Annotated in this window: 34 protein-coding genes and 1 pseudogene; 26 read left to right on the top strand and 9 right to left on the bottom strand. The window is 43.5% G+C overall.

Features of this window, described 5'->3' with window-relative positions; translation table 11 throughout:
• Nucleotides 1-65: 65 nt before the first annotated feature.
• Complete coding sequence (locus ACTCNA_RS07555; RefSeq protein WP_462947296.1) at nt 66-290, top strand: hypothetical protein; 225 nt, start codon at nt 66-68, stop codon at nt 288-290.
• A gap of 226 nt (nt 291-516) precedes the next feature.
• Here the strand turns inward: ACTCNA_RS07555 and ACTCNA_RS07550 are convergent, their stop codons facing one another.
• Together ACTCNA_RS07550 and ACTCNA_RS07545 are read right to left on the bottom strand one after the other, a co-directional pair.
• Nucleotides 517-918, bottom strand: coding sequence for a hypothetical protein (locus tag ACTCNA_RS07550; protein ID WP_462947295.1), 402 nt, complete (start codon nt 916-918; stop codon nt 517-519).
• A 150-nt stretch (nt 919-1,068) separates the two neighbouring features.
• Nucleotides 1,069-1,884 carry a transposase gene (locus tag ACTCNA_RS07545; RefSeq protein ID WP_462947294.1) on the bottom strand — a complete coding sequence of 272 codons (816 nt, stop codon included), beginning with the start codon at nt 1,882-1,884 and terminating at the stop codon, nt 1,069-1,071.
• A gap of 469 nt (nt 1,885-2,353) precedes the next feature.
• On the opposite strand from ACTCNA_RS07545, the gene ACTCNA_RS07540 reads away from it, so the two are divergent.
• The 4 genes from ACTCNA_RS07540 to ACTCNA_RS07525 all read left to right on the top strand — a co-directional run bounded on the left by ACTCNA_RS07540 (nt 2,354) and on the right by ACTCNA_RS07525 (nt 6,777).
• A complete protein-coding gene (locus ACTCNA_RS07540) occupies nt 2,354-4,576 on the top strand; it encodes an APC family permease (protein WP_462947293.1) in 2,223 nt (740 codons plus the stop codon).
• Nucleotides 4,576-5,640 carry a magnesium/cobalt transporter CorA gene (corA, locus tag ACTCNA_RS07535; protein WP_462947292.1) on the top strand — a complete coding sequence of 355 codons (1,065 nt, stop codon included), beginning with the start codon at nt 4,576-4,578 and terminating at the stop codon, nt 5,638-5,640. The genes ACTCNA_RS07540 and corA overlap by 1 nt, the downstream gene beginning before the upstream one ends.
• 18 nt (nt 5,641-5,658) lie before the next feature.
• Complete coding sequence (locus tag ACTCNA_RS07530; RefSeq protein WP_462947291.1) at nt 5,659-5,790, top strand: hypothetical protein; 132 nt, start codon at nt 5,659-5,661, stop codon at nt 5,788-5,790.
• 75 nt (nt 5,791-5,865) lie between these two features.
• Nucleotides 5,866-6,777 carry a mechanosensitive ion channel family protein gene (locus ACTCNA_RS07525; RefSeq protein WP_462947290.1) on the top strand — a complete coding sequence of 304 codons (912 nt, stop codon included), beginning with the start codon at nt 5,866-5,868 and terminating at the stop codon, nt 6,775-6,777.
• A gap of 202 nt (nt 6,778-6,979) precedes the next feature.
• Here the strand turns inward: ACTCNA_RS07525 and ACTCNA_RS07520 are convergent, their stop codons facing one another.
• Genes ACTCNA_RS07520 through ACTCNA_RS07505 form a run of 4 tightly spaced genes read right to left on the bottom strand, consistent with a single transcriptional unit; the run spans nt 6,980 to nt 12,372 of the window.
• Nucleotides 6,980-7,984 (bottom strand): ABC transporter ATP-binding protein, encoded by a 1,005-nt coding sequence (locus tag ACTCNA_RS07520; protein WP_462947289.1) that lies wholly within the window; start codon nt 7,982-7,984, stop codon nt 6,980-6,982.
• Nucleotides 7,981-9,033 (bottom strand): iron chelate uptake ABC transporter family permease subunit, encoded by a 1,053-nt coding sequence (locus ACTCNA_RS07515; protein WP_462947288.1) that lies wholly within the window; start codon nt 9,031-9,033, stop codon nt 7,981-7,983. Before ACTCNA_RS07515 ends, ACTCNA_RS07520 begins: the two co-directional genes overlap by 4 nt.
• Nucleotides 9,030-10,154: an ABC transporter substrate-binding protein gene (locus ACTCNA_RS07510; protein WP_462947287.1), complete on the bottom strand. Its 1,125-nt coding sequence runs from the start codon at nt 10,152-10,154 to the stop codon at nt 9,030-9,032. The genes ACTCNA_RS07515 and ACTCNA_RS07510 overlap by 4 nt, the downstream gene beginning before the upstream one ends.
• Nucleotides 10,155-10,164: 10 nt before the next feature.
• Nucleotides 10,165-12,372 (bottom strand): T9SS type A sorting domain-containing protein, encoded by a 2,208-nt coding sequence (locus ACTCNA_RS07505; protein WP_462947286.1) that lies wholly within the window; start codon nt 12,370-12,372, stop codon nt 10,165-10,167.
• Between the two features lie 59 nt (nt 12,373-12,431).
• Between ACTCNA_RS07505 and ACTCNA_RS07500 the strand changes: the two are divergent.
• Both ACTCNA_RS07500 and ACTCNA_RS07495 read left to right on the top strand, forming a co-directional pair.
• Nucleotides 12,432-12,770 (top strand): annotated as a pseudogene (locus ACTCNA_RS07500) (heme-binding domain-containing protein); the annotation flags it as partial.
• Between the two features lie 3 nt (nt 12,771-12,773).
• Nucleotides 12,774-13,187, top strand: coding sequence for a threonyl-tRNA synthetase editing domain-containing protein (locus ACTCNA_RS07495; protein ID WP_462947285.1), 414 nt, complete (start codon nt 12,774-12,776; stop codon nt 13,185-13,187).
• A 115-nt stretch (nt 13,188-13,302) separates the two neighbouring features.
• On the opposite strand, the gene ACTCNA_RS07490 is transcribed toward ACTCNA_RS07495, so the two are convergent.
• Nucleotides 13,303-14,508, bottom strand: a complete 1,206-nt coding sequence (locus tag ACTCNA_RS07490) for an NAD(P)-dependent oxidoreductase (RefSeq protein ID WP_462947284.1) — start codon at nt 14,506-14,508, stop codon at nt 13,303-13,305.
• A 162-nt stretch (nt 14,509-14,670) separates the two neighbouring features.
• On the opposite strand from ACTCNA_RS07490, the gene ACTCNA_RS07485 reads away from it, so the two are divergent.
• Both ACTCNA_RS07485 and yaaA read left to right on the top strand, forming a co-directional pair.
• On the top strand, nt 14,671-17,037 hold the full coding sequence (locus ACTCNA_RS07485; protein WP_462947283.1) for a tetratricopeptide repeat protein: 2,367 nt from the start codon (nt 14,671-14,673) through the stop codon (nt 17,035-17,037).
• A gap of 62 nt (nt 17,038-17,099) precedes the next feature.
• Nucleotides 17,100-17,867 carry a peroxide stress protein YaaA gene (gene yaaA / locus ACTCNA_RS07480; RefSeq protein WP_462947282.1) on the top strand — a complete coding sequence of 256 codons (768 nt, stop codon included), beginning with the start codon at nt 17,100-17,102 and terminating at the stop codon, nt 17,865-17,867.
• 30 nt (nt 17,868-17,897) lie between these two features.
• Here yaaA and ACTCNA_RS07475 read toward each other — a convergent pair whose 3' ends face one another.
• The gene (locus tag ACTCNA_RS07475; protein ID WP_462947281.1) at nt 17,898-19,091 is read right to left on the bottom strand and encodes an ATP-binding protein; all 1,194 of its coding nucleotides are present in this window, start codon (nt 19,089-19,091) and stop codon (nt 17,898-17,900) included.
• Between the two features lie 381 nt (nt 19,092-19,472).
• Here ACTCNA_RS07475 and ACTCNA_RS07470 point away from each other — a divergent pair, with 381 nt between their 5' ends.
• Nucleotides 19,473-19,811: a type II toxin-antitoxin system HicB family antitoxin gene (locus ACTCNA_RS07470; RefSeq protein ID WP_462947280.1), complete on the top strand. Its 339-nt coding sequence runs from the start codon at nt 19,473-19,475 to the stop codon at nt 19,809-19,811.
• 63 nt (nt 19,812-19,874) lie between these two features.
• On the opposite strand, the gene ACTCNA_RS07465 is transcribed toward ACTCNA_RS07470, so the two are convergent.
• Complete coding sequence (locus tag ACTCNA_RS07465) at nt 19,875-21,071, bottom strand: FprA family A-type flavoprotein (RefSeq protein WP_462947279.1); 1,197 nt, start codon at nt 21,069-21,071, stop codon at nt 19,875-19,877.
• 245 nt (nt 21,072-21,316) lie between these two features.
• On the opposite strand from ACTCNA_RS07465, the gene ACTCNA_RS07460 reads away from it, so the two are divergent.
• From ACTCNA_RS07460 to ACTCNA_RS07385, 16 genes are all read left to right on the top strand, one after another.
• Complete coding sequence (locus ACTCNA_RS07460; protein WP_462947278.1) at nt 21,317-21,910, top strand: RNA polymerase sigma factor; 594 nt, start codon at nt 21,317-21,319, stop codon at nt 21,908-21,910.
• Between the two features lie 91 nt (nt 21,911-22,001).
• A complete protein-coding gene (locus ACTCNA_RS07455; protein WP_462947277.1) occupies nt 22,002-23,009 on the top strand; it encodes a FecR family protein in 1,008 nt (335 codons plus the stop codon).
• Nucleotides 23,010-23,164: 155 nt separating this feature from the next.
• Nucleotides 23,165-26,377 carry a SusC/RagA family TonB-linked outer membrane protein gene (locus ACTCNA_RS07450; RefSeq protein WP_462947276.1) on the top strand — a complete coding sequence of 1,071 codons (3,213 nt, stop codon included), beginning with the start codon at nt 23,165-23,167 and terminating at the stop codon, nt 26,375-26,377.
• A 32-nt stretch (nt 26,378-26,409) separates the two neighbouring features.
• The gene (locus ACTCNA_RS07445; protein WP_462947275.1) at nt 26,410-28,110 is read left to right on the top strand and encodes a RagB/SusD family nutrient uptake outer membrane protein; all 1,701 of its coding nucleotides are present in this window, start codon (nt 26,410-26,412) and stop codon (nt 28,108-28,110) included.
• 121 nt (nt 28,111-28,231) lie between these two features.
• Nucleotides 28,232-29,653, top strand: a complete 1,422-nt coding sequence (locus tag ACTCNA_RS07440; protein WP_462947274.1) for a glycoside hydrolase family 125 protein — start codon at nt 28,232-28,234, stop codon at nt 29,651-29,653.
• Between the two features lie 106 nt (nt 29,654-29,759).
• Nucleotides 29,760-31,571 carry a glycoside hydrolase family 2 protein gene (locus ACTCNA_RS07435; RefSeq protein ID WP_462947273.1) on the top strand — a complete coding sequence of 604 codons (1,812 nt, stop codon included), beginning with the start codon at nt 29,760-29,762 and terminating at the stop codon, nt 31,569-31,571.
• 16 nt (nt 31,572-31,587) lie between these two features.
• Entirely contained in the window at nt 31,588-33,585 is a 1,998-nt protein-coding gene (locus ACTCNA_RS07430; RefSeq protein ID WP_462947272.1) for a beta-L-arabinofuranosidase domain-containing protein, read from the top strand.
• A gap of 11 nt (nt 33,586-33,596) precedes the next feature.
• The gene (locus ACTCNA_RS07425) at nt 33,597-34,931 is read left to right on the top strand and encodes a hypothetical protein (protein ID WP_462947271.1); all 1,335 of its coding nucleotides are present in this window, start codon (nt 33,597-33,599) and stop codon (nt 34,929-34,931) included.
• 12 nt (nt 34,932-34,943) lie between these two features.
• Complete coding sequence (locus ACTCNA_RS07420) at nt 34,944-35,264, top strand: family 43 glycosylhydrolase (protein ID WP_462947270.1); 321 nt, start codon at nt 34,944-34,946, stop codon at nt 35,262-35,264.
• A 149-nt stretch (nt 35,265-35,413) separates the two neighbouring features.
• A complete protein-coding gene (locus tag ACTCNA_RS07415) occupies nt 35,414-36,355 on the top strand; it encodes a sugar-binding protein (RefSeq protein ID WP_462947269.1) in 942 nt (313 codons plus the stop codon).
• Nucleotides 36,294-37,307 (top strand): family 43 glycosylhydrolase, encoded by a 1,014-nt coding sequence (locus ACTCNA_RS07410; RefSeq protein WP_462947268.1) that lies wholly within the window; start codon nt 36,294-36,296, stop codon nt 37,305-37,307. Before ACTCNA_RS07415 ends, ACTCNA_RS07410 begins: the two co-directional genes overlap by 62 nt.
• A 115-nt stretch (nt 37,308-37,422) precedes the next feature.
• Complete coding sequence (locus ACTCNA_RS07405) at nt 37,423-38,511, top strand: glycoside hydrolase family 43 protein (protein WP_462947267.1); 1,089 nt, start codon at nt 37,423-37,425, stop codon at nt 38,509-38,511.
• 134 nt (nt 38,512-38,645) lie between these two features.
• Nucleotides 38,646-40,697, top strand: a complete 2,052-nt coding sequence (locus tag ACTCNA_RS07400) for a family 43 glycosylhydrolase (RefSeq protein ID WP_462947266.1) — start codon at nt 38,646-38,648, stop codon at nt 40,695-40,697.
• 121 nt (nt 40,698-40,818) lie between these two features.
• On the top strand, nt 40,819-41,409 hold the full coding sequence (locus tag ACTCNA_RS07395) for an RNA polymerase sigma factor (RefSeq protein ID WP_462947265.1): 591 nt from the start codon (nt 40,819-40,821) through the stop codon (nt 41,407-41,409).
• 151 nt (nt 41,410-41,560) lie between these two features.
• A complete protein-coding gene (locus ACTCNA_RS07390) occupies nt 41,561-42,751 on the top strand; it encodes a FecR family protein (RefSeq protein ID WP_462947264.1) in 1,191 nt (396 codons plus the stop codon).
• 147 nt (nt 42,752-42,898) lie between these two features.
• Nucleotides 42,899-45,309, top strand: a 2,411-nt coding sequence (locus tag ACTCNA_RS07385) for a SusC/RagA family TonB-linked outer membrane protein (protein WP_462947263.1), incomplete at its 3' end; no start/stop codon positions are given.

The raw sequence follows: 45,309 nt of genomic DNA, 5'->3' as shown, positions 1-45,309 counted from the left end.
GGAGCAACTGTTTTTCTTGTTAAGTTTAAGGAAAAAGTACGATGAGGTTATTTGAAGATTTTAAGATGAAATTTGAAAATCCCGACTGGTCAAGAAGCCCGGAACTGGGACTGATTGATAGCATACTTGAGCAACACCCGCACCTGATTGGGCTTTTGTCCGAAGATTTTACCGTTGGCAAGAAGCCAGGCGTGTTTGGGCGGAAAGATACCCCAAGTATGGAGCAGATAGTCAGGGCATCAATCTACAAGGAGCTAAAAGGCAGGGGAAAAAGACCTGTTTCAAAATAAACAACACCAAAGGGGACAATCGCAAAGACCTGTTCAGCAATCAGTTGACATTATTTATAAAAACAATCAAAGGAAAAACAAACGGAAAAACTGCCGACTTTATAGACAGACTCTACTTAGTTTTGATTTTACTTCATCCACCCTGTATTGGTTAACAAAATCGAAGAAGTTAAGTCCAAATTTTTCATTAATTACCCTCGAAAGCAGGTGTGAAGGGATTTGAAGTTTAGTTGCCAGCTGTGGCAATGTTTAAGTCAGCATCGAGATATGGTTTTTCTGTGTTCATAAAATGCCTTATTTTGCTCACATGTTCTTCTGCATCAGTCTCTTTCAAAACTACACTCGCATACTTCGTCTTCGGTTCCGTTACATATTCGATGCTGTTATCATGATATTGAATAAAAATTTCCTTTTGCTTTAGGCCGAAATACCCAATTAAGATGATAAAAACGGACAAAGAAAGAGATAAGCCGTGCCCGTTTTTTATTGTTTTCAATGTTGGTGGCAAACTCGCTGCGCCTGACTTGTTTTCCGTTTGCGGCAGACTTTGTACACAAAGGCCGTACCTCGCAGGTTTTGCATAAGGGTGTTGTATAGTTTCTGAAACGGTATGATACCTCGCCTGCATTGTTTTTTGCCTGGTGCCAATAGCCGGTTGTCTTCAGGGTGTGCCCTTGCAGACAGGTATAAGTATCGCTTTCCGGGTCGTAATCAAAATGTTCTACATCGTACTTTATGTCAGGGGCATGAGAAGCCCCTGAAAATGGAGGAATCGCTACTATTGCAGGAATGTGAAGTGCATCGGCAATGGCCAGCTCACTGCCGGTATGATATTTGTCGTAAAGTGCAGTGAAGTGGTTGTGCCGCAAAATTGATTTTGCCCTTTGCACAACATATTTCCCATGGCCTTTTTGTCGTTGGCATTGGTGATTTTATAATCAATCGGGATGTTATTTTTTTCATCAACGGTAGTTTGTGCTGAGTAGGATACTTCGGTAATATTATTACGGGTAATCTGGTGCCCGCTATCCGGGTCGGAAGTGGAGATTTGTGCCTGCCCGCTTTCCTTTAATTGTCCTTCTAAATCTTTGTAGTTGCTTTTGCGTTGTTCCTGTTTTTCAATTTCTTTTTCGATTTTCTTTTTTTCATCGCCGTCGCTTTCAGCCAGGGCTTTGTTGTATCCTGCCAGTTTGTTTTCGATGTATTCCAGGTGGCGGTCGATTTTCTTCTGGTTGAAGTTGTTCTTTTTGCTGTTTTGTGCACGGAGTTTGGTGCTGTCGCCTGCCAGGAGTGTCCCTCCAATCAGGTTAAAGTATTGAGAAATTTTTACGGTTTCGCGGAATACTTTTTTAATGGCCTTGGGGTTATCGCGCCTGAAATTGGAAATGGTATTGTGGTCGGGCTTCAGGCATTTTAGCAGCCACCTGGTTTCAATGTTTCGTTTGCACTTTTTTTCGAGTTGCCGCGACGAGCGAACGCGGTTAAGGTAACCGTAAATGTAAAGTTTCAGCAAATCGGCGGGATGGTATGCCGGTCTGCCGTTTTCAGCAAACTCCACTTTAAAACCGAATTCCTGTAATTTGAGGCTGTCCACAAAAACATCGATAAGCCTGACTTCATTTTCCGGATCAACCGCATCATCCAGCGAAACCGGGAAAGTTTTTGCACAGGTAAAAATAATTTACATTGACCCTCTCCCTATCAAAATTGCAGATAAAAAGACACAACAGCCTTTTATAAATCTTGTGGCAACAATTATTGAAAAATCGTCTGAATTATCAATCTTAAATTCAAGACTACCAAATCTTATAATCAGAAATACTACTATATCAAACCAAAGACGGGCAAACCAAAATTGATGTGCGTTTGGAAGAAGAAACGTTTTGGCTTTCGCAGGTTTCGCTCGCGCCGATTTGTAATGGGTGTGCTTCCCCGGGTTTTATTGAAAACCATGCCGGGGTAAACAATAAATTGGTAACGATTTTTGTTTGCTGAGCCTGATTTTTTCAAATTGATTATTTACCTTTCCGCTCAGATGACAATCAACTATTTCAAAAAATAAAATGGACACATCTAATCCTAAAAAATTTGGGACAGCCCCGGTTTTTTTTACAGCGATTTCGACCATCCTGGGGGCAATATTATTTTTGCGTTTTGGTTATGCTGTTGGAACACTGGGTTTTTGGGGAGTAATCCTGTTGATTTTGCTCGGGCATGTGGTTACCATTCCCACGGCACTGGCTATTTCCGAAATTGCCACCAATAAGCGTGTTGAAGGTGGGGGAGAGTATTTTATTATTTCACGTTCGTTTGGGCTCAACATCGGTGCAACCATTGGCATTGCGCTCTTCCTGTCGCAGGCAATAAGTGTGGCATTTTATGTGATTGCTTTTACCGAATCGTTCGAATTCCTTTTCAATTATATTTCTGAAAGTTATGGTTATACGCTGCCCAGGCAGGCCGTTAGTTTACCGGTTATGGCAGGGCTGGCTGTGCTGATTATTAAAAAAGGCGCTAACCTGGGGGTGAAAACGCTTTACGTTGTGGTTGGTATTTTATTTTTTTCGCTGGTAATGTTTTTTCTCGGCAACACCGGTCATGCTGATGCCTCCACATTTAACCTGGCAAAAGCTGAACTGCGCAACCCGCAGGATTTTTTCGTGGTGTTTGCCATTATTTTTCCGGCTTTTACCGGGATGACGGCCGGCGTGGGGCTCTCGGGCGATCTGAAAAAACCGTCGAAAGCCATCCCGCTGGGAACTACACTGGCCACATTTTCGGGAATGATTGTTTACTTCTTTGTGGTGTATAAGCTCGCGAAATCGGCTCCTGTTGAAGACCTTTTGGAGCATCAGCTGATTATGGCCCGTATTGCCGTTGCCGGGGTTATTGTAATTCCGCTGGGGCTCGCAGCCTCAACAATATCATCGGCCCTGGGATCGGTGATGGTGGCACCGCGTACGTTACAGGCGCTGGCACTCGACAAATCGTTTCCCTCGTCGCGTTTAAACAGCTGGCTGGGGAAAGCAACCGCAAAAGATAACGAACCGGTAAACGCCTCGCTGGTCACTTCTGTTATCGCTTTTGTATTTGTGGCTGTGGGCGATGTAAACGCAGTGGCTTCCATCATTTCCATGTTTTTTATGGTAACCTATGGCTCGCTGTGTCTCATTTCATTTCTGAATCATTTTGGGTCTTCACCTTCTTATCGTCCTTCTTTCCGATCGCGCTGGTACATTTCGTTGGCCGGTTTTGTGGCAGCGGTGTGGATAATGTTTAAAATAAGCACGATGTATGCACTGTTGGCATTTCTGTTTATTTCGCTCATCTATTTGTATGTGGATCATTACCACAAGAGCCGGAAAGGATTTTCATCCATTTTTGCCAATGCACTTTTTCAACTTAATCGCAACCTGCAGGTATTGCTGCAAAAAAAACAGAGCAAAACAGAGCATAAGGAGTGGCGCCCCAGTGCTATTTGCATTTCAAAAAGCACGTTTAAACGCGACAAAGCATTCAGGCTGCTTAACTGGATTTCTTACAAATACGGATTCGGAACCTACCTTCACCATATTGTGGGTTACTATTCCAAATCCACAGTAAAGCAGGCACACGAGGAACACAAGAAACTAATTGACCATGTTACCAGTATCGAAAATCATGTTTACATCGATACACTGATTTCACCGTCAAATACTTCGGCCATCGCGCAAGCTATCCAGATTCCCGGAATTGCCGGGATGGAGAATAACATGATAATTTTTGAATACGATAAAGAGAACCCAAAAGATTTACCTGAGATTATCGATAATTTTTCGCTGGTGAACTCCGGCGATTTCGATATTGTAATTTTAGGCAGCAGCCCGCGCGAAATTCAGTATAAAAACGGCATTCATGTGTGGATCAATTCGTTCGATTCCGAAAATGCCAATCTGATGGTTTTACTGAGTTTTATTATTTTGGGGCATCCTGACTGGGGAAAAGGACAGATTAAGATTTTTAATATTTGCCGGCAAGAGGATATTGAAAAAACACATGCAGCCATGAAAGAACTGGTTACTTCGGGCCGGCTGCCCATAACGGCCAAAAATATTAAATTAATTGTTCAGGACCCAAATGTGTCAACAAAAGCCATCATCAATAAAAACTCGGTAAACGCCGGGCTTACGCTCATCGGATTACGCGAGGAATTACTGAAAAAAGAAAAAGAAAAGCTTTTTGATGGTTATGGTGATGTGGGCACTGTATTGTTTGTACATTCGAAAGACCAAAAACCAATTGAATAATGGCACGTTTTTTAAAAAGCAGGAAAAAATCACACGGAACGCCACCCGGTTCGCTAATTTTTATTGGTAACAAAAAAATGGAGGAGCCTGAAATTTATTTCATGCTCTACAATAAAGATTCAGTTGCCGAGCAAAAGGCTGAAAGCCTGGCTGAAATTCCGGAGGTTGTTCCAAATGGTTCGGTTTTGTGGTTGAATATCTACGGGTTGCAGGATACAGAGTTGATAGCCCGGGTAGCCGAACGTTTCAACATTCCGCAACTGGAGCAGGAAGATATTTTGAATACCGACCAGCGCCCCAAAATCACCGGAAATGATAGCAACCTCACTGTTTTCCTGAAAGTTCTTGAGTACAAGCCGGAAATTGAAAAAGTTACCGGCGACCATATTTCAATTGTTACAGGGAAAAATTATGTTATTACTTTTCAGGAAAAAATTGCCCATAACTTCGAGCCGGTGCGCGAAAGGATTAGAAATGGTAAAGGGCGCATCAGAAAAATGGGAGCCGATTACCTGGCCTACACGTTAATGGACACTTTAGTGGATATGTACATCCATACCATTGAAAACGTGGGGACTGCAATTGAAGATATGGAAGAGGAAATTTTAACGCAGACCCAAAAATCGACCCTTGAAAAAACTTACCGGCTAAAAACAAATGTGGGGTTTATCCGAAAAAATATCTGGCCCGTTAAAGAAATAATGTTCTACCTGAACAAAACCGATACGGCACTGGTTGACAAAAAAACACTGGCTTTTTATAAAGATTTGAACGACCTGACATTGCAGGCACTCGAAGCCGTTGACATCTATTTTAACATGACCAATGATTATTTGAATATTTACCATGCCAATGTTGGAAACCGTACCAACGAGGTAATGAAGGTTTTAACGATTTTTGCTTCTATCTTCATCCCGCTCACATTTATTGCCGGGGTTTACGGAACCAATTTCAACTATATACCCGAGCTGGAGTACAGGTACAGTTATTTTATAATGATTGGCGGGATGGTAATTCTTGCAGCTGTTATGTTGTATTATTTTAAACGAAAAGATTGGTTGTAATTAAAAATTAATCCGCTGATGCGCGAAATGAAAGAGATGCTTTACCAGTATGACCGCGATTATGATTTTGACAGCTCGAAATTTGAAACGGTATTTCATATTGAACCTACACCCGTTGAAAGGGTGATGAAACAGGTTGTGGAAGGGTAATAATTTATCATTAACGCAAATCCGTTAGTACATTTTTTAGGAGAATTTTGTATCTTCCCTGAAATAATAAAACCGATGAGCAATATTCAAAACTATTTGGTTGAAACCACCGGCCTTACTGCTGAAACCCTCAATAAAATATTCCTTTCGCTGGCCATAATTCTGGTTTTGTGGGTGCTTAAAAAAATTATTTTACGAATTGTTTGGCGACAAATCAAAAATGTAAAATTACGCTACCAGTGGAAACGATCGCTTTCATTTGTAATTCCCCTTATTGGATTTGTACTGGTTAGCAGCGTTTGGTTGCAGGCGTTCAGGCAGTTTGGTGCATTTCTTGGCCTGTTTTCTGCCGGACTGGCAATTGCCATGAAAGATCCGCTGACTAACCTTGCCGGCTGGTTTTTCATTGTTTTTCGCAATCCCTTTGTGGTGGGTGATAGGGTACAAATTGGTAAACATGCAGGAGATGTTATTGATATCCGCATGTTTCAGTTTACCATTCTTGAAATCGGGAACTGGGTGGAAGCCGACCAAAGTACAGGGCGCATTGTTCATCTGCCCAACAGTCTTGTGTTTTTGAAACCACAAGCCAATTACAGCACTGGTTTTGAATACATCTGGAATGAAATTAAAGTAAACGTAACTTTTGAAAGCAACTGGGAAAAAGCTAAAAAACTGTTGCAGGATATTATTAACCGGCATGCTGAACATATTGGCAAAGAAGCTGAAAGGGAGATTTTTAAAGCCAGCCGGAACTATATGATTTATTACCGGCATATAACACCAATTGTTTACACCCGCGTAATAGATTTCGGGGTGCAACTTACTATCCGTTACCTCTGCAACCCACGAAGAAGAAGAGGTTCTGAAGATGAAGTTTGGGAAGATGTCCTGCGTCAGTTTGACCGGCACAGTGATATCGAACTGGCATACCCAACTACCCGGTTTTATACATTGGGAGAAAGTCAGAAAGGGACACCACCATAAGGTTTGATAATATTATTGAAACAGGGGCTTAAATAACAATTATTATTTTCTATTAAACCCAGCGGGTTTACATGTTTATAGAAATAAAAGCAGTAGCGGAAGAAATGCGACCCCGGCTGGGGTCGAACTTTGCGCTTTGTCAATGTATTTCTATAAACATTTGATGCCTCCGGCATCTAACTATATTTGTAAATGGTTTAATTCAACAATGTTTTTCCAAAAAAGTGAGCAACTGGTAAACAGAACCAAATGTTTTTTGATTGCTTTTTGAGTTTAATTCCCAGGAATTTTCGTTGGCCACCACACGGTAATCGTGTTCGGCCTGCATCACAATCTGGTAGCCTTTGCGGTTCAGGGCGCGGAGTGTCCAGGTGAGCGGCAACCCTTCTCCCTCCACTTTCACTTTGGCTTTAAATTCTTTTTTGAAGAAAAATTCACCTTCATTGGCATCGAACCCAACATGGTCGTTTTTAAACAATTGGTTTAGCCATCCCTGCAGCACTGCATCCTCGGGGGCACCCTGGTAATTTCCGCTATCGGTGGCAATCCAGAGTTTGTCCACTTCGCGCAGGGCAATGTTTAAATCGTGGGTGGAAAGAATAATGGTTTTTTTCTTTTCGTTGGCCAGCACCTGCAACAGGTGAAAAATTTCGTATTTGTTGCTCACGTCGAGGTAGGCGGTCGGTTCATCCAGAATGATAACCGGTGTGTCCTGCGCCAATGCCCGCGCAATCATTGCCCGCTGGCGTTCGCCGTCGCTGATTTGCATTACCGGGCGGTTCTCGAAACCCCGCAGGCCTACATTTTTTATGGCTTCATCCACCACCGATTTGTCTTGTTCCGAGAGCATTCCAATCCAGTTGGTGTAAGGAAACCGGCCGTAAGCCACCAGGTCGAACACCGAAAGGTTGGGCACCCGCACATTTTCGGTGGAAACAAAGCTCATGATACGCGCCACTTCTTTTGAACTTATGTTCTTTAAGTTCCGTCCGCTGATTTGAATATTTCCCGAAAACCAGGGTTGAAAACCGGCAAGTGTGCGCAATAATGTACTTTTTCCAATTCCGTTACTGCCGATTAACGCCACCATTTCGCCCGGTGTGGCCGAGAAATTTATCGCTTTCAATATTTCAAGCGGATTGCCCCCCGGTTGCTCATAACCAACCGAAAGCTGCTGCAATTCAATATTGAAATTATTCTCACTCATGACACCGAAACAAATTTTTTGTTCTTAACAATCATCCAGATGATTACGGGAATTCCGATAAGGGCGGTTACTGAATTAATGGGCAATGTGGTTTGCATTCCGGGGAGTTGCGAAACAATATCGCTGAAAAGCATAACAATGCTTCCGGTTAAAATTACGGCCGGAACCAAAATCAGGTGGTTGGCCGTTTTAAAAATTACCCGGCAGATGTGCGGCACGGCAATCCCGATAAATCCGATGGGCCCGCAGAAAGCTGTAATGGTGCCGGCCAGTAAGCTTGTGCTAAGGAATATAATAATCCGGCTGCTTTTAATGGAAACCCCCAGTGAGCGGGCGTAATTTTCACCCAGCAGGAAAGCATTCAAATCTTTTATTTTCAGAAATGCCAAAAGAATACCGGCCAGAATTGCCGGTGCCAAAACAGATAATTGCGCTTTGGTAACATTCCCTAAACTACCCATGGTCCACACAATAAATGCTTTCAGCATCGATTCGTTGCTGAAATACTGCAAAATGCTCACAATGGCGGAAACGGCACTGGTAAAAAGAATGCCGAGAATGAGAATGGTCATGATGTCGTTTACTTTCATGGAAACGAAAAGCACCAGCAGCATAACCAGAAACGAACCCGCCCAGGCCACCAATGCCAGTGGCCAGGCTCCTGTTGTTGTGAAAACTCCTGCCGCCAGGACCGAAGAAAAACCCAGCACGAACAGAGCCACACCCAGGCTGGCCCCGGCACTGATCCCCAATACATAAGGACCGGCCAGCGGATTGCGAAAAACAGTTTGCATTTGCAGTCCGCTCAATGACAGGGCAGCACCGGTCATGATTGCAGTTAATGCTTTCGGGAGCCGAAAGCTGAGTATAATTGTCCGGTAGGTTTCGTTGGTTTCCGAGGTGGAGAATAGGGAATGAAAAACTTCTTTTACAGGAATAATAATGGAACCGAGCAGAATATCGGCAACAAAAAGCAGCACGAATAAAATGCCCAGCAATGAGAAAATCAATGGCACTGGTAATTTTTTATGTGGAACAGATTCCTTCATTTAATTTCAGAATAGTAAATCAATTCTTCCTGTATTAATTTTGGGTGGAAAATATGGATTAAATCCCGTAAAACGAGGTGCGGGTTTACCGTTCCGCTTTCCCAAAATTCATTTCCACCGTGCGGATGAAGTTTTTTTATGTTGTTGAAAAGTCGCCCTTCGTTAAAAACGTTGAAATTCTCGAACCGCTCATCTGTGTCCCTGATCTCTTTTTTGGATGAAAGGTTGCCCATGTTAATCCACACATCGGCCTGGCTGCCCCAAACAAGTGCATTTTCAAACGAAATGGCAAAGCTTTCATTGCTTTGGTTGTCTTTCCCAAGGTAATCGCCACCGGCATCAGCAATCAGGTTGGCCATGTATGAATTGCCTCCCGGAACCCACCAGGTGACGTTGTATGGTGCCCCCACCAAAACTTTGGGCTGATTGGTTTCGCCGGCGGCCAGTTGTTTTAACGCCAGGTATTCTTTTTCAACCTGCGAGAAAAAGGTATTGGCTTTTTTTTCTTTTTCAAACAACGCACCGATAAATTTAATCCATTCAGCCTTGCCGAGCGGATTTTCTTCGAGGTATTCCGCAATTAAAATTACCGGAATGCCCATTTCTTCCAGTTTTTGTGTGTAGCTGGTAACTTCGCTGCCCACACCGTAAACCATTACCAAATCAGGTTGCTGACTAACAATTTGTTCGTAATTCAGGTTTTGACCGTAGCCCACATCGGGTACTTCGCCTGATTCAATTCGTTTGCGCAGTTTTGGGTTTGAAACATATTGACTACCCGAAATTCCAACTATGGAATTAATTTCGTCCAGCTCATTTAAAAATGCAATGTGTGTGGTAGAGAGGCAAATCACGCGTTTTACAGGTGTTTTAATAATTTTTTTGTCTGAAAGCGAGTCGGGGAGGAGCGATCCTTTCGGATGCAAATAATAATCTACCGAAATATTTTCTGCTTTTTCCCAGGGATTGAAAACCGAAAGTTTGGTAATATTTTCATTTTTAGTAACCCTGAATCCGTGGGCGTATTTGTTGGATTTAATTCGGTCAGTATTTTGGTTTTGCCGGCCTGAACATCCGGTTAATGCAGATAATAAGATAAAAATGAAAACTAAACGTTGCATAATTCAATTTTTACCACGGAACCCAGGTTACTTTTTTCGATACGGTTCCTTCGGCTGTTTTAAAGCGCACAAAGTAAACACCCGGTTGGTTACCCGACAAATCAATTTCAATTTTTTTGTCGGAAACAGTGTTAAATTCTGCATTAATTTCCTGCCCGATGAGGTTATAAATTTTAATGTTTTCCCGGTGAATATCCTGGCCCGCTTCAAACGTGAATTTTGAATGCGCCGGATTGGGGTAAATAAGCGCTTCCATTGGTTTTGTAACCAGGGGAGTGTCATTCACCATCGCATCAACATTGCAGGCAACCAGTTCAAACACGTTGGCCATTGAATAGTTTTCAGTATTAGCCTCCTGGAAAACATTCCACCAGTTATCTCTTTTGAAATAAAAATTATTTTCCATGTCTGGTGCTCTAAGCGACTGGTAAACAACAAAAGTATCCAGTGGCTGAAGGTTGCTCAGCTCAAACCCTATAAAGAATGTATCTGCCGGTTCCACTTTTTCATCAAACCCGATATAGTTCATGGCATCGGGTACCAGCGATTTAATATTTACCGGCTGCGAATAAATCAGCGTTTCGGGTAAATCGCTGCCGTTGTAAACTTTTAGTGTTATTTCACGATCAGAAAACGGCTCCTGGTTGGAGATGTAAATTTTTCCAACTCCAAGCGAAATTCCGGAAAGCTGCTCATTTCCATAAATTGAAAAACGCTCGGTGAATTCTGTTATCCCAGCGCTGTTGGTTCCGCCCCAGTACCCCAAAAATTCGTTTCCATCTCGCAAGGGAATATTTTCGTGGCTGTCGTCTGCTGTGAGGTTGGTAAATGCGAGGCAATAATTTTCGTCTGCGTAAAAGCGTTTCCCTTCAACGCTTTTGATGCCGCTGTTGAAAGGATCGAGCCAGTATTTAAGCTGTTTGGAGGAGTCGGGCCTGAATTCCCAGGCAACATTAAAACGTGAAAAATAATCGCGGACAGGATCTTCGCATGTGGCGAGGCCACCGGTAAGTGTCCCGATTAATTTTTGTCCGGGATTAAAAAGCGGTCCACCCGATGAGCCTGCTTCCGTAACGCCGGCTTCCCAGCGGTTAATTTTCAGAAAACCAGTTTTTGTGTAATCTGCAGATGGGTAGTCGGAAATAACAGGAGGATCGTTATCGTAAGCTATTTTTTTGATGTCGCCCTGCGGATGATGGATGCTTGTTGAGGAGTCGGGCACTGGTGCAAATACATCCCATCCGGCATAAAACGGACGGTAATCGGGTGGCGGTTCCAGCGTGAGTTCAACCAGGGCAAAATCGAGGCTGTCGGAAATGGCCAGTAATTTCGCACCCGAAACAGAATTGCCGGGATCGCCGTCGAGCGGTGCGCAGTAAGGGCTTTCGTAGTTAAATGTAAAAACCGATGTTTCAGCAAATTCAGCCTTCTCAATACAATGAGCTGCTGTAATTACGTATGGTTTTTGGTTTTCTTCTGTATTGTTGATTAAAGTGCCTGTGCATATTTCGCTAAATTTCTTGGTGCCCTCCTGTTTGGCGGTAATAATGCGGCAAACTGCATCTTTTGTCTCATGCCAGGTGCCGTCGGTTTCACAATTTACATCTATATTGCAATCGCCGGCAGTTATCCCCATTGGTCTGCGGTCGCTATATTTTAATATTCCAACAAAATCGTGGTTTACCTGCGTAATGGTGAAATCGTCAATCCCACTTTGCCCCGCCGGAATTTCGTACTGAACAATTAGTTCGTCGCCGGCAACAGGCGCAACGGCAAACTTGCCTGAAGGTTTGTTGTTGGCCGAGGTGAAGGCACCTGTGTAGAAACTTTCTTTTTCATTAAACAAAAAAAGACGTGCACCCGGAGGCAGATGAAATTTATCGAAAATGAGGCTTAACGAAAAAGCATTTTCCGAGCGGATTTTTAGTTGCCAGATATCTTTCCCGCGAACATTAGTGGTCCATTTTCCGTCGCTGGCAGGAGAAATGGAAACATCGAAACCATGGGCGAACCTGAAAGGTTTCAGCAGCGTTTCTTTTTCACCGCGTGCATTTAATTGCTGAAGTTTATTGAGATTGAAGGGCGGCATAACTTTTTCAGGAATTCCTGTGCTTTTAAGTGGCGGCAGTTCAATTGGGCGCCCACCCTGCGATACCTGGGCGTGGGAAAAAAAAAACGTGAAAAACACGAATAAAGCCGTGAAAAAAAGTTTACGCATGTAATAAATTTTTTTGCCAAAGTTAATATTTAAACCATGAGAACTGTAAATCTGTTTCTGAAAATATGCAAACACTGTTAACTAACGCCTGCCTCGATTGCCATTCCAATCAAACCAATTATCTTTGGTATCATTATGTTTCGCCGGTTTCGTGGGTAATCAATAATCATATTGTTGAAGGGAAAGAACACTTAAACCTCTCGGAATGGGGACAAATGGATGGTTTTGATAAGATTGGCACGTTGGGAGAAATGATTGAAGAGGTTGAAAAAGGCGAAATGCCGCTAAAGGAGTATGTCCTTTTGCACCCGAAAGCAAAACTGGATGAAGCTGAAGTGGAGGTTTTACGAAACTGGACTGAAAAATTGAGTGAAGAACTTATAGCAAACGCTGAATAAAGTATGAAGGTATTGGTAATGTATGTTGATGAGTTTGGTTATACACCGGCTCGGAAAAATCTGGAAGAAGCGGAAGAAATAACAGAAGGAGCAGTTTTTAACGATTCAATTGCAGCATTTATACAGGTTGAGGCCGGAGATGAGGAGTATGATGTGAAAAGCCGCGAGAAGAAACTGGTGAACCACCTTAAATGGACAGCCCGGAAAAACGATTGCAAAAAAATAATCCTGCATTCATTTGCCCATTTGGCGGACTCCAAAGCTTCGGTAGAATTTACAAAGCAACTTTTTGATCGGGCTGAAAAACGGCTGCAAAATGGTGGGTACGAAACGGCACAGACACCCTTTGGCTATTTCCTCGATTTGAACATCAAAGCACCCGGTCATTCGCTGGCACGTATCTGGGCAACGCTTTAAGTCCATTATTTTGAGAAACGTTTTCTTGTCTCAGTCAACTGTTCCGGTTGGCCAGCATCCATCCATAATCCTGATTTGTCGGGAAAGCTTTAGGGAATGATTCCTGTTTTTGAGTTCACTTTACAAAATCCTTCAAATACGAAAATCGCTCTGTCAGTTTTCCATTTTTGGTAATTGAAGCTCTTTCAATAATTCCATCGTTATCTTTTCCAAAAAGACTGGGGAATACTTTATCAATCAGGTTACGGCCAAAATCCTGCGATGCATCTTTGGGCAACTCATTGGGCAGGTTATCCACTGCCTGAACGGTAATGTTTTTTTCAGAAGAAAACGGAGGCTCCGGTTTTTCTGTATCGGGGTTGTAATCGTAAAACGGCTCGGCAATGGTTGCAGCTCGTTTGGTTGAAGGAATGGAACCCTCGATGTCGCAAGTGATATCTGAAATTACACGGATTTGGAAATCATGGCTTCGCATATCTTCAGCTGTAAAAAGCACCGGCGATTTTGGATCCCAGTAAGCGGCAGCAATCAGAATATCGGTTGTTTTGGTGTAAGGCAGAAAAGCGTTTTCGTACATTCCCGGGTGCTTGAAAAAATGATTCAGATTGAACTCAGGGCCATCTTTTCGCCTGACGTAATCTCCCGGACTGAGTTGGGTGAAAACCGGTTCCTCCGGATTATTAGCATTCAAGAATTTTTCCGGAGAAAGTTGTGTGATTTTGAGGTGATTCAATATTTCAAGGCTTCCACCGGCCACCCGCCCGTCGCCGGTAACGGTAATTTTTACCGGTGGCAGGTTTATCTGGTTGAGCTGATATCGCATTTCTTCCAATCCATCGCACTTGTGGGCGGGTTTTAAATCGAAAATCCGATGACACAGCCCATACGCCCGCAATCCGTTGTATGCACCTACCAACCCGGCAAACCGTCCGAATCCGATAATGCGAAAACCGTTTTTGTCGGTTAAAACTTCGTAATCAATTAACTGAATATTTTTTTCAAGGATGGTTTGGAGCAATTTTCGGTTGTACTCCTGTTTTTTAATGGTATGCGAGAAGAAAAAATAGATTTTACCCGGAATCATATCATTGACAGGAACTTCTTTCACACCAAGCAACACATCGCAGTCTGTCAAACCATCCTGCACCGGAATTCCTGCTTTTTTATAATCTTCATCGCTGAAACACCGCATATTACTCGATTGTACCACCACTTCCACATTTCGAAATTTTTCCTGCGCTTCCTTACACTGCTTCGGCGTTAATGGCACCCTGTTATCGGGCGGGATTTTTCCTTCGCGAATGATTCCCAGTCTTGTCATTTATCTTTTTAATGTTAAAGATAATTTTTATGATGCAGTAAGCAAAAAGAACCGTTCTCTTTCATCAGAACGGTTCTATCCGGGGTAAGGATTCTTTTCTTTATAAATTAAATTCATTCTTTCTAAAAATATTCGAATATTTGTAGTATAAAAATCCGGGATATGACGGGAAGAAATCTACTTACTCTGCTGGCAATTATTTCACTCTTTGCCACTTCATGTGTTCAGAAAGATAAAAATCAGGTTACTGAAGATGGCTATTCAGGTTCTGAAAGTTGCATTCAGTGTCATGAGCGTTTTTATGAACTGTGGGCACCGTCGTGGCACGGGAAAGCCATGCAGCCGGTAAATGCCGGTTTTGTTGAGGAATACCAGCTTCCGGAAAGTGAAAAAATAAACCTCGAAGGTAAAACTTATCAGATGATTTACGAAGATTCATCGCTGGTGATGCTCGAACAGAGGGACAACGAGTTGCTGAAAAAATTTATCGTGGAATATTCGCTCGGTGGGAAAAATGTATTTACATTTCTGACACCGCTGGAAAAAGGGAAACTGCAAACTATTCCGCTGGCCTACGATGTGAACCGACAAAAATGGTTTAACTATCCTGAATCGGCTGTGCGCCACTTTGGCGACACCGGCGAACAAGATGAAGCGCTGCCCTGGCGCGACCGTATGTATGCGTTTAACACTGCATGTTATAATTGCCATGTGAGCCAGGTATCTTCCAACTACAATTTGGAAACCGATAGTTACCACACTACCTGGAAAGAATCGGGCATTAATTGTGAAACCTGCCACGGACCAAGTGCCGAACACGTTCGCGTGTGCCTGGAGGCTGAGGAAAAAGGAGAAGAACCGGAAGATTTAAAAATTATAGTAACCAGTACTTTCTCACCCGAAGAACACAACTCGTCGTGCGCAGTGTGCCATGCCAAAGGAAGTGCGATTACCAAAAATTATGTGCCGCCTGAGCCGTATTATGATCATTTCAACCTGGCAACGCTCGAAGATCCCGATTTTTATCCTGACGGCCGCGATTTGGGTGAAAACTATACAATGACCGGCTGGGAAATGAATCCTTGTACTGCAGAAAGTGATTTGCATTGCGTTACCTGTCACACTTCCAGCGGACGGAACCGTTTTGCAGAGAATCCCAACGGGGCCTGCACATCGTGTCACCAGGGAAAAACCGGAGGCGGGCTGGTTGCACACACTATGCACAAAGCCGACAGCGAAGGTTCACTTTGTGTAAATTGTCATGTGCCTACCCGCGAGTTTGTGGGGCATTTTCTTCGCAGCGATCACTCGTTCAGGCCACCGATGCCGGAAGCTACAATCAAATTTGGTTCGCCGAATGCCTGCAACCAGTGCCACGATGATAAATCACCCAAATGGGCCAATGAAATTGTAAAAGCGCGGCCGAACGGTGATTACCAGGAAGAAACACTTTACTGGGCACAGTTAATAAAAGAAGCCCGGGATGAGGATTGGAGCCGTTTGGACGAAATGCTGGAATTTATCCGCGAGAATAAATACAATGAAGTGGTTGTGACCTCATTTATCCGGTTGCTTGCCAACTCTCCCGGTGAGAAAAAATGGGACACAATTATTGAAGCACTCAAAGAGAATGAATCTCCATTGGTGCGGTCGGCAGCCGCTTCTGCGCTTACCGGTAATTTTTCGGAAGAAGCCGTGAATGCACTAATCACAGCAGCCTCCGATGAAATCAGACTGGTGCGTGTTTCGGCTGCGGCTTCGCTGGCGGGAACCAACGAAAACCAATTTTCACCTGAAGAAAAAAAGGTTGTTGCCAACGCAACCGGCGAATACCTCAATTCCATGGTAGCCCGGCCCGACGACTGGAGTTCGCATTACAACCTCGGCATTTATTACCAGAACCAGGGGAATGCGCAAAAAGCGCTCGAATCATACGAGACCGCCGCCCGGATTTACCCGGAAGCACTAATGCCACTCATCAACAGCAGCGTACTTTATTCCTACATGGGCAACCCGGCAAAAGCCGAAGAAAATCTGAAGCAGGCCGTGGAGATGGATCCGAATAATGAAGCAGCGAATCTGAACCTCGGTCTTTTACTTGCTGAACAAGGGAAAATGCAGGAAGCGGAAAAAGCTTTAAAAACGGCCCTGGAAGTCAATCCTAAACAAGCGGTAGCCGCTTACAATCTTAGTGTAATTGTTTCGCAGCGAAGTGTTGACGAGGCCGTTGAGTTTGCAACAATCGCTGCCGAAGCCCGTCCCGATGAGCCAAAATATGCCTACACGCTGGCTTATTACCAGTTGCAGGATAATCAAAAAACGGCGGCAGAAAAAACACTTGAAAATTTACTGGAAGAACATCCGCTCTATTTAAATGCGGTTAGTTTCCTGGCCGATATTTATATGAAAGACGGCAGGACAAATCAAGCCATTCAATTGTATGAAAAAACGCTGAAACAGGAAGGGCTCCCGCAAGCTGAAAAACAGGCCATGCAGCAGGCATTAAATGCTTTGCGAAATTCGGGGTGATTGTAAATTTGCCACCTGAACAATTTTGAAAATTTTTCGTTCCTTCAAAAAAACCGATTGTTATGCTAATAATTATTTCACCCGCAAAATCGCTGGATTTTGAGACAAAACCAAAAACAAAAGAATATACGCTTCCAGAACTTGTGGCTCATTCCGAAAAACTAATTGAAGTGCTGAAACAAATGGACCCGGATCATCTTTCAAAACTGATGGGAATTTCAAAAGATTTGGGCGAGCTAAATTTTCAGCGCTACCAAAACTGGCACCTTCCTTTTACACCTGAAAATGCCAAACAGGCTGTCCTTGCTTTTTCGGGTGAAGTGTTTCGCGGACTGGATGCCAACTCGCTTCCCGTTAGTACATTAAAACGTGCTCAGGAAAAACTTCGGATTTTATCGGGCTTGTACGGTGTTTTAAAACCACTCGATTTAATTCAGCCTTACCGCCTTGAAATGGGCACAAAACTGAAATACGGCAAAGCAAATAATTTATATGAATTCTGGAATCCGCAGCTTTCGGAAAAAGTGAGGGAAGCGGTGGAAGAGTCGGGGAGTGGTGTGCTGATTAACCTGGCCTCGAATGAATATTTCAAAAGCATAGACACCAAAATTCTGCAAAAAGAAATTATCACCCCGGAATTCAGGGACATGAAAAACGGACAGTACAGAATGATAGCTGTTTACGCCAAAAAGGCCCGCGGACTGATGACCCGTTTTATTCTCGAAAATAATATTCAAAAAGAAACCGATCTGCAGGCGTTCGATATGGACGGTTACAACTACAATCCACGCATGTCGAAATCCAACCGGCCGGTTTTTACGCGGGGTTAATAGTTATTCAGCAAAAAAGGATAACAGCATTCAATATAAAAATCCAAAATGCCATAATGGTATTTTATTGTCAACAGTGTATTCAATTTCGTCTGCTGCGATAAATCCATTTCTTGTCCCATGTATTTGTTTTCGGGTCTTGTTTTGGCCTCCAATTTCGAAGAGGTATTTATTATCGATTAAAAAATCGCCTTTCTCAGGGTATAGAACATGATGGTTTGCTTTCAGCTGGTTAAAAAAGAATGTTTCCCTGATATTTCCCGGGTTTGGGGACTCGTTTGAAAATGTATACATCAGGTTTGTATTATTTAAAAAAAGTTTGTCGGGTTTATTTAAATAATTTATTCCAAATGTATCCTTTGTCAGTATATTGACAATTTCTGCTTTTTCAAGGTAATACAAAAATTTTAGCAATGTATCACGACTGGTACCTGTTTGTGTGACCAGTTTTTGTATGTTGGGTTTGTAAGGGACGATACGTGATATAACAGTGAGCATTTTTTTTATTTTAATCACTGAATTGAAATCTATATGAAAGATGGCAGGCAAGTCGTTTTCGAGTACCTGATTGACAATTTGTACGAGACGGGTGGTGTAGGTGCTTTCCGATTCAGCAAAGAAAGGATAAAATCCGTTTTGTAAGTATTCAGCAAAATATTTTAAGGGACGTATTTTAGAAGGAATTTCTTTAATTTCAGGTTGGTTATTAGTTAAAATATCAGTCAATTGAAAGGGATGAAATGATATTTCATATTTCAATTCTAAAAATTCCCTGAATGATAATCCGGGGAGTTTATAAATAACAGCCCTGCGGCTTAAATCATGTGAGCCTTTGTAAATTTCAAGTGCCGAGGAGCTTGTAAAAACTACTTTTAAATCAGGAAGGTTGTCGTAAATATTTTTCAGTTCCTGCGACCAGTTGGGATATTTGTGTACTTCGTCTAAAAAAAGGTAATCACCTCCCTTTTTGTGAAATTCTTCAGCAAAATATACAAGAGGTGTTTCAGAAAAATATATATCATCGAGGCTAACATAAAGCGCATCAGCATTTGCTGGAATCATTGTTTTCATATACTGGAGCAGCAATGTGGTCTTTCCCGTTCCTCTGGCTCCTGATATGCCAATTAGCCGGTCCTTCCAATTAATTTTGTTTATCAGGAATCTGAAAAATTTTATTGGAACCCTCTGAAGCCGGCTTTCGGATATTTGTCGTAATCTCTCCATAATTTTTTCCACAAAGTTATAAGAATTAATAATGTATTTGTGTTTTTATAATAAAAAATCACTAATAGATTAGTGGAAATTAGTTAAATTCTGCTAATATGTTAGTGGAAAAATAAAATTGGAACCTTGTGATTCTGTGGTAAGAAAAGATATGATTTGGATTTTGCTCTGATAGTTAAGCGGTTTCAAACCGCTGGGAGGGTGGAGTCAACAGAGATAATGATAATCAAGCATTAATAATTCAAAACAGAATTTAATTATTTTGCAACTAAAATTTGGTTGCTTTTTTGTAAATTTGCTTCATGGGTAAAATCGATAAACTGATTGAACGTTTTAAGTCAAAGCCGAAAGATTTTAACTACAATGAATTGAAATCAAACTATGAACAATATACTAACATACAAGGGGTTTATTGGCTCAGTAAACTATAATGCTGATGATCATGTATTTTTTGGAAAAATTGAAGGGATTAACGATTTGGTTACATTCGAGGCAACTACCGTTGATGAGCTGGAAACTGCTTTTCGGGAGATGGTAAATCTTCACATCGATGATTGCAAAAGAGAAGGGAAACCAATTGAAAAATCATATAAAGGAAGTTTTAATGTCCGTATCAGTCAGGAGCTGCACAAAAAAGCTGCACAGGCTGCTGCGGTAAAAGGAATTACCTTAAACCAGTTGGTAAAAAGGGCTATTTCACGCGAAGTGAAGAAAAGCTAACCTGGGAGCCGGATTTTCTAAATCCGGTATGTTTGATTTAGGAAATTCGGAATCTCGTACACTCTAATCAAAATCCGCGTGCAGTTTTTCTGCCATGGCATCGGCGAGTTTGAGCAGCTCCTCTTTCCGCTCTTTTTTCAGGGCACCTTTTTCCTCAACTGGTTCATAAACCTGTTCCCATTTAATGTTCTCTGCAAAAAGTTTCAGGTTTTTCACCCCGCCGCCATTCCAGGCAAAGTTTCCGAAAATGCCGAGGTAATGGTTTTGGGGTGCCATGTGCTCGATGGTTGAAAGCAAGGTTTGTACATTGGGGAAAAGCGCGTTGTTGTATGCCGGACTTCCCACAATAAATCCTTTGTACTTGAAAATATCGTTGATGATGTAGGATGGATGTGTTTTGGAAGCATCGTAAACACGAATATTTTTGATGCCTTTTTCTGCCAGTCTCCGGGCGATAACTTCCGCCATTTTTTGCGTGTTTCCGTACATCGAGCCGTACACAATGACCACACCTTTGTCGAGATCGTACGAACTCCACTTGTTGTAACGGGTCAGCACCCAGTCGAGGTCGGTGCGCCAGATGGGGCCGTGGGTGGCGGCAATCATTTTTATATCGAGCGGTGCCAGTTTTTTTATGGCGCGTTGCGTGTGCGGGCAATATTTCCCGACGATGTTGGTGAAATAGCGCATCACTTCAATTTCATAAAAATCGAGGTTGATTTCGTCGTCGAAAATTCCGCCGTCGAGTGTACCGTAACTGCCAAATGCATCGCCCGAGAACAGAATTTTGTTGGTTTCCTCAAAAGTCACCATAGTTTCGGGCCAGTGCACCATCGGGATGGTTTGAAACTGCAGCCGGTGTTTCCCGAGTTCGAGCACATCGTTGTCGTGAACCATGTGCACATTCTCCGGCTCCATGTAAAAACTCTCCACAAGTGCAAACGTTTTTTTATTTCCAACCAGCGTAATTTCAGGATATTTCTGAACGATGGCTTTCAAAGCGCCCGAATGATCGGGTTCCATGTGGTTAATCACGAGGTAATCGATGGGGCGGTCGCCAATAATTTCTTCAATACTATCTAAGTATTCATCAATAAAGGACCGCTCGACCGTGTCGATCAGCGCAATTTTTTCATCCACAATCAGGTACGAGTTGTACGAAATCCCATGCGGAATGGGCCAGATGTTTTCGAAAAGATGGGTGCGGCGATCGTTGTATCCCAAAAAATAAATGTCGTCAGCTAAATTTACGTATTGCATTGTTTTTGTTTTTTTGTTTTCCGATTGCGAAATTAATGATTTAGCAGGAATTTTGTGTTGAATCTGGTCTGTTTTTCTTGCGGTAAACGCAAACGAAAATTCAATGGTCAATGAAATTATTGAGGATAATCGAATTAACTCTTGGTTTAGTTTTTGTACGAAAGGTCAAATTATTATTACCGTTCCTTAAAAAACAATTAATATTGCCACCTTTTAATTTTTAAAGATTTCAATACCGTTTGTCGATGTTCGATTTTGAAACAAAAAAGCAATTAAAAACCGGGAAGCCTGCTGCTTACAAGGAGGTGTTCCGGTTGCTGTATCCGCGCATGCGTGGCTATTGCAAACTTTTTATTGCTGACGACAATGAAGTGGAAGATGTCATTCAGGAATGTTTCATTGCGTTGTGGGAAAAACGAAAATCGATAAATCCTGAAAAGTCAATCGAGAGCTTCATTTTTGTGATTTTGCGCAACCGGTGTTTAAATGTTTTGAAATCAAAGAAAATTGAGGATAGCAGGGTGGAAATCGAAAACCTGGATGTGAATGAATTGCAGTACCTGTACCAGTTGGATTTTATTGAAAAAGAAGATAAAAGTTTGGAGGAGATGTTAATTGAATCGTTTAAGGAGGCAGTGGACGACCTTCCTGAAAAAATGAAGCAGGTGTTTGTGGCTTGTAAAATACAGGGTAAAAAACAAAAAGAAGTTGCAGAAGAGCTGGGTGTTAGTGTTAAAATGATTGAAAAACAAATTTCGAAAGCCAAATTGCAAATCCGCGATAAATTAATGAAGCAATACCCGTCAATGGTAGTTATAATTCTTTTGCTTCTCAGCTGAAAAAGCTTTTTTCAAATTTTGCCATAAATTTTTTTGATGGGGGGGTAGGGTTTTTCTATAACAGGTTGTACTCCTAATGATATTACATAAAATGCGAACAGTAACTTATAAATACCTTGAAGGTTCGGCAACTGATTCTGAAAAAGCAGAATTGTTACAGTGGCTTCGGAAAAAAGAGAATCGCATAGTTTTTCATAGTTACAAGTTAGACTGGAGAAAAGGCTTGAAGAACGAACAGTTTACCGTTGGTGGCGAGGAGAGCTGGAACCGGCTTCAGGAAAAATTGTGGCAAAAAAGTTACAACAGATGGCAGGAATCCCGAAAAATCCAACAGTTTTTCAGGTATGCTGCCATCTTCTTTTTTGCACTTAGCATTGGAACAGCAGTTTGGCATTTTTCAGGACAATCTTCACGGAATATCCAGGAAACAACAACCAGTGTTATTGCCGAAAACGGGCAAATCTCAAAAATTGAACTCCCCGATGGCTCACTCGTTTGGCTCAATTCAGGCTCCGAAATAGCCTACAATAATTTTTTCTCTGCCCAAAACCGGGAAATCACCCTTACCGGAGAAGCGTATTTTGATGTGGCGAAAAACGAGGATTTACCCCTTGTGGTTGATTGCAGCGGACTGGAAGTAAAAGTACTGGGAACCCGTTTTAATGTGAATGCATACGAAGATAATAGCGTTGCAGAAGTAGTGCTGGAAGAAGGCAGCGTTGAATTGCTCAATCCCGGAGCAGAAGATGCTTTTTACCGTATGGAACCGCGCGAAAAGGTGAAACTCAACCTGGAAACACGTAAATACAATGCTTCGGTGGTTAATACACGGCGCTATACTTCCTGGAGAGAAGGCATCCAGAACATTTACGATCTTCCGATGGAAGAGCTCATTAAGCGACTTGAAAAACGTTACAACCAGCAGTTTGAGCTTACCCCCGAAGTAAAAGAATTGCGTTACACCTTTACGATAGAAAATGAACCGCTTGAAGATATTTTAAAGCTGATGGAGCGTATTACCCCTATTAAAGCCACACAAAAGGAGGAGGTAATTAGAATTGAAATCGATAAAGATAAAATGAGAGAAGCCGTCCGGTAAATAAAAACCGGAAGTGCGGTAACACTCCCGGTCTTATTTATCATCGGCAAATGATAAATAAATTATTTATAAACTAAATCATTGGTTAAATTATGAAGAAAATCCGAATTACGGGGAGTAAAATTCCCTCATTTTGGAACAAATGTTTAAGATTTATGAAATTAACATTTTTGTTCTTATTGGTTGGGTTGATGCAGGTTTCTGCAAGTGTTTACAGTCAATCCACAAAACTTTCGCTCGAAATGCGGAATGCAAAGGTGTCCGAAGTGCTGGATGCCATAGAAAGTCAGTCGGAATTCCGGTTTGCCTACAGTCCGGGGTATATTAATCTCGACAGGGAAGTAACCGTCGATATTAACGAAAAAACCATCGAAGAATCACTGAATGTGATTTTTGCAGGTACAAACGTGGAATTTGGCGTTTTCGATCGCCACATCCTGTTGTATCCCGAAAGTTTGAATCCGGGCGCTGAACCGGTTGTTTCACATGCAACGGGTGCACAGCAGCGTTCGGTTTCCGGAAGGGTAACCGACTCGAGAAACCAGCCATTGCCGGGAGTAACTGTGGTGGTGAAAGGTACAACCCAGGGTACAATAACCGATGTTGATGGAAATTATTCGCTGGATCTTCCTGAAAATGCAGAAGTACTTCAATTCTCGTTTGTAGGAATGCAAACACTTGAGTTAGAAATTAACGGAAGGTCAACAATTAATGTTGAAATGCAGGATGAAACATTTGATGTGGATGAAGTGGTTGTTGTGGGATATGGTTCAATTCAAAAACGCGAGTTGACCAGCGCCGTATCGAGTGTTTCCGATAAAGATTTGCTCGATGGTGCAGTAAATAATCCGTTGCAGATGATGGATGGAAAAGTGTCGGGTGTATCGATTTCGAACACAGCGGCTGCCGACCCGAACAGCGGTACCAACGTACAGATTCGCGGAGCTTCTTCAATTGATGCCGGGAATGGCCCGCTGATTATTATTGATGGTGTTCCCGGAGGTAATCTAAACAATATCGCACAACAGGATATTAAGTCGATGACTGTTCTCAAAGACGGTTCTGCTGCTGCAATTTATGGTTCAAGAGCTGCCAATGGAGTAATTTTGGTGGAAACCAAAACCGGGAAAGCTGGTGAGATTGTGGTTACTTACGACAGCTACATCGATCACGATGTAGTGGCAAACCGTCCCGATATTTTATCTGCCGAACAGTTCCTCGAACATGGAATCGATGTTGACCGGGGAGCACGTACCGACTGGTACGATGAACTAATCAGAAAAGATAATTTTGGCCAAAACCATTACATCTCGGCATCGGGCGGAAGTGAAAATACCATTTTCAGGATTTCGGCCAATTACAAAGATAAAACGGCCATCGATATTGCATCCGAACGCCAGGAAGCCGGAATCCGTGCCAGTTTTCAGCAAAAAGCACTGGATGGTTTTCTGGAACTTAGCGGAAACCTTTCTTATAAAGATGTAGCAGAAGAATACACCAATTACGGTGTTTTTCAGCAGGCTGTTAAACTGAATCCTACCATTCCGGTGTACGATAAAAATGAACCTTCAGGTTATTACAGGATGTACGGATACGCCACTTACAATCCGGTTCAGGACTTGCTGGAGCGTGAAAATGGTGCCGACCAGGAATATTCCATCATCGATTTCAACATTAAGTTCAATTTACTTTCAAATTTGAACACTGAAATTAAACTTGCACGTCAGAAACAACTGATGTACCGCCGAGAATATTACACGTCGAAAGCGAAAGAATCCATCGATAATATGCGCACCGGCCGTGCCCGTTTGCAAAGCGAATCGTGGGAAGATTACACACTCGAGTGGATTGGTAACTATTATGCCGAATGGGACAAAAGCTACTTCAAATTTATGGGTGGATACTCTTACCAGGAGTTTAACAACTTTGGTTTCTGGGCTGAAAATATGGACTTTATTTCCGATGCATTCAAATACAACAATTTAAGTGCCGGTGAATGGAACCTCGAAGAAGGCCGCCTTGGAATGGATTCGTGGAGAAGCAAAGAAAAAACCATTGCATTTTTTGGCCGCGCCAATTACTCATGGAACGATTTGATTCTGTTAACTGCGTCGTTGCGCTACGAAGGGAACACAAAATTTGGTAAAGACAACAAATGGGGAACTTTCCCGGCAGCATCGGCTGCGTGGAGGCTATCGAATATGCCATTCCTTGAAGGGGCCACCGCTGTTGATGATTTAAAACTCAGGGTTTCGTATGGTGAAACAGGCCGTTCAGGATTTGGACGTTATGCTTCACTTGCCCGATATACCGGCTACGGAAGGTGGCAAAACGACGAAGGTGAATGGATTCAGGTTTACGGACCGGCCAATAATCCAAATCCAAACCTGAGATGGGAGAAGCAAATTTCTTACAACGTGGGTGTTGATTTCGAATTGTTTAAGAGCCGCTTGTCAGGTAGTTTCGACGCATTTATCCGTCAGGGAAAAGACGTGATTTCAAACTACGATGCGCCTGTACCACCTTATCTCCACGACCAGATTTTCACAAACGTGGCATCAACAAGTTCACGCGGGGTAGAATTGATGGTGGACTGGAACGCAGTTCAAACCAATGATTTTACTTATTCAACAAGTATTACTGCTTCGTACATTAAATCGAAACTTGATAAGTTCTCAAACGAAACTTTTACCAAAGGATACATGGAAAGATACTGGCTGCCATCGCCTGGAAACCCCGGAAATGCGCAGCGCCTTGAAGACGACACCGAGATTGGAAGTTTTTACGGGTACAAATATGCCGGTGTAGATGAAGATGGAAACATTCTGGTTTGGGAGAATGGTGAAGTGGGTACTGAAAAAATCAATGCTTCTTCCGAAGCCAGCGAAGACGATAAGACATACCTCGGCCATGGTGCTCCTCGCGTGGAACTCGCCTGGGGAAATAATATTACTTACAAAAACTTTGATCTTACGCTTTATTTCAGAGGACGTTTCGATTATCAGATACTGAATCTCTATCAAATGTATTACGGATTGGTTGCTGAACCCGGTGTTAATTTGCTGCAATCTGCTTACGAAAGAAATGGCCATATAAAATCAGGAAAAGTTATAACTGACTATTTCCTTGAAAATGGTGATTATTTGAAACTGGACAACCTGACTATCGGATGGACTCCGCAAATCAATAATAAATACATTCGCAGCCTCAGGGTTTATGGTACGGTAAAAAATGTATTTACAATTACCAATTATTCAGGGCTGGATCCTACAACAGTTAATATTTCAGGACTTGAACCGGGAATCCAAAGCCTGGATGTGTATCCAATTACAAGAAACTACACACTCGGTGTTCAAGTTTCATTCTAAACAATTGAATTTAAAACTTTAAGAAAAGAAACATGAATAAGAAAAAATTAATATACCTGCTGCTCGTTTTTATACTGGCAGCACCGTCCTGCACAAATCTGGATGAAGAAGTATTTGACACGCTAACTGCTGATAGTTACTATCAGGATAAAAATTCGATTATTGCGGCACTGGTTCGTCCGTATGAACATGGCCACTGGGTTGGCTGGGACGGCGACCGCTGGATTACACAGGAACTTTCTGCCGACCAGTTTGTGTGGGCGCAAAAAGGAAAGCACGGCTGGGATGGTGGTCAATGGGTGCGCATGCATCGCCACGAATGGACCGATGACGAAGGTGTGATTTATGGTTCGTGGATTGGGCCCTACCAGGGAATTGCACAGTGCAACCAGTTTATTGAGGATTTTACCAATCTCGATTACCCAAAATTTGGATTGACTGAAGCAGATAAAGCACAGCACATAAGCGAACTCAGAACTTTAAGAGCTTGGTTTTACCTGTTCCTTATCGATTATTTCAGGGAAATCCCGATTGTAACAGAAGTAGGCCAGGTTGTGGGCCAGTCGAGCGCCACAGAAGCATTCAATTTTATTGAGACGGAACTGAAAGATGCACTTCCCGGATTGCCCCAAAACGGCAGGGCCGGTCGCTGGGATCAGGGTGGTGCCGCTGCGTTGCTGGTCAGGTTGTATTTGAATGCTGAAGTTTGGACAGGCACTCCACGTTACAACGATGCGGCAAAATATGCACAGGAAATTATCGACGGGCAATATGGCGACTACCAGATTGACCCGGATTACAGAGGTCCGTTCCGTTCAGGCGTTAACGGCTACCGTTCTCCTGAGAATATCATGGAATTTCCGCATGCTAAAAATATTTATGAGTTTAGCTGGATGTACAATGCATTTATGCACTACCAGCAGCGTTACTCGCTCGATAACGACTGGGGGGGGTGGAATGGAATCACCTTGTCACCATCGCGTGACCTGGAAGGAGAAATTTACGATTACCAGCTTGGTAAACCTTACGAAAAATTTAGTGATGGTGATTTCAGGAAACAGCCTTTCCGTACAACTGATAAAGAAGGTGGATATGAAGGATTCTTCCTCATTGGTCAGCAATATGAATTTAATTACGAACAGGGATTTGGTTTCGACAGTACAAAAATGATTTTGGGAACAGAAGAGTACAATGGCCAGCCTTTGAGTTATGTTGATCAGGTCGGTCGTTTTTCTGAAAAACCGAATGGGCGCTGGAACGAAGGCTCTCAGGTTACAACCGGTGAAGAAAACAGTGGAGTTCGGTTTATTAAATTCCCGTGGTTGCCTATGACGTATGATCTTTTCCAGACCAATTCAGCTACCGAAATTCGCCTGGCTGAAATGTATTACGCACTTGCTGAATGCAAATACCGCGATGGCGACAAACAAGGAGCAGCCGAATTGCTTGACGCTGTTCGGGAAAGAAATTTCCCCGATGAAATGTGGGCTGAAGAAAGCTATGCTAATAATATTGAAAAACTCGATGATGATGAATTTGTGGATGAACTCGGCCGCGAATTTATTGGTGAAAGGCACCGCCGTACCGACCTGATTCGTTGGAACCGCTTTGGTAACGAATGGTGGGATAAAACCGCCGACAGCCAGGATAAAACAGTTTATCCGATTCCATCGAGGGCATTAAATGCCAACCCATTATTGGAACCTAATCAAGGCAATATGCAAGCCAACTAAGGTTAATTTTTTCAATTAATTTATCTGTTTTAGTAAAAGCGCCGCCAAAATTTGGTGGCGCTTTTCTATTTTTTGCATTTTTAAATTTAATTTCAGTTTTTACATTTTTAACAGACGATACATGACAACACGAAGAGATTTTTTGAAAAAAGGAACATTGACCACTGCCGGACTTGCAATGGCTGGTTCAGGAAGTTTATGGGCAACTACCATGAGCAAACAATACACTTCAAACCGGCCTGCTGTAAACGAAAGAAATTTTACCTCGAAAGCAGTAGATGAAACCATTGCGGCCACCAAGGCAAAGCTAAAAGACCCCAAACTGGCCTGGATGTTTGAAAACTGTTTTCCAAATACACTGGATACAACTGTTGAATACGGCATGAAAAACGGGAAGCCGGACACTTTTGTAATTACCGGCGATATTCATGCCATGTGGCTCCGCGACTCCTCAGCCCAGGTATGGCCGTATTTGCCGCTGGCAAACCAGGATGAAAAATTGAAATCGTTGCTGGCAGGGGTAATCAACAGGCAAACGCAATGCGTACTGCTCGATCCGTATGCCAATGCGTTTAACAAAGAGTTGGTCGATGGGGAGTGGAAAGACGACCATACTAACATGAAACCCGGCCTGCACGAGCGCAAATGGGAAATCGATTCGCTCTGCTATACGGTCCGCCTCGCATACAATTACTGGAAAACTACCGGCGATACTTCTGTTTTCGACAGCGACTGGCAAAAAGCAGCAGCATCAATTGTTGACACATTTAAAACCCAGCAGCGCAAAAACGGACTGGGACCGTATAAATTTCAGCGCGAAACCACACGCCAGCTCGATACTTTGTCGAACGGGGGTTACGGCCGTCCGCTAAATCCTGTGGGGTTGATCAACTCCTCGTTCCGTCCTTCCGACGATGCTTCGACCTATGGATTTCTAATCCCGTCGAATCTGTTTGCCGTTGTTTCGCTCAGGCAACTGGCCGAAATCAGCACGGAGGTAACTGGCAATACCACCTTTGCTGAAAAATGCCTGGCTTTGGCTGACGAAGTAGATAACGCAATTCAGCAATATGCCGTTGTGAAACATCCGCGCCATGGAAAAGTATATGCCTACGAAGTGGATGGATTTGGCAATTTCACCTTTATGGATGATGCCAATATTCCGAGCCTGCTGGCTTTGCCCTATTTGGATGCAGTAGATAGAAACGACAAAATTTATAAAAACACGCGAAACCTGATCTGGAGCCAGGACAACCCCTATTTTTTCCGTGGAAAAGCTGCCGAAGGAATTGGCGGGCCACACGTGGGTTATGATATGATTTGGCCAATGAGCATCATTATGCGGGCAATGACCAGTACCGACGATAAAGAAATAGCGTGGTGTGTAAAAACATTGCGCGATACCGATGCCGGTACCGGTTTTATGCACGAATCATTTCATAAAGATGATCCTGAAAATTTTTCGCGTTCATGGTTTGCCTGGGCCAATACACTTTTTGGAGAACTAATTCTGAAATTGGTTACTGAAGGAAAATTATCGTAAATATATTGTAGCCTGTTTAATTAAACAGGGTAGGGTAAATTTTCCTCCAGCAGTGAAAAGTTTATTGTTAAATTTGTGAAAATTTAAATTTTAAAAATAATTTCAAATGAAGAAAAGTCTGACAATCGTTTTGCTTCTGGCAATTACAAATTTTGTAAATGCACAAACCTGGCAACCTGCCGGTGACAAAATTAAAACCCAATGGGCCGAAGAAATTGACCCGGCCAATCCGCTGCCCGAATACCCACGTCCGCAAATGGAACGCAGCGAGTGGCTCAATCTTAATGGGTTGTGGAACTATGCTATCGTTGAAAGGGGCAGCAGTGCACCCGCTGCATTCGACGGGGAAATCCTCGTACCGTACGCCATCGAGTCGAGTCTTTCAGGGGTGCAGAAACGTGTGGGTGAAAACAATGAATTGTGGTACGAAACCACATTCTCGGTTCCTTCCGACTGGAAAAGGAAAGATGTAGTTTTGAATTTCGGAGCTGTGGACTGGAAAGCCGATGTGTGGGTGAACGACATAAAAGTAGGTTCGCACAAAGGAGGCTACACGCCGTTCAGTTTCAATATCACACCTTTTCTTGAAAACGGGGAGCAAAAACTGACGGTGAAAGTTTGGGATCCTACCGACAGGGGCTACCAGCCGCGCGGGAAACAAATCAACGATCCGCACGGAATCTGGTACACACCGGTTACCGGAATCTGGCAAACTGTTTGGATTGAGCCGGTGGAAGAAGCTTACATTACCCAACTGAAAACCGTTCCGAATATCGACGGCGAAAATATTTCTGTAGTAGCTGCCACCAAAGGAACTTCGGCTACCGATATTATCGAAGTGAAAGTGCTTGAAAACGGAAATGTGGTGAGTACTGGAAGAGCCGCAGCCGGAAATGAAGTTTTGGTGAGCGTGCCAAACGCCAAATTGTGGAGCCCCGAATCGCCGTTTTTGTACGATTTGGAAGTTGCCGTTTTACAAGACGGAGAACCCGTTGACGAAGTGAAAAGCTATGTGGGAATGCGCAAAATTTCCACCTCGCGCGATGAAAATGGCGTAATTCGTATGCAACTCAACAACAAAGACTATTTCCATTTCGGCCCGCTCGATCAGGGATGGTGGCCCGACGGATTATACACAGCACCCACCGACGAAGCATTGCTGTACGACATTCAAAAAACCAAAGATTTCGGTTTCAACATGATTCGCAAACACGTGAAAGTGGAACCGGCGCGCTGGTACTACCACTGCGACCGCGAAGGAATCCTGGTTTGGCAGGACATGCCCAACGGCGACCGCTCGCCCCAGTGGCAAATGCGTAACTTTTTCGATGGAAAAGAACTGGAGCGAAGTGCCGAATCGGAAGAAAACTACCGCCGCGAATGGAAAGAAATCATGGATCTTTGCTACTCCAATCCGAGTGTGGTGGTGTGGGTACCGTTTAACGAAGCCTGGGGGCAGTTTAAAACCGAAGAAATTGTGGAATGGACAAAAGATTATGATCCTTCACGGCTTGTAAATTCGGCCAGCGGCGGTAACCATTACGAAGTGGGCGACATTCTGGATATGCACAATTATCCGAATCCGGTAATGGGATTGTACCATTCTGAAATGGTGAACGTGCTGGGCGAATACGGAGGTATTGGACTGGCAAAAGAGGGCCATTTGTGGGAAACCGGCCGCAACTGGGGTTATGTGCAGTACAAAACTTCGCAGGAAGCCACCGATGCCTACATTGAAATGGCGGAACGGTTAAAAGAATTGATTCCGAATGGATACTCCGGTGCGGTTTACACTCAAACCACCGATGTGGAATCAGAAGTAAACGGCCTGATGACTTACGACCGCAAAGTGATTAAAATGATTGAGGACCAGATTAGAAAAGTGAACCAGGAAATTTCCAACTTTTTAAATGATTAACTATTAGTAAACCAATATGATGAGAATAACAAGCCTGATACTGACATTTATTTTACTGAGCCTGTTTTCTTTTTCAAAAGAAAACAGAAACTCACATTATATAACCAACAGGAAACCATTGGTAGCGCAGCCTTACACTGCGCTACCCCTGGGTTCCATCAAGCCGCAGGGCATGCTGCGCGAAATGCTGGAAGTGCAGCGCGACGGGCTTACCGGAAACATCGACAGTGTGTACAGTGTGGTTTGTGGTCCCAACAACGGCTGGCTCGGTGGAACCGGCGACGGCTGGGAACGTGGCCCTTACTGGCTCGACGGACTGGTGCCGCTGGCTTATATTCTGAATGATGAAAAGCTGAAAGCCAAGGCGCAGGAATGGATCGAGTGGAGCATTGAAAATCAGCGAGAAGATGGTTACTTTGGTCCACGGCCACTGCCCGAAGGTTACGAACGGATTCAGGGAACCCAGCAGGGAAACCGCGAAGACTGGTGGCCCAAAATGGTGATGCTGAAAGTGCTTCAGCAATATTATTCAGCCACCGGAGATGAACGTGTCATCGATTTGATGCTCAATTATTTCAAATATCAGCATAAAATGCTTCCCGATTTTCCCCTTGGCAACTGGACATTCTGGGGCAACCGGCGCGGTGCCGACAACCTGGCGGTGGTTTACTGGCTCTACAACATAACCGGTGAAAAGTTTTTGCTCGATTTGGCCGAAACCATTCATGAACAAACCTTTGAATGGACCGAAATTTATTCGGGCGACCGCATCCGGAGGCTCAATCCGCTTCCCGGTTTGCACTGTGTGAACGTGGCACAGGGACTCAAAGCGCCGGTTGTTTATTACCAGCAGCATCCGGATCAAAAATACCCGGATGCGGTGAAAGATGGGTTGACTGCGCTCAGGGAAAGTCATGGTTTTGTAAATGGCATGTACGGTGGCGACGAACTGCTGCACGGAAACAATCCCACCCAGGGCTCTGAACTCTGTTCGGCAATTGAAATGATGTTCAGCTTTGAAACCATTTTGCCAGTAACCGGCGATGTCTATTACGCCGATTACCTCGAAAAAGTGGCTTACAACGTGCTTCCAACTCAGCATAACGACGACTTTACACGCAAACAATATTTTCAGCAGGCCAACCAGGTGCTGATTACCGATGAAGTGCGCAACTTCTTTCAGGACAATCACGGACGGATTGTTTACGGAACTACAACCGGTTATCCGTGTTGCCTGACCAACATGCACCAGGGATGGCCTAAATTTGTGCAAAACCTGTGGTACGCCTCGGCCGACGATGGAATTGCCGCAATGGTTTACGGTCCGTCAAAAGTAACCGCCAAGGTTGGCAAAGGTGAAGAAGTGACCATCACCGAAAAAACAAATTATCCGTTTAATGGAGAAATTCAGTTTACTATTGAAACGGCTCAAAAAACTTCATTCCCGTTTCATTTGCGCATTCCACAATGGTGTAAGAATTATTCACTCACATTAAACGGCGAGAAAGTTTCTGTAAATCCAGAAAATTATATTGTCGTTTTAAACCGGGAATGGCATCCGGGCGATGTGGTGAAACTAAATCTCGGCATGGACTTTAGGTACAGCAACTGGTACGAAAATTCACTGGGAATTGAACGCGGCCCGCTCGTTTATGCACTGAAGATTGATGAAGAGTGGCGCGAAATCACAAAAAAAGAGTACGACGATACCTATTTTGAAGTGTATCCGAAATCGCCCTGGAATTATGCCATCTTGCGCAGCGAAATTGAAAACAACAATTTGCAGGTTGAAATGAAAGAGGAAGTGGCCGATTACCCGTGGAACCTTGCCAATGCGCCAATTTCTGTAAAAGTAAAAGCACAGCGGTTGCCCGACTGGAAAATTGAACGGGCTTCGGCCGGAGATATTCCGGTACGCCCTGAGAATTTGAATGTAACCACTCCGGTTGAAGAAGTGGAATTGATTCCGTATGGATGCACCACTTTGCGGATTTCACAGTTTCCGGTGAGGTGATTTTGGTAACTATGAAAAAACTGATTCTTATCTTTTTTATCGCTTTTGCCGGCTTTCCTTTTGATGGGAATAGTCAGCCATCATCTTCTGAATTGGAGCAGGTTCAGGCTATTAATGTCAGCAAATTCTTAAACAGCATCGGGGTATGTTCCAGCATCACCGGGCGGGGCGAAACCTTGCAGGGAACCATCGAAGCATTGGAATACACCGGAATTCGTTTTATCCGCTGCGGCCTCGAAGATGGTATCTCAACCGCCGATATGATTGAACTCCACCGGAAAACCGGTGCCAAAATAGTGTACGGATTGCTGAGTGGGGGCACAGATATCGATCGGCTGATAAGTGAAGCGCGTGAGTTGGCAGAAGCCGGCGCGCTGCTTGCCATCGAAGGCAACAACGAACCCAACAACTGGGAAGTTACTTATCAGGGTGAAAAAGGAGGCCGTGATTTGTCGTGGCTGCCGGTTGCCAAGCTGCAGCGCGATTTGTACAATGCTGTTAAAAGTGATCCGGTGCTGAAAAATATTCCGGTTTGGAGTATTTCCGAAAACGGTGCGCAAACCGATAACGCGGGATTGCAATTTCTGAAAATTCCCGATGGCGCGGAAACACTAATGCCTGCCGGAACCCGGTTTGCCGATTTTGCCAATTGCCACAATTACATTACACATCCCTCGTGGCCCGGTTTGCATGATAACCAGACCTGGCAAAGTGCTGACCCCGGTCCCGAATGCCCGGTTGACGGTTTGTATGGCAACTACGGAAAAACCTGGGGAAAAGGTTTTGAAGGTTATTCTGAAGAAGAGTTAAAAAGCCTGCCACGTGTTACAACCGAAACCGGAATTGCCGCTAAAGGTGAAATTACAGAGGAAATTCAGGCCCGCCTGTTTATGAATTTATACTTGTCGCAGTTCAAACGCGGTTGGAGTTATACTTCTGTTTATCTGCTCAGAACCCGTTCGAATGAACCTGCTCACGAACCTTATGCTTTTTATAAAATGGACTATTCGCCCAAAAAGGCCGCGCATTACATGCACAATTTAACAACTATCCTGGAGGACAATGGAACAATTTCAAAACCGGGTAAACTGAGTTATTTTATTGAAAATCGCCCTGAAACTGTCCACGATTTGCTGTTGCAAAAAAGCAATGGAAAATTTTTTCTGGTTTTGTGGGGCGAACGGTTTACCGGCGATACCGATAAAATTACCGTGCAGCTTGACCGCATATTTTCTTCTGTGAAAATTTATGATCCAACACATGGGAAAAGTCCGGTTATGCGCTTGAACGAGGCCCGGGAAATTACTTTCTTTTTAAGCAATCATCCTTTAATTATTGAATTATAAAAAAAGTACTTCATGACCTATTCGGCCAACAGTTACGAAAGTCCGTTTTACGGAATCGGGTTTGCCACGGCTGACAAGATTACCGGACCCTGGAAAAAGTATGAAAACAATCCCATCTGGCAGAAGCCTGGTAATTTGGTCGGGGTGGGGCACAGCGCCTTTTTCACCGACAAGGAAGGCAACCCGCGCATCGTTTTTCACGCCCACAACAGCAAAGAAAATATCCATCCCCGGAATATGTACATCAGCACGGCAACTTTTGAAGAAGTTAACGGGGAAGAAATTATTAAGATTGACGAAAATTTTTTTGCACCTGTTTTAGTGGAAGATTAAGAACCTGAAATTCAAGATTATATGAAGCCAGGCATAAAATTTTTATTCATTTCGTTGATAATTAATTTGTTGGGGTGCAACAATCCGGATTCCGGAGACCCGGCTTTTCCCGGAGAAAAAGACCAACCGGTTGATGGGCTACGTGTTGCGTGGGATTACAGTTCGATGCAAAAACTGGCACCCGTAGTCCTTATCTGCTCCGGGTTCCTTCGGGCGAAGTGGTGCTTTCGTATCAAACCACTTCCGGGCGCACTACTAACTGGGAAATGTCCACGCTCGAAGTGGCCGTTGGCGACAAGAAAGGACGCAACTTTGAAAAACTCACCCGGCCGTTTGATGTGCCGTTAGACCGGGAAGCCAAATGGAATTCCCTTTCGCTGTGGGATGAAAACACTGTTGTTGCTGCGGCAACCACCAGTTTCCGCAGTCCAAACTGCGAGGTTTGGATTATTCTCGGTCACCTGATTCCCGAACTGAACGTTTCACCGAAGTCAGTTAAAGTAGATGGAGATTTATCGGAATGGGAAGAAAAGTTCCCGGTTTTTATTGGCAGCAAAAGTGAAACAAAGCTTTCAGGAGCATTGGGCTACGACGAGCAAAATTTCTATTTTTGCGCGACAGTGGCGGATGATAAATTGTTTTACAACACCCAACAGCCCCAAAACAGCGATGGCGTGAATTTTTATATCGATGCCGGAAATTATAACCTGACGGAACCTGACCAGGGGGTGTTCAAAATAGAATGCAGTTACAAAGGGGATTTGAAAGTTTGGGAAGGAGATGATGGCGATTGGAATGAAATTTCTTCAGATAAGCTTGCAGTGACCACTTCGGACAAAGATTCCGGTTACCAACTTGAAATGGCAGTGCCGTTTTCCTTACTGGAGAAAAAAGACAAATCTGATATTCGGTTTACCATGGGATTAATTGATTATCAGGGTGGAGAACTGAAACAGGTGGAGCACATCGTTCATTCAATTCCTGAATCTTCGAACACCTGGTTGAAAGCGGAATTTTTAAATGAAAAAAATGAAAATATTAAAATTGATTTTGGCAGTACTGCTTGTTTCGCAGGTAACCCATGCCTGTGATAACAACAAAAACGCGGCAGGAAATAATCCGGATGAAAACGAAGTTTATCAAAATCCTGTCGTCCCTAAGAGTTTGCCCGACCCGACAATTATAAAGGCAGAAGACGGTTTTTTCTACCTGTACGCTACCGAGGATATCCGCAACACGCCCATCCATAAATCGAAAGATTTGGTGAACTGGGAATTTGTGGGCACTGCTTTTACCGATGAAACCCGGCCTGATTTTGAGCCCAACGGCGGGTTGTGGGCACCAGACATCAACTACATCGGCGGGAAATATGTGCTTTACTATTCCATGTCGGTTTGGGGTGGCGAGTGGACATGCGGAATTGGTGTGGCCACCAGCGATTCACCCGAAGGCCCGTTTACCGACCACGGAAAACTTTTTCGCAGCAACGAGATTGAGGTGCAAAATTCCATCGATCCGTTTTACATCGTAGAGGAGGGAAAACATTACCTGTTCTGGGGAAGTTTCCGGGGGATTTACGCCATCGAACTCACCAGCGACGGGCTTTCCCTGAAACCGGGTGCCGAAAAGCAGCAAATTGCCGGCACTGCCTATGAAGGAACTTACATTCACAAAAAAGACGGCTGGTATTACCTGTTTGCTTCCATCGGTTCCTGCTGCGAGGGCGTGAACAGTACGTACACAACAGTGGTGGGACGTTCCGATAATCTGTCCGGGCCCTATAAAAACAAAGCCGGCCAAAGTATGATGGACAATCACCACGAAATATTTATTCACGGAAACGAGCGGTTTGTGGGCACCGGCCACAATTCCGAAATTGTACAGGACGATGCCGGCAACCACTGGATTTTCTACCACGCCGTGGACAAAAATAATCCGCAGGGCAGGGTGCTCATGCTCGATGAAATTCAGTGGCAAAACGGCTGGCCGTATGTGGATGGAAATTCACCAGGTAATGTGAAACAGGTACCGGTATTTGATTAAATTTGAGCGCGTGCATATTTATCAAAAAAGAAAACTTCCCGTTCCTGCCAGGCGCAGGCTGGGATTGCGCTGATTTTCGCAGAAATTTATAAAAACCAATTGATAAAAAATAGAAATGAAAGCAAAACAATTTTTTGGTCTGATGGCAGCTACACTTTTTCTTTTAAGCTGCAGTCAAAACAAACAAGAGCTGCAGTTCGACAATCCGCTTCCCGTCGAGTTTGGCGACCCCTATATTTTAAGAGCTTCCGACGGAATGTATTACATGGTGGGTACCGGGGGCATCAGCGACGGGTTCAAAATGTATTCGTCAGCCGATTTACAAGATTGGCACGACGAAGGCCGCATTTACCAGGGAAACACCGATTCTTCGTGGTGCGTGGCCAATTTCTGGGCACCGGAACTGTATGAACACGAAGGCAAATTTTATCTGTTTTACAGTGCCGATTGGCGGGAGAACCCCACCAACGAACTGGAAAATTTCAGGATTGGGGTGGCCGTTTCCGATCAGCCAACCGGACCTTACACCGATCTTTATAATCGCCCCATTTTCGATCCCGGTTATCCGATTATCGATGCCAATCTTTGGTTTGAAGACGACCGGGTTTACCTGTACTATTCAAGAGCCTGCTATAAGCATCCGGTAGAAAGCGAGTTGGCCGATTGGGCCCGCAGCGAAGGATTATTCGACGAAATTGAAGAGAGCTGGATTTACGGCGTGGAAATGAAACCCGATTTTTCTGGCGTAATTGGCGAACCGCAATTGCTGCTCCGGCCACCGGTTTCAATGGACGACGAGCAGGCAGAGTGGGAGAGCCGCTCGGTAACTTCGGGCGAAGTAAACCGCCGTTGGACCGAAGGTTCCTACATTTTCAAAAAGAACGATGTGTATTACATGATGTATTCGGCCAATTTTTACGGAGGTGAACATTATGCTGTTGGATACGCCACTTCGGAACATCCGCTGGGACCGTTTACAAAAGCACATAACAATCCGGTGCTTGAAAAAAATACAGAGCAGGGCGGAATCGTTACCGGGACAGGGCACAATTCGGTTACCTGGTCGCCCGACGGCAAAAAAATGTTGTGTGTATATCACGGATATACTTCGGAAACCGGCGAAAACCGCGTCGTGTTTATCGACCGCATGGAAGTGCTGGATGACGGTACTTTGGTGATACACGGGCCAACCACTTCGGAATAAATTATGATTGAGAGGAAAAAAACATGACCATGAACATTGACGCAAAAGAGGCTTCGAACAATTTTCTTTGCGCCTTTGTGTCTTTGCGTGAAAAAACAAAATCAGAAATTAATAATTACAGATACTATCAAAAGATGAAAAATTTAGTTCTTACTTCAGTTATCCTTTTATTTATCCTGTTAAATTCCTGCAGTAAATCAGTGCCAGGACCCCAAACCGACTGGAGTGCCATTGCCGACACCACCAGCCGGGCGCTGATTGAAAATTACTGGAATGAAGATGAAAAGCGGTTTAATTACCAAAACGATGGCCAAAGCACCGAGTTTCATTACTGGCCGCAGGCACATGCTTTGGATGTGATGCTGGACGCGTATTCCCGCACCGGCGACGAATTTTATCTTACACACATCCATGATTGGTTTGAAGGTGTTCCCGTGCAAAACGGTGGCGATTTTCTGAACCGTTACATCGACGATATGGAATGGAATGCCTTGGCCATGCTTCGCGCCTACCAGCTTACCGGTGATGAAAAATTTTTGAATGCTACGGAAGTGGTTTGGGAAGATATTAAAGCCCAATGGAGCGATGTTGCCGGCGGTGGGCTGATGTGGGGAAAAGAGGACCCCTATGGCAAAAACGCCTGTTCCAACGGACCGGCAGCTATTTTTGCCGCACGTCTTTTCCGCGAGAAAAAGAATTTCGACGACCTGGAATGGGCCAAAAAGATTTATCACTGGGAACGTGAAACCCTTTTCGATGAAGAAACCGGTGCCATTTGGGACAACATCAGGGAAACCGATGAAGGTTTGAAAATCAATAAAGACTGGATTTTTACCTACAACCAGGGGACCTTTATCGGTGCTGCCGTGGAGCTGTTCGATCTGACTAACGATTCAATTTACTTGCAGGATGCCATTAAAGCCACCGATTATACCTTGAATCAGCTTTCCACTGCTGATGGAATTCTGAAAAGCGAAGGCGACCACGATGGCGGGTTATTCAAAGGAATTTTCATCCGCTATTTTACACAACTGATTCAGCACCATGCTTTGCCCCGCGAGAAAAAGCAGGAGTATGTGGATTTTCTGTTTCAAAACGCACAAACACTTTGGAACCAAGGAACTGACAAGGAACGGATGTTATTTGGTTCGTACTGGAAAACCAAACCAGAAGGCCCGGTCGATCTGACTATTTATCTCAGCGGTGCTATGCTGATGGAAGCTGCAGCCGAATTGTCTTCGGCAGGTTATTCGCAGGGAATGGCCCTTTCTGATTTCCCGGCTTGGTCGGGCAACCCGGTGTTCGAAGGTTGGTATGCCGACCCCGAAGTGATTGTTTACGATAACAAATACTGGATTTATCCTACCTATTCTGCCCCGTATGAAGAACAGGTGAAATTCGATTGTTTTTCGTCGCCCGACCTGGTGAACTGGACAAAACATGAAAACATCATCGACACAACGGAAGTGCAGTGGGCATGGCGTGCCATGTGGGCACCGGGTGTGATTGAAAAAGACGGGAAGTACTACTTCTTTTTTGCGGCCAACGATGTCCACGAAGGCGAAGTGGGCGGCATAGGCGTTTCGGTGGCTAATCAGCCCGAAGGTCCATACAAAGATTTGCTGGGAGAACCGCTGATCAACGAAATTGTGAACGGCGCGCAACCCATCGACCAGTTTGTTTTTCATGACACTGACGGCAGCTATTACATGTTTTACGGAGGCTGGCGCCACTGCAACGTGGTAAAGCTGAACGACGATTTTACCGGAATTGAACCGCTGCCCAACGGCGAAATGTTCATGGAAGTAACGCCCGAAGGTTATGTGGAAGGCCCGGTAATGTTTATTCGCAACGGAAAATACTATTTCATGTGGTCGGAAGGCGGCTGGACCGGCCCCAACTACAGCGTGGCCTATGCCATTGCCGATAATCCGTTCGGGTCGTTTGAGCGGCAGGGAACGGTTTTGCAGCAGGATCCGAAAGTGGCCACCGGTGCCGGGCATCATTCGGTGCTGAACATCCCGGGTACCGACGAGTATTATGCAGTGTATCACCGTCGTCCGCTTACCGAAACTTCACCGCATCACCGTGTTACCTGTATCGACAAAATGGAATTTGATAAAAACGGGAAAATTTTACCCATTGAAATAACGAACAGGGGGGTAATAACTCAGGCTTTGAAATAAGCTAACTAACTGGTAACAAAGATCATTTTTTGCGTCAATTAAAAGTTGTAAATTATTTAACTTGAAAAAAGTTGATTAATTTTGTTGATACAGGATGAATCAAAACTGACCTGAATTGTGAATGGATACAACAGCCCGGAATAATCAATTGATTTGGGAGAGTTTTAAAACAGGCAACAAAGAAGCTTTCGCACAATTGTACAATCAATATGTGCAGGTACTCTTCCGGTATGGAACCAAATTGTGTCCTTTTGATGATTTGGTGAAAGATGCTATTCAGGAGGTTTTTCTGGATTTATATCAAAAACGTAAAAAAAATACCACCAACCCACAAAACCTTAAATATTATCTGATTCTGGCACTGAAACGAAACCTGATTAAAAAACTTCAACGCAAAAGGAAAGCAGTTGATGATGAAATTGATTTTGACTTGAAGTTTGAACCTGAGTATAGCATTGAATCTATTATAATAGAAGAAGAGGAAGAAAAGGAGTTGAAGTTAAAAATAAACGAAGCGCTCCGGCAACTTCCGGCCAGGCAAAAAGAAGCACTCTACCTTCGGTTCAATGAATCACTCGATTATCCTGAAGTGGCCCAGCTGCTTAATGTTTCTGTTGAATCGGCCAGGAAACAGGTTTACAGGGCATTAAAAACCTTACGTGAAGACAGCAGTTTAAATTCTTTCGTTTTTATGACATTTATTCAAAAGTGAGAAGTTTTCAATTTTTAACAGCCAGGTTAGAATAAATGGTTTATTTATTTGGCTGAAATTCTGTGTGTTATAATTTTTTTCAAAAAAAACTAAAAATAACTGTCCATATTTTTAGGATTAAAGTCCTTTTAAAAAGTACTAAACCATTAAAATGGAAAATATCAGCAAATATCTTGAGAATAAAAAATTCATAGAGTGGGTGTTTAATCCTGATGAAACCCTTGATAGCTGGTGGAAGTCATTCAAAACCGACAATCCCCACGAAAAAGAAAACATCATCCTGGCAAAGAATATCATTAACTCCCTGCGGACAAAAAATAAAGAGCTTTCAGAAAATGAAAAGATTCTTTTGTTTTCACAAATACTCAAACAGGTTGAAGATAATCAGCAATCGGCCAGAAAAGTCAGATTTTTTGGCACATTGCTAAAATACGCCGCAGTAGCCCTGATCTTTTTCCTGATTGGTGCACTGTTTTTTTATAAACAGGATAATTTCAGTCCTCAGTTTTATACCCAGCAATTAGCTGAACCTGATGCCAGCGAAACCGCCCGGCTAATCAGGCCCGGAGCTGAAGATATTCAACTCGATGAACAAAAATCTTTTATTGAATACCGAAACGACGGCAGTGTATTGGTGAATAATACTGTTGCAGGCTCCAACCAACATAATCCCCAAAAGGCACCTGAAATGAACCAGTTGGTTATTCCGTATGGAAAAACTTCTGAAATTATTTTGCCCGACGGTACAAAAGCATTTCTCAATGCAGGCAGCCGGTTGGTTTACCCCGAATTTTTTGTTGATAAAACCCGTGAAGTCTTTCTGGTAGGCGAAGCTTTTTTCGATGTTACACACGATGAAAACAACCCATTTATCGTTCAAACCACCGATGTTCGTATAAAGGTATTGGGGACGAGTTTTAATGTTTCGGCATACCCGTCCGACAAAATAATTGAAACTGTTTTAACAAAAGGAAAAGTGAGGCTTGAGCAAAACAGTACCCGTTTGTTTGATGAAAGTATTGAATTGGTTCCGGGCCAGTTGGCAGCATTTGATAAAACCAAACGCGAAGCTGACCTCAAAATGGTAGATATTGAAAACTACACCCTTTGGAAGAACGGACTTCTCAAATTTGAAAGCTCAGATTTAAGCCGGATAATAAAAAAACTTGAACGATTTTATAATATTCGGTTTAGCTATCAGGATCCGTTTTTGGGAGGGATTGAAATTTCAGGGAAACTGGATCTTAGCGAAAACCGCGATGAAGTGCTTGATGTAGTTGCTTCAGCGGCATCGGTAAAGATTTTAAAAACAGGAGAAGATTTTTATAAGATTAAAAAATAAAACCGGAAGGTGTTGCAGCACCTTTCCGGCTTAATAGTGTTAAATTTTTGGTAATGTTAAACTTAACAATTCAAATTTATGAAAAAAAGTCGAGAATTGGATTTTCCCGACAGGGAGGATCGAAAACTTAATTTAAGTTTTAAGAAAATGAAATTAACTTTAGTTCTAACCTTGCTTGTGTTTGCCACTTTCGGGAACAGTTTTTCCCAGGGAAAACTTTCTGTAGAGTTTAAAAAAGCAACGATCCGGGAAGTGATTGAAACCATTGAAGATCAATCGGATTTCATCTTTTTGTATAAGGACGAAATATTCGATCAGGAAAAAAGGTATTCAATTGATTTTCATGAAGCTTCTTTCGAAGAGGTGTTAAATTCGGTATGCGATGCAGCCGGAGTGGATTATGAAATCCGTAACGAGCGGCAGATTATCCTTAAAGAACGTGAAAAATTGAAAGGAGCTGCGGCAATGGCTTATCAGCAACGAGGCATATCCGGTTTGGTAACCGACTCCGACGGGCAACCTCTACCGGGTGTGACAGTGGTGGTAAAAGGAACAACAACTGGAACTATAACCGATGGCGATGGCAGGTTTCAGCTCGAAATTCCGGAGGATGCCGAAACGCTGGTTTTTTCATTTGTCGGAATGGAAAGGCAGGAAGTGCCGATTGAAGGGCGCACAACTTTTACCATTGTAATGGAAGAGGCCACAATTGGCATTGAAGAGGTTGTGGCTATTGGATATGGTACCCAGCAAAAACGCGAAGTATCGGGGTCAATCAGCAATGTTTCCGAAGATGATTTTAACAAAGGTTTGACCCAGGATGCAGTGGATCTCCTGAAAGGTAAAGTGGCCGGACTTACAATTACAATGGGAAGCGGTGATGTAACAAGCGATCAAACAATCAGGTTGCGTGGTACATCCTCGTTAACAGGCAGCAGTCAGCCTTTTATTGTAATTGACGGTGTGCCGGGAATGAGTTTATCTTCAGTTGCGCCGCACGACATCGAGTCGATAAGTGTTTTAAAAGATGCTTCAGCAGCAGCTATTTATGGATCGCGGTCGGCCAGCGGGGTTATTCTTGTAACCACCAAAAGCGGTGAATCCGGCCAACCCTTGGTGGAGTACGATGGCTATGTGGCTACAAGTACTGTAACCAATGTGCCTGATGTTTTAACAGCCGATGAATGGCGGAATTACACTTCCGAAAATAATATCGATACTGAGGGGATGGACCTCGGTGCTAATACCGATTGGTTTGATGAAATTATGCGCACAGGAATCAGCCAAAACCACAATATTTCGCTATCAGGAGGTGGAAAAAACAGTAATTACCGTGCTTCCATTTCTTACCTCGATCAGCAGGGAGTGGTGAATGACAACGAGCTGGAACGTTATAATGCCCGGATAACCTTTAACCAAAAAGCATTGAATAACATGCTCGATATTACATTTACCGGTGCAATGACACAGCGAAACTATTCACCCACCGATACAAGAAATTTTGTGCTTGCCTACAATATGATACCTGTTGTTCCTGTTAAATTTGAAGATGGAACATGGTTCGATACGCAGGAGTACGATCAGGGAAACCCGGTAAGAAACATCGAATTCAACAAAAGAGATAATAAATACAGTCTCTATTTCGGAAACCTTTATGCTCAATTAAATCTTTTTGAAGGATTTACTGCCGGTATCAGGCTTCACAAAGAAAGAGAGACAAATGATTACGGACTGTTTTATGACTCAGATACGGAAAGGGGCCGCAACGACCAGGGATTTGCACAGCGTGAATTCTGGACTGCTGATAAAGAGCTGCTTGAAACCACTCTGAATTATGAAAAGTCTTTTGGCGACCACAAAATAAAACTTTTAGGTGGTTACTCTTACGAGGATAATTATTACCAAAATGCAGGTGCACAAAACAGGCAATTTGTTACTGATTTTTTTGGATATAATAATTTGCAGGCAGGTGAAAACCTGAGGCCTTCAGATGTATGGTCAGGCAAAAACATGAGCAGGTTGGTCTCATTTTTCGGAAGGGTCAACTACAACTATCAAATGCGTTACATCTTAACTTTATCGCTGCGTCGCGATGGATCTTCTAAATTTGGTGCAAACCACAAGTGGGCTACTTTCCCCTCAGTTTCGGCTGCATGGCGAATCAATGAAGAACCTTTTCTGGCCGGTGCAACTTTCCTCGACGATTTGAAATTGCGTGTAGGCTATGGCGTTTCGGGTAACCAGGATGGTATCGACCCGTATAAATCACTTCAGCTTTACGGCACTTCAGGCCAGTACTACGACAACGGTAAATGGTACCGTGCCTATCAAATCAGCCAGAATGCCAACCCTGATTTGAAATGGGAAGAAACTTCGATGTTCAATATTGGGTTGGATTATAACATTATGAACAGCCGCATTAGTGGTACCATTGAGTATTACGACAAACGGACAAAAGATTTGCTCTATACCTACCAGGTTCCTGTTCCTCCCTTCCTTTATCCGGACATGCTCGCCAATGTGGGATCTATGTCAAATAAAGGAGTAGAATTTTTATT

This window comes from Tangfeifania sp., assembly GCF_055108615.1.
Note: the sequence above shows the minus strand (reverse complement) of the source record. Positions and strands in the feature narration are given on the sequence as shown.

What these genes read in the sequence shown, in the direction of transcription:
- ACTCNA_RS07555 (WP_462947296.1), top strand. Translation starts at nt 66, where the DNA reads ATGAAATTTGAAAATCCCGACTGGTCAAGAAGCCCGGAACTGGGACTG.
- ACTCNA_RS07550 (WP_462947295.1), bottom strand. Translation starts at nt 918, where the DNA reads ATGCAGGCGAGGTATCATACCGTTTCAGAAACTATACAACACCCTTAT.
- ACTCNA_RS07540 (WP_462947293.1), top strand. Translation starts at nt 2,354, where the DNA reads ATGGACACATCTAATCCTAAAAAATTTGGGACAGCCCCGGTTTTTTTT.
- corA (WP_462947292.1), top strand. Translation starts at nt 4,576, where the DNA reads ATGGCACGTTTTTTAAAAAGCAGGAAAAAATCACACGGAACGCCACCC.
- ACTCNA_RS07530 (WP_462947291.1), top strand. Translation starts at nt 5,659, where the DNA reads ATGCGCGAAATGAAAGAGATGCTTTACCAGTATGACCGCGATTATGAT.
- ACTCNA_RS07525 (WP_462947290.1), top strand. Translation starts at nt 5,866, where the DNA reads ATGAGCAATATTCAAAACTATTTGGTTGAAACCACCGGCCTTACTGCT.
- ACTCNA_RS07520 (WP_462947289.1), bottom strand. Translation starts at nt 7,984, where the DNA reads ATGAGTGAGAATAATTTCAATATTGAATTGCAGCAGCTTTCGGTTGGT.
- ACTCNA_RS07515 (WP_462947288.1), bottom strand. Translation starts at nt 9,033, where the DNA reads ATGAAGGAATCTGTTCCACATAAAAAATTACCAGTGCCATTGATTTTC.
- ACTCNA_RS07510 (WP_462947287.1), bottom strand. Translation starts at nt 10,154, where the DNA reads ATGCAACGTTTAGTTTTCATTTTTATCTTATTATCTGCATTAACCGGA.
- ACTCNA_RS07505 (WP_462947286.1), bottom strand. Translation starts at nt 12,372, where the DNA reads ATGCGTAAACTTTTTTTCACGGCTTTATTCGTGTTTTTCACGTTTTTT.
- ACTCNA_RS07495 (WP_462947285.1), top strand. Translation starts at nt 12,774, where the DNA reads ATGAAGGTATTGGTAATGTATGTTGATGAGTTTGGTTATACACCGGCT.
- ACTCNA_RS07490 (WP_462947284.1), bottom strand. Translation starts at nt 14,508, where the DNA reads ATGACAAGACTGGGAATCATTCGCGAAGGAAAAATCCCGCCCGATAAC.
- ACTCNA_RS07485 (WP_462947283.1), top strand. Translation starts at nt 14,671, where the DNA reads ATGACGGGAAGAAATCTACTTACTCTGCTGGCAATTATTTCACTCTTT.
- yaaA (WP_462947282.1), top strand. Translation starts at nt 17,100, where the DNA reads ATGCTAATAATTATTTCACCCGCAAAATCGCTGGATTTTGAGACAAAA.
- ACTCNA_RS07475 (WP_462947281.1), bottom strand. Translation starts at nt 19,091, where the DNA reads ATGGAGAGATTACGACAAATATCCGAAAGCCGGCTTCAGAGGGTTCCA.
- ACTCNA_RS07470 (WP_462947280.1), top strand. Translation starts at nt 19,473, where the DNA reads ATGAACAATATACTAACATACAAGGGGTTTATTGGCTCAGTAAACTAT.
- ACTCNA_RS07465 (WP_462947279.1), bottom strand. Translation starts at nt 21,071, where the DNA reads ATGCAATACGTAAATTTAGCTGACGACATTTATTTTTTGGGATACAAC.
- ACTCNA_RS07460 (WP_462947278.1), top strand. Translation starts at nt 21,317, where the DNA reads ATGTTCGATTTTGAAACAAAAAAGCAATTAAAAACCGGGAAGCCTGCT.
- ACTCNA_RS07455 (WP_462947277.1), top strand. Translation starts at nt 22,002, where the DNA reads ATGCGAACAGTAACTTATAAATACCTTGAAGGTTCGGCAACTGATTCT.
- ACTCNA_RS07450 (WP_462947276.1), top strand. Translation starts at nt 23,165, where the DNA reads ATGAAATTAACATTTTTGTTCTTATTGGTTGGGTTGATGCAGGTTTCT.
- ACTCNA_RS07445 (WP_462947275.1), top strand. Translation starts at nt 26,410, where the DNA reads ATGAATAAGAAAAAATTAATATACCTGCTGCTCGTTTTTATACTGGCA.
- ACTCNA_RS07440 (WP_462947274.1), top strand. Translation starts at nt 28,232, where the DNA reads ATGACAACACGAAGAGATTTTTTGAAAAAAGGAACATTGACCACTGCC.
- ACTCNA_RS07435 (WP_462947273.1), top strand. Translation starts at nt 29,760, where the DNA reads ATGAAGAAAAGTCTGACAATCGTTTTGCTTCTGGCAATTACAAATTTT.
- ACTCNA_RS07430 (WP_462947272.1), top strand. Translation starts at nt 31,588, where the DNA reads ATGATGAGAATAACAAGCCTGATACTGACATTTATTTTACTGAGCCTG.
- ACTCNA_RS07425 (WP_462947271.1), top strand. Translation starts at nt 33,597, where the DNA reads ATGAAAAAACTGATTCTTATCTTTTTTATCGCTTTTGCCGGCTTTCCT.
- ACTCNA_RS07420 (WP_462947270.1), top strand. Translation starts at nt 34,944, where the DNA reads ATGACCTATTCGGCCAACAGTTACGAAAGTCCGTTTTACGGAATCGGG.
- ACTCNA_RS07410 (WP_462947268.1), top strand. Translation starts at nt 36,294, where the DNA reads ATGAAAATATTAAAATTGATTTTGGCAGTACTGCTTGTTTCGCAGGTA.
- ACTCNA_RS07405 (WP_462947267.1), top strand. Translation starts at nt 37,423, where the DNA reads ATGAAAGCAAAACAATTTTTTGGTCTGATGGCAGCTACACTTTTTCTT.
- ACTCNA_RS07400 (WP_462947266.1), top strand. Translation starts at nt 38,646, where the DNA reads ATGAAAAATTTAGTTCTTACTTCAGTTATCCTTTTATTTATCCTGTTA.
- ACTCNA_RS07395 (WP_462947265.1), top strand. Translation starts at nt 40,819, where the DNA reads ATGGATACAACAGCCCGGAATAATCAATTGATTTGGGAGAGTTTTAAA.
- ACTCNA_RS07390 (WP_462947264.1), top strand. Translation starts at nt 41,561, where the DNA reads ATGGAAAATATCAGCAAATATCTTGAGAATAAAAAATTCATAGAGTGG.